General features: G+C 69.1%; 50 protein-coding genes and 10 pseudogenes (1 of these 60 running past the window's edge). 24 read left to right on the top strand and 36 right to left on the bottom strand.

The features are described 5' to 3' along the window. A protein-coding gene (locus AAFF41_RS44195) for a S8 family serine peptidase (RefSeq protein WP_343325847.1) crosses the window boundary here: on the bottom strand, window positions 1-427 show its beginning. 1307 nt of this gene lie to the left of the window's left edge; 427 of the gene's 1734 nt are visible here — the first part of the coding sequence; its start codon is at window positions 425-427; the stop codon falls past the left edge of the window. A 222-nt stretch (window positions 428-649) separates the two neighbouring features. On the opposite strand from AAFF41_RS44195, the gene AAFF41_RS44190 reads away from it, so the two are divergent. The 3 genes and pseudogenes from AAFF41_RS44190 to AAFF41_RS44180 all read left to right on the top strand — a co-directional run. After that, window positions 650-1690: a helix-turn-helix transcriptional regulator gene (locus AAFF41_RS44190; protein ID WP_319750854.1), complete on the top strand. Its 1041-nt coding sequence runs from the start codon at window positions 650-652 to the stop codon at window positions 1688-1690. A gap of 608 nt (window positions 1691-2298) precedes the next feature. After that, window positions 2299-4908, top strand: coding sequence for a carboxypeptidase regulatory-like domain-containing protein (locus AAFF41_RS44185; RefSeq protein ID WP_343325846.1), 2610 nt, complete (start codon window positions 2299-2301; stop codon window positions 4906-4908). Window positions 4909-5091: 183 nt separating this feature from the next. After that, a pseudogene (locus tag AAFF41_RS44180) lies at window positions 5092-5484 on the top strand (IS1380 family transposase); the annotation flags it as partial. Here the strand turns inward: AAFF41_RS44180 and AAFF41_RS44175 are convergent. From AAFF41_RS44175 to AAFF41_RS44155, 5 genes and pseudogenes are all read right to left on the bottom strand, one after another. After that, window positions 5478-5687 (bottom strand): annotated as a pseudogene (locus tag AAFF41_RS44175) (transposase); the annotation flags it as partial. The pseudogenes AAFF41_RS44180 and AAFF41_RS44175 overlap by 7 nt on opposite strands. 137 nt (window positions 5688-5824) lie before the next feature. After that, complete coding sequence (locus AAFF41_RS44170) at window positions 5825-6007, bottom strand: hypothetical protein (RefSeq protein WP_319750856.1); 183 nt, start codon at window positions 6005-6007, stop codon at window positions 5825-5827. Window positions 6008-6136: 129 nt separating this feature from the next. Beyond that, entirely contained in the window at window positions 6137-6430 is a 294-nt protein-coding gene (locus tag AAFF41_RS44165) for a putative quinol monooxygenase (RefSeq protein WP_319750857.1), read from the bottom strand. Between the two features lie 55 nt (window positions 6431-6485). Then, window positions 6486-9047 (bottom strand): GH32 C-terminal domain-containing protein, encoded by a 2562-nt coding sequence (locus tag AAFF41_RS44160; protein ID WP_343325845.1) that lies wholly within the window; start codon window positions 9045-9047, stop codon window positions 6486-6488. Window positions 9048-9231: 184 nt separating this feature from the next. Next, a complete protein-coding gene (locus AAFF41_RS44155) occupies window positions 9232-10239 on the bottom strand; it encodes a carbohydrate kinase family protein (RefSeq protein ID WP_319750859.1) in 1008 nt (335 codons plus the stop codon). Window positions 10240-10486: 247 nt separating this feature from the next. Here AAFF41_RS44155 and AAFF41_RS44150 point away from each other — a divergent pair, with 247 nt between their 5' ends. The 4 genes from AAFF41_RS44150 to AAFF41_RS44135 all read left to right on the top strand — a co-directional run bounded on the left by AAFF41_RS44150 (window position 10487) and on the right by AAFF41_RS44135 (window position 14562). Continuing rightward, window positions 10487-11503: a sugar ABC transporter substrate-binding protein gene (locus AAFF41_RS44150; RefSeq protein WP_343325844.1), complete on the top strand. Its 1017-nt coding sequence runs from the start codon at window positions 10487-10489 to the stop codon at window positions 11501-11503. Between the two features lie 132 nt (window positions 11504-11635). Beyond that, on the top strand, window positions 11636-12631 hold the full coding sequence (locus AAFF41_RS44145) for an ABC transporter permease (protein ID WP_054228398.1): 996 nt from the start codon (window positions 11636-11638) through the stop codon (window positions 12629-12631). Continuing rightward, window positions 12628-13464: an ATP-binding cassette domain-containing protein gene (locus tag AAFF41_RS44140; protein ID WP_343325843.1), complete on the top strand. Its 837-nt coding sequence runs from the start codon at window positions 12628-12630 to the stop codon at window positions 13462-13464. The genes AAFF41_RS44145 and AAFF41_RS44140 overlap by 4 nt, the downstream gene beginning before the upstream one ends. Window positions 13465-13539: 75 nt before the next feature. Then, window positions 13540-14562, top strand: a complete 1023-nt coding sequence (locus AAFF41_RS44135; protein ID WP_319750863.1) for a LacI family DNA-binding transcriptional regulator — start codon at window positions 13540-13542, stop codon at window positions 14560-14562. 307 nt (window positions 14563-14869) lie between these two features. Here AAFF41_RS44135 and AAFF41_RS44130 read toward each other — a convergent pair whose 3' ends face one another. After that, the gene (locus AAFF41_RS44130; protein WP_343325842.1) at window positions 14870-15298 is read right to left on the bottom strand and encodes a helix-turn-helix transcriptional regulator; all 429 of its coding nucleotides are present in this window, start codon (window positions 15296-15298) and stop codon (window positions 14870-14872) included. A 233-nt stretch (window positions 15299-15531) separates the two neighbouring features. Here AAFF41_RS44130 and AAFF41_RS44125 point away from each other — a divergent pair, with 233 nt between their 5' ends. Further along, on the top strand, window positions 15532-16269 hold the full coding sequence (locus tag AAFF41_RS44125; protein WP_343326450.1) for an ANTAR domain-containing protein: 738 nt from the start codon (window positions 15532-15534) through the stop codon (window positions 16267-16269). A gap of 34 nt (window positions 16270-16303) precedes the next feature. After that, on the top strand, window positions 16304-16627 hold the full coding sequence (locus tag AAFF41_RS44120; protein WP_343325841.1) for a plasmid stabilization protein: 324 nt from the start codon (window positions 16304-16306) through the stop codon (window positions 16625-16627). A 16-nt stretch (window positions 16628-16643) separates the two neighbouring features. Here AAFF41_RS44120 and AAFF41_RS44115 read toward each other — a convergent pair whose 3' ends face one another. From AAFF41_RS44115 to AAFF41_RS44100, 4 genes are all read right to left on the bottom strand, one after another. Then, window positions 16644-16904, bottom strand: a complete 261-nt coding sequence (locus AAFF41_RS44115; RefSeq protein ID WP_487007383.1) for a hypothetical protein — start codon at window positions 16902-16904, stop codon at window positions 16644-16646. Window positions 16905-17712: 808 nt separating this feature from the next. Beyond that, a complete protein-coding gene (locus tag AAFF41_RS44110; protein WP_343325840.1) occupies window positions 17713-18747 on the bottom strand; it encodes an NAD-dependent epimerase/dehydratase family protein in 1035 nt (344 codons plus the stop codon). 10 nt (window positions 18748-18757) lie between these two features. Continuing rightward, a complete protein-coding gene (locus AAFF41_RS44105) occupies window positions 18758-19477 on the bottom strand; it encodes a DUF998 domain-containing protein (RefSeq protein WP_343325839.1) in 720 nt (239 codons plus the stop codon). Next, window positions 19474-20523, bottom strand: coding sequence for an aldo/keto reductase (locus AAFF41_RS44100; RefSeq protein WP_319750871.1), 1050 nt, complete (start codon window positions 20521-20523; stop codon window positions 19474-19476). Before AAFF41_RS44100 ends, AAFF41_RS44105 begins: the two co-directional genes overlap by 4 nt. Window positions 20524-20598: 75 nt before the next feature. Here AAFF41_RS44100 and AAFF41_RS44095 point away from each other — a divergent pair, with 75 nt between their 5' ends. Further along, entirely contained in the window at window positions 20599-21135 is a 537-nt protein-coding gene (locus AAFF41_RS44095) for a TetR/AcrR family transcriptional regulator (protein ID WP_319750872.1), read from the top strand. A 58-nt stretch (window positions 21136-21193) separates the two neighbouring features. Here AAFF41_RS44095 and AAFF41_RS44090 read toward each other — a convergent pair whose 3' ends face one another. Then, complete coding sequence (locus AAFF41_RS44090; RefSeq protein WP_343325838.1) at window positions 21194-21583, bottom strand: hypothetical protein; 390 nt, start codon at window positions 21581-21583, stop codon at window positions 21194-21196. On the opposite strand from AAFF41_RS44090, the gene AAFF41_RS44085 reads away from it, so the two are divergent. Beyond that, window positions 21572-21829: a hypothetical protein gene (locus AAFF41_RS44085; RefSeq protein ID WP_319750875.1), complete on the top strand. Its 258-nt coding sequence runs from the start codon at window positions 21572-21574 to the stop codon at window positions 21827-21829. The genes AAFF41_RS44090 and AAFF41_RS44085 overlap by 12 nt on opposite strands. Before the next feature lie 77 nt (window positions 21830-21906). Here the strand turns inward: AAFF41_RS44085 and AAFF41_RS44080 are convergent, their stop codons facing one another. The 4 genes from AAFF41_RS44080 to AAFF41_RS44065 all read right to left on the bottom strand — a co-directional run bounded on the left by AAFF41_RS44080 (window position 21907) and on the right by AAFF41_RS44065 (window position 25394). Further along, entirely contained in the window at window positions 21907-22650 is a 744-nt protein-coding gene (locus AAFF41_RS44080) for an SOS response-associated peptidase (protein ID WP_319750876.1), read from the bottom strand. An 817-nt stretch (window positions 22651-23467) separates the two neighbouring features. Further along, on the bottom strand, window positions 23468-23668 hold the full coding sequence (locus AAFF41_RS44075; protein ID WP_319750877.1) for a hypothetical protein: 201 nt from the start codon (window positions 23666-23668) through the stop codon (window positions 23468-23470). A gap of 130 nt (window positions 23669-23798) precedes the next feature. Next, window positions 23799-24038, bottom strand: coding sequence for a DUF5302 domain-containing protein (locus tag AAFF41_RS44070; RefSeq protein ID WP_319750878.1), 240 nt, complete (start codon window positions 24036-24038; stop codon window positions 23799-23801). Window positions 24039-24494: 456 nt separating this feature from the next. Then, window positions 24495-25394: an alpha/beta fold hydrolase gene (locus tag AAFF41_RS44065; RefSeq protein ID WP_319750879.1), complete on the bottom strand. Its 900-nt coding sequence runs from the start codon at window positions 25392-25394 to the stop codon at window positions 24495-24497. 82 nt (window positions 25395-25476) lie between these two features. On the opposite strand from AAFF41_RS44065, the gene AAFF41_RS44060 reads away from it, so the two are divergent. Both AAFF41_RS44060 and AAFF41_RS44055 read left to right on the top strand, forming a co-directional pair. Continuing rightward, window positions 25477-25956 carry a MarR family winged helix-turn-helix transcriptional regulator gene (locus tag AAFF41_RS44060; protein ID WP_319750880.1) on the top strand — a complete coding sequence of 160 codons (480 nt, stop codon included), beginning with the start codon at window positions 25477-25479 and terminating at the stop codon, window positions 25954-25956. A gap of 453 nt (window positions 25957-26409) precedes the next feature. Next, on the top strand, window positions 26410-26790 hold the full coding sequence (locus tag AAFF41_RS44055; RefSeq protein ID WP_343325837.1) for a hypothetical protein: 381 nt from the start codon (window positions 26410-26412) through the stop codon (window positions 26788-26790). A 169-nt stretch (window positions 26791-26959) separates the two neighbouring features. Here the strand turns inward: AAFF41_RS44055 and AAFF41_RS44050 are convergent, their stop codons facing one another. Beyond that, entirely contained in the window at window positions 26960-27400 is a 441-nt protein-coding gene (locus AAFF41_RS44050) for a hypothetical protein (RefSeq protein WP_319750882.1), read from the bottom strand. A 262-nt stretch (window positions 27401-27662) separates the two neighbouring features. On the opposite strand from AAFF41_RS44050, the gene AAFF41_RS44045 reads away from it, so the two are divergent. Continuing rightward, entirely contained in the window at window positions 27663-28358 is a 696-nt protein-coding gene (locus tag AAFF41_RS44045; RefSeq protein ID WP_319750883.1) for a TetR/AcrR family transcriptional regulator, read from the top strand. Between the two features lie 196 nt (window positions 28359-28554). Here the strand turns inward: AAFF41_RS44045 and AAFF41_RS44040 are convergent, their stop codons facing one another. Then, complete coding sequence (locus AAFF41_RS44040; RefSeq protein ID WP_343325836.1) at window positions 28555-28761, bottom strand: Arc family DNA-binding protein; 207 nt, start codon at window positions 28759-28761, stop codon at window positions 28555-28557. Between the two features lie 28 nt (window positions 28762-28789). Here AAFF41_RS44040 and AAFF41_RS44035 point away from each other — a divergent pair. After that, window positions 28790-29992, top strand: a pseudogene (locus tag AAFF41_RS44035) (RNA-guided endonuclease InsQ/TnpB family protein). A gap of 143 nt (window positions 29993-30135) precedes the next feature. Here the strand turns inward: AAFF41_RS44035 and AAFF41_RS44030 are convergent. Beyond that, complete coding sequence (locus AAFF41_RS44030; RefSeq protein ID WP_097224195.1) at window positions 30136-31779, bottom strand: APC family permease; 1644 nt, start codon at window positions 31777-31779, stop codon at window positions 30136-30138. Window positions 31780-32131: 352 nt separating this feature from the next. Between AAFF41_RS44030 and AAFF41_RS44025 the strand changes: the two genes are divergently transcribed. Beyond that, window positions 32132-32281, top strand: coding sequence for a hypothetical protein (locus tag AAFF41_RS44025; RefSeq protein ID WP_388419511.1), 150 nt, complete (start codon window positions 32132-32134; stop codon window positions 32279-32281). A 187-nt stretch (window positions 32282-32468) separates the two neighbouring features. After that, window positions 32469-33077 carry a response regulator transcription factor gene (locus AAFF41_RS44020; RefSeq protein WP_319750909.1) on the top strand — a complete coding sequence of 203 codons (609 nt, stop codon included), beginning with the start codon at window positions 32469-32471 and terminating at the stop codon, window positions 33075-33077. Window positions 33078-33359: 282 nt separating this feature from the next. Here the strand turns inward: AAFF41_RS44020 and AAFF41_RS44015 are convergent. The 6 genes and pseudogenes from AAFF41_RS44015 to AAFF41_RS51930 all read right to left on the bottom strand — a co-directional run. After that, a pseudogene (locus tag AAFF41_RS44015) lies at window positions 33360-34406 on the bottom strand (ATP-binding cassette domain-containing protein); the annotation flags it as partial. A 416-nt stretch (window positions 34407-34822) separates the two neighbouring features. Continuing rightward, window positions 34823-36535: an ABC transporter ATP-binding protein gene (locus tag AAFF41_RS44010; RefSeq protein WP_319750887.1), complete on the bottom strand. Its 1713-nt coding sequence runs from the start codon at window positions 36533-36535 to the stop codon at window positions 34823-34825. A 149-nt stretch (window positions 36536-36684) separates the two neighbouring features. Continuing rightward, entirely contained in the window at window positions 36685-36801 is a 117-nt protein-coding gene (locus tag AAFF41_RS44005) for a SapB/AmfS family lanthipeptide (protein ID WP_054233519.1), read from the bottom strand. Window positions 36802-36882: 81 nt separating this feature from the next. After that, window positions 36883-39531: a class III lanthionine synthetase LanKC gene (gene lanKC, locus AAFF41_RS44000; protein ID WP_319750888.1), complete on the bottom strand. Its 2649-nt coding sequence runs from the start codon at window positions 39529-39531 to the stop codon at window positions 36883-36885. Window positions 39532-39720: 189 nt separating this feature from the next. Further along, window positions 39721-39834, bottom strand: a pseudogene (locus tag AAFF41_RS43995) (IS110 family transposase); the annotation flags it as partial. A gap of 289 nt (window positions 39835-40123) precedes the next feature. Further along, window positions 40124-40407: pseudogene (locus AAFF41_RS51930) on the bottom strand (IS630 family transposase); the annotation flags it as partial. Window positions 40408-40466: 59 nt separating this feature from the next. Between AAFF41_RS51930 and AAFF41_RS43990 the strand changes: the two are divergent. Further along, the gene (locus AAFF41_RS43990; RefSeq protein WP_319750889.1) at window positions 40467-40763 is read left to right on the top strand and encodes a YncE family protein; all 297 of its coding nucleotides are present in this window, start codon (window positions 40467-40469) and stop codon (window positions 40761-40763) included. Window positions 40764-40953: 190 nt separating this feature from the next. Here the strand turns inward: AAFF41_RS43990 and AAFF41_RS43985 are convergent. The 6 genes and pseudogenes from AAFF41_RS43985 to AAFF41_RS43960 form a co-directional block, all read right to left on the bottom strand. Beyond that, window positions 40954-41240 (bottom strand): annotated as a pseudogene (locus tag AAFF41_RS43985) (transposase); the annotation flags it as partial. Between the two features lie 170 nt (window positions 41241-41410). Continuing rightward, window positions 41411-42391: an aldo/keto reductase gene (locus AAFF41_RS43980; RefSeq protein ID WP_319750890.1), complete on the bottom strand. Its 981-nt coding sequence runs from the start codon at window positions 42389-42391 to the stop codon at window positions 41411-41413. A 253-nt stretch (window positions 42392-42644) separates the two neighbouring features. Continuing rightward, the gene (locus AAFF41_RS43975) at window positions 42645-43430 is read right to left on the bottom strand and encodes an NAD(P)-binding domain-containing protein (RefSeq protein ID WP_343325835.1); all 786 of its coding nucleotides are present in this window, start codon (window positions 43428-43430) and stop codon (window positions 42645-42647) included. A gap of 160 nt (window positions 43431-43590) precedes the next feature. Continuing rightward, window positions 43591-43968, bottom strand: a complete 378-nt coding sequence (locus AAFF41_RS43970; RefSeq protein ID WP_319750892.1) for a hypothetical protein — start codon at window positions 43966-43968, stop codon at window positions 43591-43593. 490 nt (window positions 43969-44458) lie between these two features. Continuing rightward, window positions 44459-45046 (bottom strand): annotated as a pseudogene (locus AAFF41_RS43965) (IS30 family transposase); the annotation flags it as partial. Window positions 45047-45049: 3 nt separating this feature from the next. Next, a pseudogene (locus AAFF41_RS43960) lies at window positions 45050-45487 on the bottom strand (ATP-binding protein); the annotation flags it as partial. Window positions 45488-45800: 313 nt separating this feature from the next. Between AAFF41_RS43960 and AAFF41_RS43955 the strand changes: the two are divergent. Beyond that, window positions 45801-46445, top strand: a complete 645-nt coding sequence (locus AAFF41_RS43955) for an LAETG motif-containing sortase-dependent surface protein (RefSeq protein WP_343325834.1) — start codon at window positions 45801-45803, stop codon at window positions 46443-46445. Between the two features lie 266 nt (window positions 46446-46711). On the opposite strand, the gene AAFF41_RS43950 is transcribed toward AAFF41_RS43955, so the two are convergent. Further along, a complete protein-coding gene (locus tag AAFF41_RS43950; protein WP_415925940.1) occupies window positions 46712-46888 on the bottom strand; it encodes a transposase in 177 nt (58 codons plus the stop codon). A 445-nt stretch (window positions 46889-47333) separates the two neighbouring features. On the opposite strand from AAFF41_RS43950, the gene AAFF41_RS43945 reads away from it, so the two are divergent. Further along, window positions 47334-47948: a DUF1326 domain-containing protein gene (locus tag AAFF41_RS43945; RefSeq protein ID WP_319750894.1), complete on the top strand. Its 615-nt coding sequence runs from the start codon at window positions 47334-47336 to the stop codon at window positions 47946-47948. Then, window positions 47945-48703 carry a DUF2182 domain-containing protein gene (locus AAFF41_RS43940; RefSeq protein WP_343325833.1) on the top strand — a complete coding sequence of 253 codons (759 nt, stop codon included), beginning with the start codon at window positions 47945-47947 and terminating at the stop codon, window positions 48701-48703. Before AAFF41_RS43945 ends, AAFF41_RS43940 begins: the two co-directional genes overlap by 4 nt. 438 nt (window positions 48704-49141) lie before the next feature. Here the strand turns inward: AAFF41_RS43940 and AAFF41_RS43935 are convergent, their stop codons facing one another. The 3 genes and pseudogenes from AAFF41_RS43935 to AAFF41_RS43925 all read right to left on the bottom strand — a co-directional run bounded on the left by AAFF41_RS43935 (window position 49142) and on the right by AAFF41_RS43925 (window position 52070). Continuing rightward, on the bottom strand, window positions 49142-50233 hold the full coding sequence (locus tag AAFF41_RS43935; protein WP_319750896.1) for a fatty acid desaturase family protein: 1092 nt from the start codon (window positions 50231-50233) through the stop codon (window positions 49142-49144). Window positions 50234-50357: 124 nt separating this feature from the next. Next, window positions 50358-50561 carry a cold-shock protein gene (locus AAFF41_RS43930; protein ID WP_319750897.1) on the bottom strand — a complete coding sequence of 68 codons (204 nt, stop codon included), beginning with the start codon at window positions 50559-50561 and terminating at the stop codon, window positions 50358-50360. Between the two features lie 587 nt (window positions 50562-51148). Continuing rightward, window positions 51149-52070 (bottom strand): annotated as a pseudogene (locus AAFF41_RS43925) (transposase family protein). A 548-nt stretch (window positions 52071-52618) separates the two neighbouring features. Between AAFF41_RS43925 and AAFF41_RS43920 the strand changes: the two are divergent. The 3 genes from AAFF41_RS43920 to AAFF41_RS43910 are packed head-to-tail and all read left to right on the top strand — an operon-like array spanning window position 52619 to window position 54149. Next, the gene (locus AAFF41_RS43920; RefSeq protein WP_343325832.1) at window positions 52619-53104 is read left to right on the top strand and encodes a hypothetical protein; all 486 of its coding nucleotides are present in this window, start codon (window positions 52619-52621) and stop codon (window positions 53102-53104) included. Further along, window positions 53101-53487 (top strand): hypothetical protein, encoded by a 387-nt coding sequence (locus tag AAFF41_RS43915; RefSeq protein WP_343325831.1) that lies wholly within the window; start codon window positions 53101-53103, stop codon window positions 53485-53487. The genes AAFF41_RS43920 and AAFF41_RS43915 overlap by 4 nt, the downstream gene beginning before the upstream one ends. Next, window positions 53484-54149, top strand: coding sequence for a hypothetical protein (locus tag AAFF41_RS43910; protein WP_343325830.1), 666 nt, complete (start codon window positions 53484-53486; stop codon window positions 54147-54149). The genes AAFF41_RS43915 and AAFF41_RS43910 overlap by 4 nt, the downstream gene beginning before the upstream one ends. Before the next feature lie 679 nt (window positions 54150-54828). Here the strand turns inward: AAFF41_RS43910 and AAFF41_RS43905 are convergent. Next, window positions 54829-56445 carry an IS4 family transposase gene (locus AAFF41_RS43905; protein ID WP_425526208.1) on the bottom strand — a complete coding sequence of 539 codons (1617 nt, stop codon included), beginning with the start codon at window positions 56443-56445 and terminating at the stop codon, window positions 54829-54831. Between the last annotated feature and the right edge of the window lie 187 nt (window positions 56446-56632).

The raw sequence follows: 56632 nt of genomic DNA, 5'->3' as shown, positions 1-56632 counted from the left end.
CGTAGGTGACGATGAGGGGCAGGTGCTTGAGCGCCGCGTCGTCGTAGCCGTCCGCCACGAGCCGGGAGATGTCGAAGAGTCGGTCGTCCAGGGTGCCGGACGCCAGGTAGGGGCGGGCGGAGTCGGGATAGACGTAGGTGTCGCCGCCCACCGTCAGCACACGGGCGCCGGTGGGCTCGCCGTCGGGGCCCTGAACGGTGATCGTGCCGGGGCCGTCGCCCACTCCGGGGGCGACGGTGACCTTGTCGCCGGTCACCAGGGTGACGACGGATGCGGCAACGTTGTCAGCGGTGCGGGTGGCGCCGGCCGGGCTGTTGGCCGGCGAGGTGTCTGCGGAGGAGGCCACGTGCGGGGTCGCCGCGGTGACCAGGAGGGCGGCCGCGACCACGAGCAGGCGGCGCCGTCTTCCGGACGGGAGGTGTGTCAAAGGATTCCCTCGCCTTGAATGGGTGTACAGGCGGATGCTGCGCAGGCCCAGTCCCGTCTTCGGGACCGGTGGGAGCGAGCCCACCTTGACGGTGTCGCGTCACACGCGACAAGATCCGGCTGTCGCGGATTCGCGCAATCGCCCACATGCGCTTGGGTCGCGGGCGGCGGCGCAGGGATACGTTCAACACCGATGCGCACAACAGCGGGAGCGTCAGGCTGCATGGATGTGACGTCGGACAGCCCCTGGGCCGGAATCGGGCTGGACGCGCTCAGCGGCCGAGTCCTGGAGTACCTGGTGGGCCACGCCTCCGCCAGTTCCCTCACCATGGCGGCCGCGGTCGGCGCCTCGCGCGAAGAGGTCGAGACGGCACTGCGGTCTCTGGAGGACGTACTCCTGGTCATCCCCATCGCCGGCCGGCCCCCGCGGTGGAAGGCCGGCCCGCCACGTTCGTCCCTGGGCTCCCTGCTGGCCCGCAGGCGCGCCGAACTGGCCCAGGCCGAGCTGTACATGGAGCAGCTTCACGAGATCTACGACTTCGCGGCCCGCCCGCAGGCTCCGCACCTGGTGGAGGTCCTGGAAGACACCGAGGAGGTCACCGCGCGCTATGCGCATCTCCTCAAGGGCAGCACCCAAGAAGTACTGCACCTGGCCAAGCCGCCCTATGTGACCGGGCCTACGGATGCCTCCGATCACGGGGATGCCGCACAGCCGGAGTTCCGCGAGGGAATACGGCTGCGGTCGGTCTACGACACCGAGGGCTTCACGGACACGGTGTCACTGGAGACGGCGCTGCGGGGCAGCGCCAGAGGCGGCGAGTTCCGGCTCAGCTCCCGGCTTCCCGTCAAACTGGTCCTGTTCGACCGGACCGCCGCCCTCCTGCCCCTGCACGACGACCGCCCCTCGGCCGGGTCACTCGTGGTCCACTCACCTGCCCTCGTCGACGCACTCGCCGCGCTGTTCGAGGCCATCTGGAAGCACGCGGTGCCGGTGTCACTGGAAAGCCGGCAGGACTGGCCCGCCCCCCGCCAGACCCGGGAGACGACGCGGATCGACGAACGAACCCAGGCGATCCTCGACCTCATGGCGACCGGGATGAAGGACGACGCAATCGCCCGGGTACTCAACATCAGCCGCCGCACCGTGCAGAAGCACGTGAGCGAGGCCGGCACCGCACTGGGCGCCAGAACACGCTTCCAGATCGCCCTCCGCGCAGCCGAACGAGGCTGGCTGCCGCTGGAAGCACCGAACTCGAACGAGTAAGAGCGGGAACCAGAGGACGACCAGATGCAGAGGGGGGCACTCCGCCTTCCCGTGTGCACCGGGTCGTGTCCCTTTTCCTGGGGCGGGCGGATATTCGTTCTCACTATCCGTCCCAACGCTGCAAATTGAGGCTGGAAGCGACTGGCGGGGCTCTCTCCGAACCAAATTGCCGTTGTTCCCGAAGGAAGACGAAAAACGCCCGGGTGAAGCGGACTCCGGAACTGCGAGAGAGCGATTTCATTCTGCTGCCCGCTCACCTTGTCCGGCAAGGGCGAACCGTGCGGCATTTGTGATCCTGCACAAGTGGGAAGCCCGTCGGCCGGCTCGGTCCACGGGCCGGGCCGGATGCGTTGCCGCCCTCGGTTGAGCAGGTCATCCGGTGCGCGGAGTACGGCGCACCGGATTCGTGGCGGGTTGGCGCCGGTCACTCGACTTCACCGGACCGGACATCGGTGGGTTCGTCTCGATCGGGTCGACGACGACATATGGGCGCAACAATCCGGGGGTTGACAGGCCGCCAGTCGGCATCGGCTAATTGATCGCCCGCACTTCATGCGTATTCGCTTTCCTCCGGCCCGAGTTGAGGGCCCAGTCATGATTGGCGACTTGTGTCGATACCCACTCGTGCGACAGGTGCGTTCCCGGCCTTTCGCATATTCCATCGCGGCGCGGCGATTCTCGGTGTCGCGGCCCTGGCACTCCTGGGCGTCCAGCCCCTTGCACACGCCGCGCCGCCCACCATCGCGCAGGCCACGACCAGTACGGCCCAGGACGCTTCCGACGCCGAGTCCGACTTGGCACCCGTCTGCGGCACCCCGGCGAAGGGGCACGCGGCCTGCTACGCCATGCGCACGACGGACCAGTCGGCCAGGATGCGGCTGAGCTCGTCCGAGGTTCCCGCGGGGCTGGGTCCGCAGGACATTCAGAGCGCCTACAGCCTGCCCGCAGGCGGAGGCGCCGGCCAGACCATCGCGATCGTCGACGCCTACGACGACCCCAACGCCGAGGCGGACCTGGCCGTTTACCGCAGCCAGTACGGCCTGCCGCCCTGCACCAGCGCCAACGGCTGTTTCAAGAAGGTGGACCAGCGCGGCGGCACCGACTACCCGCCCTCCAATGACGCCTGGGTGGGAGAGATCGCCCTCGACCTGGACATGGTCTCCGCGGCGGCACCGGGAGCCGACATCCTGCTGGTGGAGACGGACAACGACGGTCTGGAAAACCTCGCCGCCGGTGTGGACGAGGCCGTGGCCCTCGGTGCGAAGTACGTCTCCAACTCCTATGGCAGGAGCGGTGACTTCCCGACCGATCTGGCCACCTACGGGTCCTCCTACGACCATCCTGGTGTCGCCGTGGTCGCGGCCAGCGGCGACAACAAGTACGGCGTCTCCTTCCCCGCGACCCTCCCGTCCGTGACCGCGGTCGGCGGTACAACCCTGACGGCCGACCCGACCAGCGCCCGCGGCTGGTCGGAGACCGTCTGGACCAGGGGCTCCTACGGGCCGGGCTCCGGGTGCGCGTCCAACCAGACGAAGCCGGACTTCCAGCAGGACACCGGCTGCACGGGACGAAGTGTCGCCGACGTCTCAGCCGTCGCCGACAACGTTGCCGTCTACCTGACCTACGGCTCGCAGGGCATCGGCTGGCAACGCTACGGCGGCACCAGCGTCGCGACACCGGTGATCGCCTCGCTCTACGCGCTGGCCGGGCCTCCGCGCCCTGGCACCTCCCCCAACTCCTATCCCTACGCCGCGGATGGCGTCGGTCTCAACGACATCACCACCGGATCGAACGGAACCTGCTCCGTCGCATACCTGTGCAACGCCGGCACCGGCTACGACGGTCCGACCGGCCTGGGCACACCGGCGGGCCTGGCCGCTTTCCGCAGCGGGCCGCACGGCACCCTCTCCGGGACGGTCAAGGACTCGGTCACCGGCAAGCCGGTCGCCCACGCGACCGTCGGGTCCGGGCTGGACATCGCCACGACCGACACGCAGGGGGCGTACACGCTCGACCTACCGGCGGGCACGGTCAAGGACTTGACCGTGAAGGCCTTCGGCTACACGACGGCCACACCGGTCACCCTCGACATCTCGGACGGCCAGACCCTCACCCGCGACTTCGGACTCTCCGCCATCCCCCGCGAGCGCGTCCACGGCACCGTCAAGGACGGGTCGGGACACGGCTGGCCGCTCTACGCCCGACTCGCCGTGAGCGGGTCTCCCGAAGCCCCGGTCTGGACCGACCCGGTCACCGGCGCATACGAAATGAACCTGCCGAAGGGGGGCGACTACACGCTGAACGTCACCGCCGCCCTGCCGGGCTATGAACCCGTGGCACGGAAGGTGACGGTGGGCGACAAATCCATCACCGCACACGTCGCTCTGACCGCCGACCCCGATGCGGCCACCGCCGTCGGCTACCGACTCGAACTCGCCGACCGCGGCGAACCGTTCGACTCCACCGCGACCGCGCCCCAGGGCTGGAGCGTGGTGAACGCGGCCGGTACCAACAATGGATGGGAGTTCGACGACCCGACCCAACGCGGCAATGCCACCGGCGGCAATGGTTCCTTCGCCGTCGTCGAGAGCGACAACGGGTCGATCGGACCGCATCAGGACAGCCAGCTTGTCAGCCCTGAGTACGACCTGTCCGCCGCGCAGTCGGCAGAACTCACGTTCAAGACCGCGTACCTGTACAACCCCAACCAGCAGCACATGACCGTGGACGCCAGCACGGACGACGGCGCCACCTGGGAGAACGTCTGGACCGGGCCGAAGGTCAGCGACTCCGCGCAGCGCCTGACCGCGCACGTCCCACTCCGGCAGTTCGCAGGGCACAAAGCCGTGCGGCTGCGCTTCCATTTCGTCGCCGACTGGGGCTACTTCTGGTCACTCGATGACGTGAACGTCCAGACCCGCGTCCTCGTGCCTGCACCCGGCGGCCTGACCGTCGGCACAGTACGAGACGCCACCAGCGGCGCCGGAGTGGTCGGCGCCACGGTCAGCGATACCGCGAGCCCGGACGAAACCGCCCTCACTACGGCCACGCCGGAGGACCCCGCCGTCGGGGACGGCTTCTACACCTTGTTCTCGGCGAACCCTGGCCCGCACACCCTCCGGGTCACGGCGTCCGGTTACGTGGGGCTGACCCGGGCAACGACGGTTCACCGCGATCGAGTCAGCCGCAAGAATCTCGCCCTCAGGCCGGACGCATGACCACGGCACCGGCGACCCGGCACGTCAACGCATGCGGCTAGCGGTGGTTTGTTGGCCTCGCCGTTTCGCTTGGGTGTGGCTGCTGTAGAGGCGTAAACGCGAAAGTGCCTTCCTGACCTGGGACGATGAACCTTGCTGAGGGGTTCTGTCGGTCCAGGCGGAGGGCACTTTCTACGTGCAGGAATCGGGTTGCGTCCCAAGGTCTGTGTCAGTGCCGATGGTTCGGGGGTCGTCGTGCATGCCGGTGCACGGTTGTTTGCGGATCTTGCCGATGCCACAGGTCTGACCGCCGCGTATTCCACCGCTCTCAGGCCTCTGCGGCCTCGCGGGACCGGACATGATCCGGGACGGATCGCCACCGACCTGGCGGTGATGCTCGCCGACGGCGCCAAGGCCATTGCGGACCTGGCCGTGCTGCGGGACCAGGCCGACGTGTTCGGCTCGGTCGCCTCGACACCGACGGCCTGGCGACTGCTCGCCGACAGGACCGCATCCGGTGCGGCAAGACCACCCGCTTCGGCCGCTTCCCCTAAGATCTTTCGGGTCGTGGGCGGCCAGGGGATTGCCGGTCAGCCGGCAGGACGGGGCAGTTCGGCGAGGCGATGGAAAGCCGTGGCCAGTTCGTGCCTCCAGGGCCAGGTCGCCGATATCCGCAAGCGCAGACGCCGGCCGCCGCGGGTGAGGCGGGCGCCGACGTGCAGCAGCCGGTAGCGGAGCTTCTCCGGCTCGGCGGTCGCCAGCTCCCCGCCCAGCAGCAGGACGCGCAGCCAGGCCAGCAGGCCCGCCACTTCGCTATCCACACGGCCTGGTTCGAAATCGGCCTCGCGGAGAACCCGACCACCGCGCCAGGACCCCGCCATGCCCAAGCAGCGAAATCACCCCGCACACCTGGTGCCTGACGAAGATCGACGTCTCATCACCCCAACCGAAACAGCGAGGCCAGCACCTGCCTCGACCAGCCCGACCGCGTCACCCTCGCCCGCCGCCCCCGCACCACCCCGCGCACGGGAGTGGAGTCGAGCACCCACACGTCATCGCCCCCCGAGGGGGCGGTGACGATCGCAGGCTGCAAGGCGTTGGGGTTGTCGTTCCAGTTCACGACGGTGTGAGTGTGGGCGGCCGCGGCCGGTCCTGCCCTACCGTGACGATCGCCACCAGACAGCGGCATGACGATGCGTCGGTACCGGATCGGGCGAGGTCAGGTCAGGTCAGGTCAGGTCAGGTCAGGTCAGGTCACAGGATCGAGGAAGGTCAGCACCGAGGCGTCTTCCTCGATCAGCGGGACGAGCGCCGCGTTCAACGGGCCGCCGTACGGTGCCTTCAAGTGCGCTTGGAAGGCGTCCTCGTCGCGGTACACCTCGAAGATCCAGAACGCGCGTGGGTTGGCCGACCTGGTGTAGACGTCGAAGGCGATGTTGCCTTCTTCCTCGCGCACCTTCTTGGCGTACTCCAGGATCAGGCGGGCTACCTCGTCCTGCGCTCCCTCGCGGGCGGTGAACTCGGCGAGCAAGGTCTTGTTCACGGTGTGGTGTCCTCCGTGGTCGAAGTCGGTCAAGGGCAGTTGGGATCAGTCGGCGTCAGTCGCGGTAGGAGTCGAGGTGCCAGACGCGGGCCTGGTCCAGCTTCACCGAGCCGTTCTCGGCGAAGAACTGCACTCCCTGGCTGGCGGGGTCGGGGAAGATCTGGTCGGTGATGACGGCCTCGCCGCTGCCGCCGAACACCTCGACGGACGACCAGTCGACGAGGATCCGCAGCTTCACCTTGCCGTTCTTCGCCTTCAGAGGCGCCGTCTGGACGGCGGGGAAGGTGCTGTTGAAGTCGACAGCGCCGGAATGGGTGCGGTCGACGTACAGCTCCTGTGTCGTGGTGTCGTAGCCGATGACGGTCTCCTCTCCCCCGGCACCGGTGCGCACCTTCAGGCCGAACCGATCGGCGTCCTTGAGGGAGAAGGCCGCCTCGATGTCGAGGGCCTCGCCCTGGGCCGCGGGACCGATCAGGGTCTGAGAGGTGTTCTTGACGGTGACACCGGCGGCGGTCGCCGGGCGTTCCTGCCGCAGGGACGTCACGCTGTTCACGGGCCGGCTGGTCAGCCGGATGCGGCCGTCGACCGTACGCAGGGCCATCTCTCGGGGGATGCTCTGCGCGCCGCGCCAGGGTGACGTGGGGATCACGCCGCTGTAGTCCCAGTTGTTCATCCAGCCGATCATGTACCGCTTGCCGTCCGGCGCGTCCTCCCAGGACACCGCCGCGTAGTAGTCCTTGCCGTAGTCGGCCCAGTCGGCGCGCTGGACGACGGACTTCGCGGGGGTGTCGGCGGCGGTGAACTGATCGGCGAGGAGATGGCCCCAGCCGGCGGTGTTCATGTCGGCGATCTGGATCCGCGCCTGCTTGCCGGCGTAGGGGCGCATGTCGAAGGAGGCCCAGTCCAGGGTCTCGCTGTTGGAGCCGGTGGCGCTGCGGACCACCTGGCCGTCGACGATCAGGTTGACGGACGTTTCCTGGGAGACGGGCTGGGCCTGGGTGTCGGAGAGCATGATGTGGTCGACGTTGAGATGGCCCCAGCCACCGCTGTTGTCGTCGACGATCTTGATCTGTGCCTTTGTGCCGGCGAGGTCCTTGACGTCCCAGGAGGCCCAGTTGAGTGCCTCGCCATCCCGTCCGGTGGCGCTGCGGACCACGTTGCCGTCGACGAGCAGTTCGACTGCGGTCGGGTTGTCGGAGCCGGCGGGATGGTTGCCGCCGCCCACAAGGAAGTTGACGTAGTCCTTGTCCAGGGTGAACTCGGGCGACGTGAGGGTGCCGGTGGTGGAGTCGCCGTTCAGGTAGCTGTTGACCAGGCCGCTGCCGAGGAAGCCGGAGACCTCCTGCTGGTTGGGGAGGGTGCCGGTGGCCGGCGCGGTGCCGAAGGCGTCCCCGGTTGTCGTCCAGTCGCCGTAGGTGCCGCCCTCGAAGTCGGCGAGGACCGTGCCCGCGGGCGGCGGGCCCTGCTCCATGACGGTGCCGTCCACGTGCGGGTGCCGACCGCCACCGACCTTGAAGTTCAGGTACTTGCTGTCGACGGTGAAAGAGGGCGAGGTCAGGGTGCCGGTGGTGCCGTCACCCGAGTGGAAGCTGTTGGCGAGACCCTTGCCGTCGAACCCGTCGACTGTGCCCTGACCCGCCACCGCCCCGGCTGCCGGCGCCTGGCCGAACGCGCTGCCCGTGGTCGTCCACGAACCGAAGTCCGTGCCCTCGAAGTCCTGCACCACCGTGCCGGTGGGCGGGGTGTACGTGCCCTTGTCCTCGGCGGTGAACTTCTTGCCGTCGAAGTCGCCGACGAAGTACTGGGCGGCCGAACCACCGGCGATACCACCGGGGTTGATGTTGACGACCAGGACCCACTTGATCCTCTTCTTGTCCCCGTCGACCGCGAGGGGGAACAGATCCGGGCACTCCCACACGCCGCCCGTCGCACCCGCCGGCCCGAACTCGCTCTGCAGCTTCCAGTCCTTGAGGTTCTTGGACGAGTAGAAGCGCACCTTGTGCTCGGCGGACATCGACACCGTCATCCGCCAGCTCTTCGTCGGCGCATACCACTGGACCTTGGGGTCGCGGAAGTCCTTGGAGCCGATGTCGATGACGGGATTGCCCTGGTACTTCGTCCAGGTACGGCCACGGTCGGTGCTGTAGGCGAGCGACTGCGCCTGGACGCCCGTGGCCTTGCTGTAGCTGGTGTAGATCGCCACCATGGCCGGGTTCTTCTTTGTGCCGAAGCCAGTGGTGTTGTCCCGGTCGACGACCGCGCTGCCGGAGAACACCATCTCGTTGTCGTCGTGCGAAAGGGCGAGCGGCAGCTGCTTCCAGTGCACCAGGTCCTTGCTCACCGCGTGGCCCCAGGACATGTCGCCCCACGAGTTGCCGTTAGGATTGTCCTGGTAGAAGAGGTGGTACTCGCCCTTGAAGTACACAAGACCGTTGGGGTCGTTCATCCAGTTCTTGTCCGGCGTGAAGTGGAACTGGGGGCGGTAGGTCTCGGAGTACGGCCGGGTGTCGGCCGCTACGGCCTGGGGGGCGAGCGGGGCCGCCGACACGGCGCAGACGGTCGCCACCGCCGCCATCATCCGTATGCGGGCACGCCGGGATACACATCCAGAGCTCATCGTGTCTCCTGTGCTGCGGCCGTCCGCGCAGCGAAGCCTGCTGCCCGGCGCGGATCCGGCCGAAAAGTGACGCCCTTGCCGGCGTCGTCGTCCACGGCATCGGCATCGGCAAGGGGTGTCAACGTTGACTTGTGTCATCGATGACATCGAGTGGCCCGATGATGGAGGCACTCCGGCTCATGCGTCAACGGTTCGGACGGGATGTCCTGCTGAGCGGCGCGCTCGCCCGCCATGCCGGGTCGGCCGTGGCGAGCTGCGCCAGCTGGCTCTGCCACGGGGGGTTGGGGCCGGCGACCGAGCAGGTCAGAGCCGCGACGCGGGCGCCGAAGCGGCAGGCTTCCTCGACGTCGTCCAGGCGGAGTTCCGTCAGCCGGCCACCCAGAAGCCCACGAGCGCCAAGGTGGTGCAGCAGCCCGGCGGTGAAGGAGTCGCCTGCCCCGACCGTGTCGGCGACGCGCGTCGAGACGGCGGGCACCTGGACCCGTTCGCCGTCGAGCGAGGCCAAGGCGCCGTCGGCACCGCGCGTGATCACGACGAGCCGCGCCCCTGCCGCGTGCCAGATGTCGCACGCTTGCTCGGGCGGCGTGCCCGGCAGCAGGAGTTGCAGGTCGTCCTCGCTCAGCCGCAGTACATCCGCGAGGGCACACCAGTGCGCCAGCCGGGCGCGGTAGACCTCGGGGTGCACCAGGAGCGGGCGGACGTTGGGGTCGATGCTGATCGTGGCCCGAGATGCGGCGACAGCCAGGAAGTCCTCCAGCACGGCCGCTCCGGGCTCCTTGACCAGGGCCAGCGAGCCGGTGTGCACACAGGCGGTGTCGGCCAGGTCAACGCCCACCAGCTCCGCACTGGTCCACTGCCAGTCGGCGGTGGCCTGCGCATGGAAGGAGAACGCAGCCTGACCCTCGGCGTCCAGTTCGGCAACAGCCAGTGTGCTGGGCTCGGCGGCCGCGACGGCGTACGACAGGTCCACGCCGGACGCCTCGAGATGGGCCCGGAACAGGCGGCCGAACACATCGCCGGACAGGCGTGCCAGGAAGCGGGCCGGGGTACCCAGCCTGGCCAGGGCCACCGCCGTGTTCGCAGGTCCGCCACCGGGCAGCACCCGCAGGGCGAGCTCGTACGGGACGCTTGCGGGTTCGGTGAAGGCGTCCGCGACGCACTCCCCCAGGACGGTGATCTGGCGCGGGCTCATGGGCTGCTCTTCTCTCGGAATGCGCGGACAGAAACAAGCACGTCCCGGGCAGCCGGTGAACGGCTTCGGGCGGGCGACGGCTGCGGGCGTTGCCGATTTGTGACGGGTGCAAGGCATTGACGTTGCCTGGGAACGGAGTCCATCATCCTCGCCAAGCAGTGTCAACGATGACATAAGTCAACGATGACACCGAGGGACGGCATGCCCCGATGCCGGCCGTTCACCCGCAATCCCGCAGGAGTCGTTCATGTCACGCATCTCTCGTCTGCCCGCCCCCTTGCTCAGAGCCGCTGCCTGCACGGGTGTCGCAGCCCTCGCCCTGACCGCCTGTGGATCCGGATCGGGATCGGGCACCGCGAGCACCGGATCGGGCAGCGTCAAGGTCGGTCTGATCACCAAGACCGACACCAACCCGTTCTTCGTGAAGATGAAGGAGGGCGCGGAGAAGGCCGCCAAGGAGAACGGCGCCCAACTGTCCACCGCGGCGGGGAAGTTCGACGGGGACAACGCAGGTCAGGTCACGGCCATCGAGAACATGGTCGCCGCCGGCGTGAAGGGCATCCTGATCACCCCGAGCGACTCCAAGGCGATCGTGCCCGCGATCCAGAAGGCCCGCGCCAAGGGTGTCCTGGTCATCGCCCTGGACACCCCGACCGAGCCGGAGAGCGCGGTCGACGCCCTCTTCGCCACCGACAACCTCAAGGCCGGCCAGCTGATCGGCGAGTACGCCAAGGCCGCCATGAAGGGCAAGACGGCGAAGATAGCCGCCCTCGACCTCGCGCCGGGTGTCTCCGTCGGCGTCCAGCGGCACAACGGATTCCTGAAGGGCTTCGGCGCCACCGACAAGGACGTCGTGTGCGCCCAGGACACGGGTGGCGACCAGGCCAAGGGCCAGACCGCGATGGAGAACTGCCTGCAGAAGGCGCCCGGCATCAACGTCGTCTACACCATCAACGAACCGGCGGCCCTGGGTGCGTACACCGCGCTGAAGGCCAAGGGCCGGGAGAAGGACGTCCTGATCGTCTCCGTCGACGGCGGCTGCACCGGCACCCAGGCCGTCAAGGACGGCAAGATCGCCGCCACGTCGCAGCAGTACCCGCTGAAGATGGCCGCCGAGGGCGTCAAGGCCGTCGTGACGTACGCCAAGGACGGCAAGAAGGCGTCCGGTTACACCGACACCGGCGTCACGCTGATCTCCGACAAGGCGCAGGACGGTGTCACGTCGAAGGACACCGCCTACGGCCTGGAGAACTGCTGGGGCTGAGCCACCCGCCTGATCCGTACGCCCCCTCAGCGGGGCGGCCGTCCCTCCCTGACCGGGGGACGGCCGCCCGCTCGTCCTCTTGTCCTCCGACCAGGAAGGACAACGACCACTGTCTTCCGACAAGGACTTCGCATGACAGCCACGACCACGCCGTACGCCGAGCTCAAAGCGCCGACCACGGCCCGCAGACTGCTCACGGCGCCGACCACCGGACCCCTGGTCGCCCTCCTCCTGGCCTGCGCCTTCTTCTCCGTCTCGACCGACCAGTTCCTGACCGGCGGGAACTTCTCGCTGATCGTGCAACAGGTCATGGTCGTGGGCACCCTCGCCATCGGACAGACCCTGATCATCCTCACCGCGGGCATCGACCTGTCCTGCGGAGCCGTGATGGCGTTCGGCAGCATCGTGATCGCCAAGATGGCCGCCGAGGGCTCCCTGCCGCCGCTCGTCGCCATCGCGCTGGGCATCGCCGTCTGCGGCGGCTTCGGGCTGCTCAACGGGCTGCTGGTGCAGAAGATCCCGCTGCCGCCGTTCATCGTCACCCTCGGCATGCTCAACGTGGCGTTCGCACTGACCCACATCTACTCCGAGGAGCAGACGGTCACCAACCTGCCCGGCCCGCTGACCGCCCTCGGAAAGACCTTCCCCCTCGGCCACACCGACATCACCTACGGCTCCCTGGTCACCATCGCCCTGTTTCTCCTGCTCGCCTACGCGCTGAGCAGCACCGGCTGGGGCCGGCACGTCTACGCCCTGGGCAACAGCCAGGAAGCGGCGCGTCTCAACGGCATCCGCACCTCCCGCCTGACCATCGGCATCTACACCGTGGCGGGTCTCCTCTACGGCATCGCCGCCCTGCTGCTCATCTCCCGCACCGGAGTCGGCGACCCCCAGGCGGGGCAGACCGACAACCTCGACAGCATCACCGCCGTGGTCCTCGGTGGCACCAGCCTCTTCGGCGGACGCGGCTCGGTCCTGGGCACCTTCATCGGCGTCCTCATCGTCGGCGTCTTCCGCAACGGCCTGCAGCTGATGGGCGTCGCCTCCATCTACCAGACCCTGATCACCGGAGTCCTGGTGATCCTCGCGGTGACCGTCGACCAGCTCTCCCGGAAGAAGGCCCGATGACCGCCACCTCCTCCCCCACACCCGTGCTGCAGGCCCGCGGTCTGGTCAAGCGGTACGGCCAGGTCACCGCCATCGACGGCGCCGACTTCGACCTGCTCCCCGGCGAGGTTCTCGCCGTCATCGGCGACAACGGAGCCGGCAAGACCAGCCTGATCAAGGCCCTCACCGGCGCGGTGACCCCCGACGCGGGCGAGATACGACTCAACGGCGAACCCATCACCTTCTCCGGCCCGCAGAGCGCACGCGCCCACGGCATCGAGACGGTCTATCAGGACCTCGCCGTGGCTGCCTCCATGGACATCGCCTCGAACATGTTCCTCGGGCGCGAGCTGCGCCGCCCCGGCGTCCTCGGCAGCGTCTTCCGCATGCTGGACAAGAAGCGCATGCGGCAGGAGGCCGCCGAGCACATGGCCGACCTGAAGATCGGCCTGCGCTCGCTGACGCAGTCGGTGGAGACGCTCTCCGGCGGACAGCGGCAGGCCGTCGCGGTCGCCCGTTCCGTCGCCTGGGCCCGCTCCGTCGTCGTCATGGACGAACCCACCGCCGCCCTGGGCGTCAAGGAGTCCGGCCAGGTCCTCGACCTCATCCGCCGGGTCCGCGACAAGGGCATGCCGGTCGTCCTGATCAGCCACAACATGCCCCACGTCTTCGAGATCGCCGACCGGATCCACGTCCACCGCCTCGGCCGGCGCGCTGCCGTGATCAAGCCCTCCGACTACTCCATGGCCGAGGTCGTCGCCATCATGACCGGCGCTCTCACCGTCGATGCGGCCGGAGATACTGTCGTAGCGGATTCCGAGGCCGCGAAGGCCGCCGGAGTCCAGGCCACCTGACAGCACAACCCCGCTCTCGCAGATTCCGGCCGAGGCCGCGGCCGGAACCGAGAGCCTTCAGGAGACGGTTTCTCCATGGCAGCGAACCGCCGCCCCACCCTGGCCGACGTCGCCCGCGAAGTCGGCGTCAGCGCCAAGACGGTCTCCCGAGTCCTCAATGAGGACGGACCCGCTTCCGCGCAGACCAGGGAACAGGTACTGGCCGCAGTGGCCAAGCTCGGCTTCCAGCCGAACCTGATGGCCCGCAACATCCGCGTCGGCGGCCCGGACACCACCATCGGCCTGGTCATCCCCGACCTCGCCAACCCCTTCTTCGGAGCCGTGGCCCGCGCCATCGAGGACACCGTCCGCGAACGCGGACTGACCCTCCTCATGGGCTCCTCCGCTGACGACCCCGAGCGCGAACGCGCCCTGACGGACAAGTTCCTCGCCCGCCGCGTCAGCATCCTGATCGTCGTCCCGTCCGTCGGCGCCGACCACTCCCACCTCAAGTCCCACCGTACGGCGGGACTGCCAGTGATCTTCCTCGACCGACCCGGAGTCGGCCTCGCCGCGGACAGCATCGTCAGCTCCAACCGCGCCGGAGCCCACGACGGCGTCGCCCACCTCATCGCCCACGGGCACCGGCGCATCGGCTTCGTCGGCGACCTGCCCGTAAAGCTGTACACCCGCCGCGAGCGCCTGGCGGGCTATCGCGCGGCGCTGCAGGAAGCCGACATCCCCTACGACCGCTCGCTGGTCACCGATGCCCACGACCAGCGAGGGGCCGAGGCCGCGACCTCCCAGCTCCTCGGCCTGGCCGATCCGCCCACGGCCCTGTTCGCCGGCAACAACATCATGGCGCTGGGCATAGTCGCCGAACTCGCCCGCAGCAAACGCAAGGACGTCGCCGTCGTCGCCTTCGACGACGTCTCACTCGCCGAAGCACTCGAACCCGCCCTGACCGTCGTCGCCCAGGACGCGGAAGAACTCGGCAGGGCAGCCGCGACCACCGCCCTGACCCGACTCGACGGCGACCGCACCCGGACCCGCACCATCACCGTGCCCACTCGGCTGATCGTCCGCGGCTCGGGCGAGCAACCCGCGCCCAAGCCGTAGGCGGCCTGAACCCTGCCGGAATCGGAGGCAGCCCTCAAAGAGCGGAGGGGAGCCCGTGAACGCAGCTGTCCGCGTCACTCCGCATCCTCGACTGACCACCTGCGGCAGTGCCGGCTGTCCGCTGTGCCAGTGGTACATGGCGCCCGTGATGGAACGGTGGGGTCCGACCGAGCGCTACGTCAGCACGCGCGCGTAGCTGCACACCCGGTCGGGAGATCCCGTTCGGACGGGAGAGCCGCCGGGGGCGTCGGCACGTCGTGCCAGGCACTCGCTGGTGAGCCGTCCCCATACGGTCGATCCTCGCGAGTCATGACTTCACTCGGTGACGGCCGACCCGAACGGATCTCGTGGCCGTCATGCGGCCGTCGTCAGCAGGCTCTTCTGCCCCATCGCTCCCCTGATGCCCTGCCCCCTGCCCGGGCCGGGTTTCATGGGAGTTCTCGTGCTGGTCAAGGGCGGCCAGCAGGGCCGCCACGGTGAGGCCGGCGTCGGCCGGGTGCCGGAGGACGGTTCCCTCTTCGATGCGGTAGAGATTCGAGCGGCCCTGCCGGGTGTGGGTGAGATAGCCGTTCTGCTCAAGATCGGAAATGATCTTCTGGACAGCGCCCTCGGTGAGCCGGCATCGCGCGGCGATGTCACGGATACGAGTGCCCGGATCATCGGCGATCGAGGCCAGCACTCGGGCGTGGTTGGTCAGGAAGGTCCAGCCACTGTGTCCCTCAGGTACTCCACCCATGCCTCTCAGCGTAGTGCCCGACATTCACGTATTCAAAAGGGTGAAAATGAGTTCATGTATCTCTTGACGTGCGAGGTGAAGGAGGCCGAACCTGGAGCAAAGACCAGTGGACGGATGCCCCGGGAGCGACTCCCATGCAAGAACATCTGCTTTCTTCCCAGGCGAGGGGCGCAGACGAAGCCGTCCACGCAACACAAGCGGATGGCACCTTTCGAGCCCACACCTCGCCGTTCCTGAAGGTCGCGGCATACCCCTCCGACGAGCGGACGGTCGTGGCGGTCGCGGGTGAACTCGACATCGACACGGAGCAGGCTCTGCGGCACGCCCTGCGTGAAGCACTGGCCCAGTCACTCCAGGGCCTCGACCTCGACCTCACCGGGGTCGACTTCTGTGACTGCTCCGGCCTCAACATCCTGCTGCACATCCGCCGCCTGGCCCTGGCGGAGGCCAAGACGGTCCGCATCCAGACCGCGGGAGTCGCGGTCGAGCACCTGCTCACACTCACCCGCACCTGGCCGCTCTTCAAGCGCCCGGATGACGCCGGTCCCGGCGTGGCCGTCAACGGCCGGGGCACGCCTACCGGTACCGCCCCCAGCCCCGCGGAGGAGGACGGGTTGCCCAAGGATGTCGAGGAGGACCTGCGCACCGAAATCGGCCAGCTCAAACGGGCCATGCAAACCAGACCGGTCATCGATCTGGCCCGTGGAGTCCTGATGGCCTCCTACGGTCTGAACGCCAAGGACGCCTGGAGCGTCCTGGTCGAGGTCTCGCAGCGCACCAACACCAAACTCCACCACCTGGCCCAGGAGTTGGTGGGGGCGGTCAATGGCGCTCCGCTGTCCGACAGGTTGCAGCAGGGGATCTCCGCGGCGGTCACCGAAATCCTCCAACCCGACGGCTCCACCGGTAGTACAGGCAGCCCAGACGCAGTACGTGCGTTTGCGGCTTCGCCCCGGCGGCGCACAGGGTGAGCAAGGCGCCCCGACAGCCATTCAGGGAGTGATCATGCCTCGTGGGTCGAGCCCCAAGCGGGAACGGCAGTACGAACACATCAAGGAAAGTGCCGAGCAGCGCGGCGAGAGCACGAAGCGGGCCAAGGAGATCGCCTCCCGCACGGTCAACAAGGAACGGGCCCGCGCCGGCGAATCGAAGGCAGCGAGCAGGGCGTCCACGCAGGACAAGTCGTCGTCCCAGCGGGGCGGCCAGCGTTCGCACAGGGGTTCTCAAGGCCCCACTTACGACCAGCTGTACGAGGAGGCCAAGCGTCGCAACATCGAAGGGCGCTCGTCCATGAACAAGGCCCAGCTCAAGGAGAGACTCGGAAAATAGAGCGGCGACCTGCCACTCATCGAGGCCCATGTGGGCGGCTGCTACGCCGCGGGCAACCACGGCGCCCCGTCCCGCGCGACGAAGCACGCCGACTCCTCACCTCGGGCGTGCGCACCTGCGCGCACTGCAAGTCCGTGACCTCGGTTTCCTTCGGGGCGAGCTCGGAGGGGTCGCGCACCTCGTCGTCCCACTTGAGCACGTGCGCGACCAGTGCCCCGTCCCGCACCCGCAGCAGCAGCACCAGGCGCGCACGCCCGTGCCACGCCGGCTTCGCCACGGCCACCTTCGTATTGCGGACCAGCGCCCGGGCGATCAGAGCGTACTAATGGCGCCGCTCCACAGCGGTCGGGGCATCACGGGCCTCCACGACAACCCCGAGCCCCACCAGCCCAGGAGCCTCCGACACGGCCCGCTTCCCGACGACGCCGGCGCGCGCTGCCACTGGCACCGTCGCAGGCTGGACGGGTGGACTGGCCCGTTTCCGTCGCCCTCGCGCAGTCCGTACCGGAACTGCCCACCGGAACGGACTGGAGCTACGAGATGAAACTCGACGGCCACTGTCGATGCGCTGCGGCCACATGGCATGCCAGACCCGCATTCTGTGGAATCAGGTGCTGTCAAGCAGCTCGGCATGCGCTGCGGGGCCGCCCTACGGTTGGAAGCCGGTCTGCCGGGGGCGGCGCCGATGGGATGGTCGAGGGTGCGCCACAGGCAGCTCAAAGCCCGAGTCGCTGATCACGTGGGCTGCCATCACCCTGATGACCAGGCGCATCACCCGCCGGACCTTCCGCTGCACCGGCCAGCAGACTTCCCGAGAGCACGAACGGGACTGATCATCATGGCCCTGCCGACGGGCAGGGACCTCTCCCCGGCCGCACGCTGACGCCGTCACCCGGCCGACGGACGGGTGACCCTGGAACGTGTCGACTGCCATGACAGCCCGAAGTCTCCCGTCCCAGCTCACCCAGCGGGCACACAGGCGGCCCCGGACCGTACGTCGGCGCGGGCCCGGGGCCGAGGGCACCTCTCGGGCCGCGGTACCGGTTCGACGCCTCTTCGGCGCGCAGGGCTGCCGCGTCGGTCGGTTACGAGCCGGCCTTTGTCCCGATGCCATGGGCGAGGAGGCTCTCGGCGGTCTCCGCGATGGTGTCCTCGATGGGGCGTGCTCGCCACCCTAGAAGCTTCTCCGCCTTGGCGCTCGTGGCGTTGAGATTCCGGCCGAGCTGGTGCCTGAGCAGTCGCAGTTCCGGGTTCACGATGCCCAGTGTGCGTGCGAGCCACACGGGCAGTTCACGGGTCGGGGCCTTCGCGGCGCGCTCACCGAGGCGGTCCTGCAGAATGCGTGCGATGTCGATGACGCGCAGGCTGTGTCCGGCGATCGCCAGGAAGCGTTCGCCGGCGGCTGCCGGATCGGTCATTGCGCGCACGTGCAGGTCCGCGACGTCGCGGACGTCGACGAAGCCCATCCCGAAGGGAGGGCATGCAGGAACCCGTCCCTCGAGCATTCTGCGGACCAGACGCAGGGACGGCGGGTCGTCCGGGCCCAGCAGTGGTCCAAGAACCCCCACGGGATGAACCGCTGCCAGTTCCAGACCACCGCCTTCGTCTTGGACGAACTGCCAGGCGGCGCGTTCGGCGAGTGTCTTGGAGCGCTGGTAGGGCGGGATATCGCTGTCGACGTCGGTCCAGTCCTGTTCGGTGAACGGGGTCGAGCGTGGGGGGTGCCCGATCCCGACGGCACCGAAGGCGCTTGTCAGGACGACCCGGCGCACGCGGGCGTCGCGGGCGGCGCGCAGCACCCGCAGGACGCCCTCTCGTGCTGGGACCATCAGGTCGGCGTCTTTCGCGGGCGTATGGCGCAGGGTTGGCGAGGCGACGTGGAGGACGTAGTCGCAGTCGGCGACGGCGTCGTCCCAGCCGTCGGGGTCTTCGAGGTCGGCGCGCGCGACCGTGAGTCGGTCGTCGTCGAACGGTGTGGCCGCGTGGAGCCAGGAGCGCAGTGCCGGCTCGCGTTGCAGGTCGCGGACTGTGGTGCGGACGGTGTGCCCGGCGTCGAGCAGGGCCTGGATGCACCAGCTCCCGACGAATCCGGTTCCTCCGGTGACCAGTACTCGTGTCATTTGTCTCTCCTCAGCTTTCGACTCGTGCAGAAAGGGGTGCCGACGGGTGCGTCGCGCGATGCCGCTGGGCAGCGGCCACGCTGCTTCCAAGGAGGGCGTGGCCGATCATGATCGGGTAGATCACGGCGCGCTCGAACAGGCCGACGTTCCACATCCAGCCGGTGAACACGTCAGTCATGAAGAGGGGGAACGCGATCAGTCCGGCGGTGCCGAGGATGATGCTCGCGATCGACCGGCCTCTGGTGAGACCGATGCGGGTTCCGCCGGCTCCGACGACGATCGCCATGATGTTGCCGGCGAGCATGACGCCCTGCGCACCGACGGTGTGGAACGCGATCAGGCCGTTGTCGACGTTGGCGTTGGAGCCCTGGAAGACGCCGACGAGCGAGACCCCGACACCGGCGAGGACGGCGAGGATCCTGATGACGATCGGGCGGGTGCCCTCGCGCGGGTCGAACACGAGAATCGCGCCGACGATCAAGAGGGTGCCGTAGATCACCCAACCGGTGTCCATGACGGCGCCGAGGGGGGAGTTGGCGACCTGTCCGAACGCGGTCTGCGGCGGGCCGGTCAGACCGAGGTGGCTGACCCAGTTGTACAGGGGCGAGTACGGCGGGTCCTGCCAGGCGGCGGCGGTGATGAACTCGGCGACCCAGGACACGAGCGGGCCGAGAAGGATGAGGAGGGCTCCGGCGCGGGCAGCGGCGCCGGAGCGGACGATGGGGTTCACGCGAGGGCCATTCCGGGGACGCGCTTGCGGATGGCCTCCATCTCGGCTTCGTCCGAGACGCCCTGCCAGTCGTACCGGGGGGTGTACGGAGCCTCCAGGGCACGCACTTCGTCGTCGGTGAGCTCGATGTCGAGGGAGGCCACGGCCTCCTCGATCTGCCGGATCGAGCCGGCGCCGACCAGCGGCGCGGTGACCACCGGCTGGCGTCGCAGCCAGGCGAGCGCGACCTGCGCGCGGCTGACGCCGTGGGCGTCCGCGACCTGCCCGACCGCGTCGATGATCGCGTGGTTGGACGCCTCCTCGGCCGGCGAGTAGAGCAGGTCCGCGTAGGCGCCGTCCGTCTCGGAGCGTACCGTCGAGCGTGCGTCGTCCCACGCGCGGGTGAGGCGGCCGCGGGCCAGCGGCGACCAGATGATCGTGCCCACGCCCTCGTCCAGGCACAGCGGGATCATCTCGCGCTCCTCCTCACGGGCGAGGAGGTTGTAGTGGTCCTGCATCGACACGAACCGCGCCCAGCCGTTCTCCTTCTGCAGGCGCAGCGCCTTCGCGAACTCCCATGCGTGCATGGACGAGGCGCCGAGGTAGCGGACCTTGCCGGCCCTCACGAGGTCGCTGAGTGCATCGAGGGTCTCCTCCCAAGGGGTGGAGTGGTCGTTACGGTGGATCTGGTAGAGGTCGATGTAGTCGGTGCCCAGGCGGCGCAGCGAATGGTCGACCTCGGTCATGATCGCCTTACGTGACAGTCCCCGTCCGTTGGGTCCCAGCCGCATCGGATGGCGCAGCTTCGTGGCGATCACCACGGCATCACGGTCGGCGAAGTCCTTGAGCGCCCGGCCGAGGATTTCCTCGCTGGAACCGTTGGAGTACATGTTCGCGGTGTCGAAGAAGTTGATCCCCGCCTCCAGCGCGTGCTTGATGAGCGGTCGCGCGTCCTGTTCGCCCTTGGACCAGACGGGGTGCCCGCGGTCGGGCTCGCCGTAGGTCATCGCGCCGATCGCGATCGGGGATACGTCGAGGCCGGTCATGCCGAGCTTGATGTAATGCATGACGCTCCTTAGAGTAGGTGGAGAGCTCTCCGCATAACGTAGTGGAGAGGTCTCCACTTAGCAAGGTGAGGTCCCGTGGTCCGCTCAGACGCCCGTGAGAACAGGGCGCGCATCCTCGCCGCCGCACGCGAAGCTCTTGCGGCGGACGGCAGCACGTCGATGAACCAGATCTCTCAGCGCGCGGGAGTCGGCGCCGGCACCCTGTACCGCAACTTCCCCACCCGTGAGTCGCTGGTCCTGGCCGTCTACCAGGACGAAGTGGCACGCATCATCAACACCGTGCCCGTCCTGCTGGCCCAGATGCCGCCACTGGAAGCGCTCCGCCACTGGACGACCGACCTCGTCGAGGCCATGCGCAGAAAGCACGGCCTCGGCGACGCCCTCAGCCCGGGCGCGCACCAGGCGATCAGCGAGCAGAGCTACGGGCCGGTCATCGCCGCCATCACAGAACTCCTCGACGCCGGCAAAAGGGACGGAAGCGTCCGCCCAGACGCCGACCCAGGCGACTTCCTCCAACTCACCGGCGCCTTGTGGCGCGCCGCGTCCAGCCCCGAGGACCGGGCACCCCACATGCTCGCGCTCATCCTCGACGGACTCCGCCCGCAGCGGTGAACGCCGCGCATGCGACAGGGCCCGCCAGACGAACGACTTTTCTGTGGAATCAGATGTGTCAAGCTTGCGTTGATTTGCCCTGTCGGACGCCGACGATCGGCAGGAGCTGAACTGTGTCGGGTGTCCTGATCTGCCGGGGTGGTGGCCCGGCCGGGGTCGGGGTATCGGCGAGTCCGCCGAGGAGTTCGTCGATCACGGTCTGACCGTCGGTGAGAGCGGCTTGTTCGTCCCCGGTGAGCGGGATCGAGACGGCCACCTTCTGCAAGTTCCCTTTGGCTTCGAGGAGTTGGGCTCTCGTGGAGTCCTTTGGGGAGTAGAAGTCGCAGCGGGCGCAGGCCATGCGGTGTCGGCAGTGTCCGAAGAAGGTGTCGGCGCAGTAGCCGTGTCCGAGGCCGTAGTGCTGCCGGGGCTCGCCGGCCGCGGCGATCATGAGGGCGTGGCCGACCACACCTTGCACCTGAAGTACGAACCGATCGACCTGCGCACGTCGAACCTGTCCGGTGCCTTGCTGGGGCTCTCGGACAGGCTCCGGGCCTTCGCTCACGGAACCGTTCTGTACGGCGGTGATGAACTGTCCGACATGGCGCAGGAGATGGCCCAGGAGATGAACGCGACTGTGGCGCGATGCGCCGCGCTGGACGTCATGCGTCAGGCATACCGAGACCTGGTGCCGGACGTCCCGGAAGACGGCTGACCAGTCTTCGCGTCGCCCTTGCCAACTACGGAAGCTGCTACACCCATGCAGCGCCTTTGGCCGCCGAGCGGCAGCAGCTATGGGGTGAGCGCGTCGAGGAGCTGCGGGCCGTTGTTGCGGACGTTGTTGACGGCCGTGGAGACCGGCCGGGCGTCCAGGTGGCCGTCGGCGGGCTGGGTGAGCAGCGCCCGCAGTTCGTCGGGGTCCTGGTGGTGGGGGTCGAGCCAGGAGTCGTAGTGGTCCGGTGTGAGGGCGAGCGGCATGCGGGGGTGAACGCGGCCGGCCGTGTCGGTGGCCTCGGTGGTGATGATGGTGCAGGTCGTCAACCAGGCGGCTGGGTCGTCGTCCTGTTTGACCTCCGGGTTGCGCCAGTACTCGTACAGGCCGGCGAGCGCCATCACCTGCTGGTCCTCGGGATGGATGAAGTACGGCTGCTTGCGGGCCTTGCCCGTATCGGGGTCCTTGGCCTGCTCCCATTCGTAGAAGCCGTCGGCCGGCAGCAGGCAGCGGTGTTTGGCGAATGCGCGGCGGTAGGCGGGTTTCTCGTGCACGGTCTCCACCCGCGCGTTGATCATCCGCGCGCCGATTTTCATGTCCTTCGCCCAGGACGGCACCAGGCCCCAGCGCAGCGGACGCAACTCCCGCTCCACCGCGGGGGCATCGGTCTGGTCGCGCGGGACGCGCTCGAGGACGGCCCACACGTTGTCGGTCGGGGCGACGTTCCAGTTCGGCGCCAGCGCCTCCTCGGCACGCCAGTCGGTGACCTGGAAGAGCTGGACCAGGTCCTCGGGACTGCGGGTGGAGACGTAACGGCCGCACATGGCACCACTGTGCCACCGGCGGCGCCGACCGCAGCGCCGTTCGGTGGCCCGTGTCGGACCGTGCACCTCGGCGTTGCAAGGCAGTCCCGAGGCTGACTCCAGCGGTTGCGCGGGGAGCTCGCCGATGAGGTATCGGGCGGCCCTTCACGAGGCGGCCGCGGCAGAGCCCGGTCGGACATTCGACTCGCTAGCAGCACCCCGAGTGCAATCCAAGATCCGATCTGCGGAGAAGTCGCAGGTCAGCACCATCGGATGAAGGGCCAGTCAGTGGCAGTGTCCTCCCGGTCCTGCAGTTGCGCGGCTAACCGTCGGCTGCCTCATCGTGCTCTTGGCCTGTCGGCGGCAGCCCGCTCCCTGTTTCCTCTGCGCGTCCGTCCGCGCAGCCGATCCCCTCCGGAGTCCTCCTGTGATCACACCCGCTCAGGGCTGCGCCCCTCAACAGCTCTGCCAGCTCCTGCACGGTGCCGGCTCGCCGAAGACCGGCGCTTACCTTCTGAATGTGCCGTCCGCAGAAGGCACGGCGCACTCCGGCACCAGCGCGCTGCCGGTGCCGAAACGAGCGGTGTCCGGGACGTCCCACCCCCCTTTCCTTGTTCTTCCTGCTGTGGGGCGTGGTCCGGGGGCGTAGAAGGGATGTCGGCCTCCCGACCACGGCCTGACCGACATGGTGACCTGCGGGTTCACAGGAAGGCGCGGCAGAGGGCGCGGGCAGTTGTCGGCCGCGGTGTCGGAGGGGATTCCGGCCTGGTCCACGGAGGCGTTGTCGCTTCGTGACCGTGGTCGGGGCTCTGGTCGGGGCCGACTGGCGCTGTGGCCGCTACGCGCGGCGCCGGGCAGGACGGTGCCGCCCCGGACGGGAAGCGAGCGGAACCGTGATGATCAGCGCGGACGCGGGCAGCGGGGACCGGCTGCGCTGGCCGTGCTGGTGCAGTACCGGATGGACACCACCGAGCAGATGACGGCCGATCAGGAGCTTCCATGCGGGCCGCCTTCCGGTGCGGTAGCGATTCCTGGCCACGGCCTTTGCCAAACCTGCGCGGCAAGCCCTCACCCGATGGGTCGTGGGCGGGCGACCCAAGGTGGAGCTTGGCGAGCCGGCACGACGGCCGGACCGTGCCCTGCGAGTCCCCTCCGGCGGCCGTCTGGACTCAGCCGCCGCTCTTGCGCCGAAACGACCGCTGACTCGCAGCCGGGCCGTGCGCCCCGCGGATCTTCGACGCGCCGGTGTTCGCAGCCAGGGCGGCTGCGTCCGCCTGCATGCCCCGCTTGCGCGCCAGGGCGTCCCGGAACTTGCGTTTCAAGTCATCCTGCCCGTCGTCGGGTGCCGGCGCGGGCTCCTCGATGTCGGACAGCTCCGAACCTTCTTGCGGTGAGGGCTCTGACGTCATGGTGACCTCCGGGTTCGGGCAGTGGGAAGCACAGCTTGTCATGGACCATGGTGTCCGCGATCAGGCCCCCGGTCCGGGCGCGGGTCCGCGAAGGTTGGTGAGGCCTCCACGCCCGCAGCAGCTGGTCACAACGGGTCGAGGTCGCCGACGAATACGACGAGGAGAGCCTCCTCTTCACCCCATGATCGGCGGCAGAGATCTCACTGGCTTTCGGGTGCGCTTCGAACCGGCGGGCAACAAGCGCCGCGAGGAATGCTTCCGGCGCTGACCGACGCCGGCGAACGATGGCTGCGGCTGATTGATGCGGGATCCGGATCGGGAAAAAATGTGCGTCTGCACGAGAATCCCGTGCAGGCCCGGATGCCGAAACCCGGGCATGGACGGGGACGCCTGCCAGATCCCAACTACCGTAAATCCGCACGTCACGACGTCGGGTTGGTCCTTTGCGCCGGTCGCCTAGAACCGTTGGACGGCGTCGGTGTTTCCGACGAATTCGAGAATGGCCTTCGCCAGCTCGTCGGGAGCCTCCATCGCGGCGTAGTGGCCGACCCCGTCGAGAGATACCGAGCTGACCTCGGTCGCCGCCGCGGCCTGCGTCATGGTGGCGGCCGTGAAGGAGCGTCCGCCGGCGCCGACCGCGAGCACAGGTACGGTCAGGCCCGGCGCGTCGGCGAGAGCCTTGATCTCGGAGCCCTCGCGCAGCATCGACCGGTAGAGGCCGATCGCTCCTCGCCAGCCGTCGGGCCGCGCGTAGCTGCGGACGAATTCGTCAATGTCGGCGTCGGTGCTCGCATCCGGGGTCGCACTCGTGGCCGAGAAGGCGAACTGTCCCAGGAACTCGCGCTCGCGACCGGCCAGCAGCATCTCGGGAATGCCGGGCGCGGCGAGAACGCCGATGTACCAGGCGCCACCGTGGGTGATGTCGGCCAGCGCCTCCACGCCGAACCCGGGCAGTCCCGTCTCAATCGCGATGAAGCTGAGCACGTCTTGCGGGTGCGTGGTCGCGAGTCGGAACACAGTCGCTCCGCTGATGTCCTGTCCGGTGAGATGGACCGGGCCGACGTCGAGTTGCTCGATCAGAAGGTGCAGGTCCTCGGCCGAGGTGGCGCTGTCATACTCGCCCGGCCCGTTGCCGGAGTCGCCGAAGCCGCGCAGATCGACGGCGAAGACACGGTGGCGCTCGGCGAGCAGCGGGATGAGCTTGTGGAAGGCCCACCAGGTCTCGGGGAACCCGTGGACCAGCAGGATCGGGGTTCCGCTGGTTCCCACCGCGACATAGTGCAGCGTGGTTCCGTTGACCTCGACGCGGTGGTGCGTGATCCCCGGGAGTGTGGCACCGGCTGGTGTGACTTTCATCGTGCCCCCCACTTCGACAACCTTGTTGTCTATGACATTAGACAACAAGGTTGTCGTTGTCTAATGGTCGTATTCTTCTTCCATGCCACGATCCGGTGCTGACCTCGCACTGCTCCTGCTCGGAGGCTTCCGCTCACTCGCGGACGCCGCGACCGCCGAACTGGCCCGCCGTGGCTACGAAGACGTGCGTCCCGTCCACGACTTCGCCCTGCGTGCCATCGCCGCTGGTGCGGACAACGCTTCAGAACTGGGCCGACGCCTGTCCGTCTCCAAGCAGGCGGCGGCGAAAACCATCGCGGTGCTGCAGGAGCGCGGATACATGGCACGTGACACGGACCCCCTTGACGCCCGCCGCAAACGCCTTCAGGTCACCGCACTCGGCTTCGAATTGCTGCGACAAGGTGAATCGATCTTCGACGAGTTGCGCGACCAGTGGGAGCGGCAGATCGGTTCTGCCGAACTCGCGAGCCTTGAGACGCACCTGGCCACGCTGGTTGGCGCCCTGCCCGTGCGCCTGGATGCACCGGGCTGGATTGCACATGACCTCGGCGGGCCGGCCTAGCAGTCCTCCTGCCCACGAGCGCGCGCCTTGGCGGTCGGTTCGCCGAAGATTCCATCCGCCCAGGCCGAGAACGGTCGATACGGCCGCCCGCAGGGCTCCGGCGTGACCGGAGCAGGCATTGCTGTTGGCCGATGACAAGTACCAGGCCCGAAGGCGAGCCCTTCCTCAACGGCTCGCGGCTGCTCTCCGTCGTCACTTCATCGCCGCCCTGGAGTAGCTTTCGCTCGCCAGGGAGCCCCGCTCGCCCTCCGCTGTCGCCCCCGCCACGTGGCCGGCGTGCCGACCAGGCGCAGCAGCTTGTGCAGCCCAGAGCCGGCGCGCAGAGGAGACGGACACCGTGCACGACGACCCCAGCTGCATCGCATCGTTGCTGCGCCGAGAGGACGCCAGTGTGCCCGCTCGCTTTGGGCTCGTGCACTGCCACTTTTCACCGCAGAGCTCCATGAGCGCGGTGTGCGTCTCGGCTTTCGCAGCCCTGGGGCGCCACACCAGCCGGACTGCGCCGATATCCGCGTCGAGGTCGACGTCACCCGAGACCACGGTCAGCTGGCAGCGAGGCAGCCAACCAGGCTGCGGCGCACGACCGTTGACTATGCGCCGCTCTGGGCAACAGTGGCCTTCGTCGATAAATGGCCTGCCTTCGCCGGAGGGGACGGCCGGGCCTCCGACTCCCGCTCTCCCGGTCCGGTTGAAATTCTCTGCGCGATCCTGACCCTCGGCGACAGCACAGCGACTTCGGGCACCGTCAAGGTCTCCGTTGCCCCCTGGAGACTCGAATCGATCGATGGACACATCGAGTTCGAAGTGGCGGCGGATCAGTTGATTTCCAGCTGAGGTTCACCACCACTGGACCCCGACGAGACCTTGGGTTCTGGCGTTCGTCTCAATGTGGGTGCGGACCGCCGTGGGGCGCACGATCCGGGATCCTGGTCGGCCGGGGGGTGCGGCCGTGTCGCTGTGTGGGCAGGCGCCGGCGTTCCGGAGTCGGGCGGCTCGGGCCGCGTCAGCTGTGGTTCAGGGACCACACGACCTGGTCCTGGTACCAGCGGGCGGCGCTGACACCGTGCCACGAGGCCGCTTCGTCGACCTGGTCCTCGTACCAGCGGGCGGCGCTGACACCGTGCCACGAGGCCGCTTCGTCGACCTGGTCCTCGTACCAGCGGGCGGCGCTGACGCCGTGCCACGAGGCCGCTTCGCCCTCGTGGTCCGCAGACCGTACGGAGCGCAGAGTGTCCTGCCCACGGTGGTCGTCACGACGGCCGTCGTCCGTGTGGCGGCCGACTTGCCCGCTGCTGGTCGCGGAGGTGGCGGACACGTACTGCGTGTGCCGCACGGGCACCGAAGTCGCGGCTGCCGACGCCGAGCCGCCGGCTCCGAGAAGGGCTCCGCCGGCCAGTGCCGTGGAGGCGAGTGCGATCGAGACGCGCTTGGTCATGCTGTTCATGGTCATTTCCCTTGCGAGACTGCCGCGGTTTCGCCGAGTCGGCGGCCGCCGCTTCCATGTGAACCGAGATCCGGAAATCCCGGGTCAGTCGGCTTGCCGCAAGGTCATCCGGAGGGGTGCCTCACGTTCGGCTCTGCCACCGTACCCGAGGGGTGCCTCATATTTGCAGTGAGGCTCATCACGCCACGTCAGGGGGGCGAGATTGCGATCGGAAACGTGACGATCAACGAATTCGAGGGGGGCCTCATGTTACGCTCGAGCCATGAGCCACCACCACGCCCCGTCCGCGAGGGAGACACCGGCGAGACCCCTGCGCCGTGACGCACAGCGCAACAGGGACGCGATCGTGGCCGCCGCCCGCACGGCCTTCTCCGAGCAGGGCCTCGGGGCGTCCCTGGAGGGCGTCGCCCGCGAGGCCGGCGTCGCGATCGGCACGCTCTACCGCCACTTCCCCACCCGGCTCGACCTGGTCGAAACACTCTTCAACGCGAAGTACACGGAACTGCTCACCACCGCGGAAGAAGCCGCGGCCATGGACAACGCCTGGGAGGGGTTCTGCCGCTACCTGGAGAAACTCTGCCAGTTGCAGGCCTGCGACCGCGCCTTCAACGACCTGGTCTCGGCACGGCTGCCCCTTCACGTGGCCGGCCGCAAGATGTACGAACGCGCCAAGGAACTCGGCATCCAGATCATGCGCAACGCCCAGGAACAGGGCGTCCTGCGCGGCGACGTCACCGCGCAGGACATCGCCTTCGTGATCTGGTCCCAGGCCGGGATCATCCAGGCCACACGCACCGTCGCCCCCCAAGCCTGGCGCCGCCATCTCCACCTGATGCTCGACGCCTTCCGCACCGAGGGCGCCCACGAACTGCCCGAACCCCCTCTGACCAGCCAGCAGGTCGACCAGACCCTCGTCACTCTGGAGTGCGCCGAAGAGGACTGCCGCGAGCAGTCCTGACCACACGAGAGACAAGGCCGCGGACAACAGCTGCGCATCACACCGGACCGGCGCCACACCGGACCGGTACCTCGGCCGACCGGCCGGGACGACCCCGGCAGCACTCCGGGCGGCAGGACCACGGGCCGTCCGACCGCCGTCTTCCGGCTGCCCCGGCCCGCGCTGTCACCGGGATTCCCGGAGGATGCCCTGGCCTTCAGGCCGGGGAGGAATCCCGTTTCCCGCGGAGCGGGGCAGGGGAAGCCGGATCGCCGCTGGGCGATCCGGCGTCCGGCCGGGGAGCGGCGAGGGCGACCTCCAGGAGGTGCAGGATCTCGGAGTTGAGGGACCGCCGGTCCGCAGCGGCCTGAGCGGTCCCCTGTTCGTGTAGGTCTGCCGGGATCCGGAGTGAGAAGCGAATCATGACGCTACGTGGCATCGTGACGACGCCAATGGAAGCCGACGGGGCCGGGCGCGCCCGGTACACCCACCGGCTTCGCGTGTCGTCGAGTGCCCGTACCGCGCTGGAGGCGGAGTGGGCACGGTGCCGGTGGATCTGGAACGAGTGCGTCGCCAAGTCCAAGGCGGTCCACCTGCACAACAGGACCACGGGCGAGAAGCGGACCTGTGCCCGGCGCAGCTCGACAGGATGCCGACCGGGGCGCGGGAGCGTACGCCGTGGCTGCGTGAGGGCAGCTCGGTTCCTCAGGAGCAGCTGATCCGGGACTTGGGCAGGTCCCGCGCGAAGGCGCACAAGGGCATCCGGGAAGGCCTGTCTCAGCGGCAGCGGGCCGGTATGCCGGGATGGAAGAAGAAGCGCGAGGCCTCGCCGACGCTGGACGACACCCAGCGCGGGTTCCGGCTGAAGGACGACCGCCTGCGCCTGGCGGGTGGGGTCGTGCTGAGGGTCGTGTGGTCGCGCGGCCTGCCGGGCGAACCCTCCTCGGTGCGCGTGTACCGGGACAGCGTCGGGCACTGGTACGCATCGTTCGTGGTCCCGAGGTGCGGCCGCTGCCGGAGACCGGCCGGGTGCTCGGCGTGGACTGGGGCGTGAAGGAGACCGCGACCACCGCCTCCAACGCCCACGACCTGCCGCACGCCCAGCACGGCCGTCAGACGCAGGCTGGGCTGGCCCGCTACGGCCGGATGACGGACCGCCGCCGGCCGAAGAAGGGGCAGGCCGCCTCGAAGGGCTACCGCGAGGCGAAGAAGTGGCGGGCGAAGACCTGCGCGAAGATCGCCCGGCAGCGGCAGGATGCCGGCCGCAAGTAGGCGAAGAAGGTCGTGACCGACCATGACGCCATCGCGGTCGAGGATTTCAGGCCGAAGTTCCTCGCCAGGTCCTCGATGGCGCGCAAGGCGGCGGACGCCGCGATCGGCGCCACGAAGAAGGCCCTGATCGAGATGGGCCGCAAGCACGGGCGGGACATCCGTCTCGTGCATCCTGCACACACCACCATGGACTGCGCATCGTGCGGAGCGAGAAGCAAGCACGCACTGCCGTTGTCCGAGCGCACCTACACCTGCACCGCGTGCGGAGTCGTCTCCCCAGAGACAAGAACTCCGCCCGCGTGATGCTCGTCCATGCGGGTCCGAACCCGGCTGGTGCCGAGGGCGTAAGACCACCGGGAGCGCCGCTCCCAGAGGCAGCCTGAGCCAGGAATCCCCGCTCAGCCCTGAAGGAAGGAATCCACTCTCTTCAAGGAGGGGAGCAGTCGAAGCCGGGACAGTGTGCTCGCGGCGCCATCCTGGAACCGGCCGCTTCGGGACCGCCCCGGTATCAGGCAGTGCGGACGGTTCAGTGACCGCCCGCGTCGACGACCTCGATGTCCTCGATGTTCTGCTCGATCGCGTCGGTCGGCAGGGCCACGCGGATCGCCCAGTGGTAGATCGCCAGGGAGAACACGGCCACGACGGCGATGTCCGTCCACATCGGCAGGTTGCCCTGCCCGCCGCCGAAGGTGCCCTGCCAGGAAATCACACCGATGCCGAGCAGGTAGACCGGCAGCCACTGGGCGGACTTCCAACTGATCCGCGGAGCGTTCGGCAGGCCCTTCTTGGACGCGTAGAGGGCGTAGCCGCCGAGCAGGAGGTAGCCCAGGACGATCGCTTCGCCCAGCTTCTCCAGGGTCTGCCAGCCGCTCCAGTAGATGATCAGGCTCGCAACGATGAACGCCAGTGGGGAGAGCACACCGCCGAGCGGCAGCCGGTAGCTGCGCTCGCGGTTCGGCAGGCGCCTGCGCAGCGCGCCGAAGGCCAGTGGAGCGCCCGCGTACATCAGCACGCTGGCGGAGGTGATGAAGCCGACCAGCTGCTGCCAGCTCGGAAACGGCAGGAAGCAGACCACGCCGGTGACGAAGGACATGATCAGGCCGTACACCGGGACCCCGCGTGCGTCCGTGCGCTCGAAGACGCGCGGCGCGTAGCCGTTCTTGCTCAGACCGTAGGAGATACGGGAGGTGGAGGTGGTGTAGATCAGACCGGTGCCGCCCGGGGAGACGATGGCGTCGAAGTACAGCACCACGGTCAGCCAGCCCAGACCGACAAGGGTGGCCAGACCCGCGAAGGGGCCACTGATACCGACGAAGTCGAGCTTGTCCCAGCCCTTGGCGAAGCTGCTGCCGGGCAGCGCGCCGATGAAGACGACCTGCAGCAGGACGTAGATCAGCGTGCCGATGGCCACTGAGCCGAGCACCGCGCGGGGGATGTCGCGCTTGGGGTTGCGGCTCTCGCCCGCCAGCTGGATCGCCTGCTCGAAACCGAGGAGGGCGAAGACGATGCCGCTGGTGCTGATCGCGGCGAGCACGCCCTTGGAGCCGAACGGCGCGAAGCCGTGCGAGGTGAAGTTGCTGCTGTGGAAGTGGGTCGCAGCGAGGGTGAAGATGGCGAGCAGCGGCACGAAGATCTTCAGCCAGGTGGCAGCGCTGTTGGTCCGGGCCAGCACCGAGACACCGAGGAAGTTCACGGCGACGAAGACGCCCATGAGGATCACCGCGACGATGAAGCCGCTCGTCGTCAGGGTGCCGTTGTCATTGAGGAAGCTCTTGGCGAAGTGCCAGTGACCGGCGTAGCCGATCATGGCCTCGACCTCGATCGGCGCCACGGTTGCCGCCTGCAGCCAGGCGAACCAGCCAAAGGACATGCCTGCCAGGCCGCCGAAGGCGTAGTGCGGGTAACGGGCGGTGCCGCCGGCGACGGGGAACATTCCGCCCAGCTCGGCATGAACAAACGCCAGCAGCACGATCGCGACCGCGCCGATGCCCCAGGAAATCAGAGCTGCCGGGCCGGCGGCGACGACGGCGTTCTTCGCGCCGTACAGCCAGCCGGATCCGATGATTGAGCCGGCGGACGCCCAGAGCAGCCCGATCAGTCCGACGTTCCGTCGGAGGGAGCTACGGTTCTGGCTCGTGCTTGGTGGGGCGAGCTGGTCGACAGATGCCATGGGGCGGCCTCACGGTGTCAGCGGTGCGTTAAAGAGTCGCCACAGGCTAGGTTCGGAATGTCACCATGCAACAGCCCATAGAGCTGAATAGTTATTTTCATCACGTTCGTCTGCGCAGCGCGGTGGCCACCGCTGGACGTGGTGGATCCCGTTCGGTGACACGCCGGCATAGATCCGACCCCGGCGGCGAAACCGTGATCAGGCTGCAGTCGTCGCCGTGGTGCCGACTGAGCCGTGGTCGTGGCCGGCCGCAGTTTCGAGTGCCGGCGCCTCCCCCTGAGTCACGCTGATACGCGAACGCCGTGGCATCACCGCCGCGGTCGCGAAGCCGGGCGCCCAGCCTCGGAAGGCGGTGCCGTCCGCTGATCCGGACGAGCGGGTGCGGGTGGCCGAGCTCGAGGCGAGTGAGCGCAAGCTCGCCACCGAGCGGGGCATCCTCCGCAAGGCGGCCAAGTACTTCGCCGGAGAGACGAACTGCGAGGAGCCGCTTCCAGTTCGTTGACGACCATCGGAACACCTACAAGGTGAAACGGCTCTGCCGGAAGCACGCCGCGGCGTGCGGGCGCTGGGCGTGCGCCCCCTCGCACCCTGATGGCCGGTTCTTCGCGCCCAGAAATGTTGCGGGGGCCCAACAATGGGCACGCGCTCAACATCACAGGACTGGCGTACGGCAGGCTGAAGGGGCGGCAGTGATCCAGGTACTTCTCGTGCACGACGGATGTCTCGTCAGATCGGTCCTCGCGCAGTGGCTGTCACGGGAGCCCGACCTGCGGGTGGACGACGTCCCCTGGCGCCGGGCGTCCTGTCACGTGCGCGCGTTGCGGCCCGACGTGTGCGCGGCGGATCTGGACTGCTCGGACACGGCCGGCATTCCGCCCCTGGGCGAGTTAGGTCTGCGGGGCGGCGGCCAGGTCCTGCCCCGCTTACTCGTACTTGCCACTGCGAACAGGCCTGGCCTGCTGAGACGGGCCCTGGAGGCGGGCGCGCTCGGCTACGTCGACAAGACGGGGACGCCCGAGCAGCTGCTGCGCGGAATCCGGAAGGTCGCTAAGGGGGAACGTTTCGTCAGCGAGTCGCTGGGGTTCGGATTCCTCAAGGCCGCCGAGATGCCGCTGACCCGCCGGGAGCTGAGCGTGTTAACCCTCGCCGCCGAGGGGGCCTCCGTCGCGGAGATCGCCGGGAGCCTGCACCTGTCCCACGGGACCGTGCGCAACTACATGGCGGCCATCACCCGCAAGACCGGCGCCCGCAACCGCATCGACGCCATCCGCATCTCCCAGAGCCAGGGCTGGCTGTGAGAGGTGCCCGGGTTCCCAGCCACCCACGAGGTCGCGGTAGAGGGGCGAGCGGCGCAGCACCTCCTCATGCGTCCCGAAGGCCGTGCGCGGGCCGTCCATCACCAGCACCCGGCCGGCGCGGCGGGCCGAGCTGATGCGGTGGGCCACGACCACCAGGGTGCCGCCCGGCCGGGCCGCGAACGCCCGCTCCGCCCGTTCCTCCGCCACCGGGTCCAGATGGCAGGTCGCCTCGTCCAGCAGGACGAGGGGGGCGGACGACAGGTACGCCCGCGTGAGCGCGATCAGCTGGCGCTCCCCGGCCGACAGCGCCGCGGGATCCACGCTAGCCCCCGTCCCGCCCAGGGCGTTGAGCAGCGGTGTGAGCCCCACCGCCTCGGCCGCGGCGAGCAATTCCGCCTCGGGGACGGGATCCGGCCGCAGATGGGCGAGGTTCTCCCCGAGGCCGCCGCTGAACACGTACGCCTCCTGCGGGATCAGCACGCGCCCGGCGGCGGCCTCGCGGCCCGGCACCCGGCACCCGCAGATCCGTATGTCTCCGCGTACCGGCTTCAGCAGTCCCGCGACCAGCCCGGCCAGCGTGGACTTCCCGACCCCGCTCGGCCCTACGACGGCCAGATGAGCGCCGCTGGGCAGCGCGAGGGTGAGGTCGTCGACGACGGGGACGCGGGCGGGGCCGTAGGAGAAGGTGAGGGACGTGAGAGCGAGGGCCGGGGGCACTTCCGGGGTGGAGGGGCACGGAGGCGGGGTGTGCGGGGTGAGCTCGGTGACGGCGGGGCGGGAGACCGCAGGTGGAGGCGGCGACAGCCGGCGCAGCACCACTGTCAGGCGCGAGCCGCTGGTGCCCACGCCGTGGATGAGGCCGGTGAGGGCCGGGAGGAGCGACTGGCTGACGTAGGCGAGCGCGCCGAGCACGGCGCCGGGGGTGACCCCGTGGTCGAGGAGCCAGGGGGTGCCGGCCAGGAGCAGGACCAGAGGCAGGTGGCCGCCGAGTGCGAGACAGACGACGCGGGCCACGCCCCAGCGGGCCAGGGCGCGGGCCGCCCGCTGCTCGGCGTCGACGAGGGCGCCGGCGTCCGCGGCGATGCGGTCCTCCGCGCCGGCCGCCGTGACATCCCGCAGCCCCGGGCAGACGGCGCCCAGGTTCTCCGCCAGGGCCTCGTCGGCGGCGAGGTACGCCTCCTGCCGTCGCGCCAGCGGACGCAGGGTCGCTGCGAACAGAGCCACTCCGGCGGCGAGCGGCGGCACGACGGGCAGCAGCAGCAGCGGGGCGAGCGAGCACAGGCCCGCCAGCGCGCCGACGGACGTGAACACGAACGAGCGCGAGACCATCACCAGGCCCGCGAAGGTGTCCCGGGCGATCTCGACCTGCTGGGTCAGGCCGGACAGCGCCCCGCGGTCCCCCTCCCGCACCCCGCGCCGCACCACGCCGGTGACGAGCCTGTCCCTGAGCGGCTCCACCAGCGCGGCGACCGCCCCGTACACCCGCCCGGTGCCGTACGCGCCGACGAGTACGCCGAGCCCGGCTGCCGCGAGCCAGCCGAGCCCCACGGCGGCCCGTCCGGCCAGGAACCCGTCGTCCAGTGCACGCGCGAGGGCGTAGCCGAGGAGGAACGTCTGACCCGTCTCCAGCACCGACCAGCCGGCGAGCCGCACCATCGCCCGTCGGCCGACGTGCGGAAAGCGCAGGGTGCGCAGGGCGCGGTGGCCCAGGTGTCCGTGCAGCCGGTGGAGTCCGTCCCGGTGGGTCACGCTCCTGCCTCCTCCTCTGCGGCCCCGAACACCGCCCGGTAGCCAGGCAGCCGCCGCCACAGCTGTGCATGCGTGCCCACCGCCCGGACCCGCCCCCCGTCCAGCCATGCCACCGTGTCGGCACGGGCGGCCGTCGCGGCCCGGTGGGCCACCACCAGCCGGGTGCCGGTCGCGGCCCTGCCCAGGACAGCCTCGGTGACCTGGTGCTCGGTCACCGTGTCGAGGCTGGAGAGCGCGTCGTCGAGGACGAGCAGACGACCGCGCTGGGCGAACGCCCGGGCGAGGCCCAGGCGTTGGGCCTCGCCGCCGGAGTGCGGGGCGTCGGCGACGGGCGTCGCATAGCCGTCGGGCAGGCGGCGGACGAACGCGTCGGCGCAGGCCGTGCGAGCGGCCTCCCGGACGCGGGCGGGAGAAGGGCAGCGCAGCCCCAGGGCGATCGTGTCCTCGACGGTCGTACCCAGAAGGGCGGGGCGGTCGAAGGCGTACGCGACCGCCGCGCGCAGTTCGGCACGGGAGAGGGCGGGCAGCGCGACGCCGTCCAGCAGCACCTCGCCGGCGTCCGGGTCGGTGAGCCGACCAGCGAGCGCGGCCAGCAGCGACTTGCCCGCACCGGAGCGGCCGACCAGGGCGAGCGTCGTCCCGCCGGGCACGACGAGGTCGACGCCGTCGAGCACCGTGCGTGCGCCGCGTCGGACGCTCACCCCGCGCAGCTCCAGGCGGCCGGGGCCGTCGGGCGGCAGGCTCCGGTCCCCGTGCGTAGGGGCGGGTTCCGCCAGGACCTCGCCCAGGCGGCGGGCCGCCGTGCGGGCGCGGACCAGGCCGGAGAGCTGCCCGACCAGCACGCCGACCCCGGTGGCGAGGACCGCGTAGCGGGAGGCCGCCAGGACGTCTCCGGGGGAGAGCCGGTGCCGGCTGAGCAGCATGCCCGCCACGGCCACGACGGCGAGGTGCAGCAGAGGCGCCACGGCCACCGCCCGCGCCGCCGCCCGCCCCTGTACCCGCCACATCCGCCGACCTGCCCGGGAGAGTTCGGGCAGCGGTCGCAGGATCCGTTCCGCGTCCCGGTCCGCCGTACCCGCCGCGCGGATGGTGCGGGTGCCGCCGACGGCCTCGGCGAGCGCGGACGCGATGCGCCCCTGCACCCGCTGGTAGTCGGCCACGCACGTCGAGGTGTCCCGGGCCAGGGAGCGCAGCAGGAGCGTCAGCAGCGGCGCACCGGTGAGGAACGCGGCCGCGAGCCACGGGTCGATCACACCGAGCGCGACCACGCCCCCCACCGGGCCGGCGAGTGCGGCCAGCAGCGCGGCGCGGGCGCCGGGCGCCGTGCCGGCCTGGGCGGCGTTTCCCACGAGTCGCGCGACGAGGTCGCCGGGGCCGAAGCGGAGCGTCGCACGCGGTCCCAGGGCCAGGACGTGACCGGTCACCCGGCGGCGCAGGAAGGCGGTGGTGCGGGCGTCGAGGGTGCCGGCGAGCACGGTCTCGCACGCATCGAGCACGGTCAGCAGCAGGAGGAGAGTCGCGCAGATCAGCACCCAGCGGGTCGCCGGGGCGTGGGCGAGCAGGAGGTCCAGGGCCCGGCCGAGGGCGGCGGGCAACAGCAGTCCCGCGCCTGTCGCCCCCACGCTCACCAGGCAGAGCGCCGCCCAGCGGGGCCCGCTGTGCCGGCTCGCCGCGGTGAGCAGTCCACCGGTCGTCGGGTCCATCGACATCGCGCACCCCCTCGGAGCATCCGCGCCTCTGCGTTTCTGCGTGTCCGCCCGATCGGGCGGACGACCCCGGGCGGCCCCATCCCTCGCGGGAGCGGACCGCCCGGAGTGCTCAGCGTGAGCCGTTCGTCAGAGCGTTCGGCACCGCTTCGTCAGAGACAGAGCAGAACGCTGGCCGCGCTGATGCACGACAGGAGGCTGACGGTGCTGTTGCCACCGCCGCCGGTGTGCTCGTCGGATTCCATCGTCTGCAGGTCGAGCAGGGCCATGGTGTGTCCTTTCGTCGGTGTCGGTTGTTCGTCCCGTGGGGACAGGGTTGCGTCACGACTCCACCGGATGGCAGAGCCATGTCATAGGGGCCGCCGATGCGGCGGCGGAAGGAACGGCAGGTGCGCGGCAACGCCCTCGTCGCCCGAGCCGAAGGCTGCGGCGAGGGCGAGCAGCGCGCCCGCCGTTCCGGTGGCGAGGTCCATGGAAAGGCGCATCATCTGGTGCCCGGGGAAGGCGAGTTGGCCCTGGTACGGCATCGCCGACCAGCCCAGCCCGGCGATCTGCTCGTCGAGCCGTGCCCGCGTCGCCCCCGGTGCGGTGGTGCGGGCGAGGTGCAGGATCATCCCGGCACGTCCCTGGAAGAGGCCGGGCTGCGCGTAGAAACGGGAGGTGGCCGCAGTGACGATGCCGGCACGGGCCCGCGTGAACTCCGCCCCGGCGTCCGGAACGTGCGCCGCATAGTCGTCGAGCATGAGCCCCACGCCCACGCTCCCGTCCCCGAGATACGGCATGGTCCGCCACCCCTCGTCGACCTCCACCGCGCCCCCCTCACGCTCGGCACAGCACTCCAGGTCCCGCCGCAGCGCCACGCCGGCCGCCTCCAGCAGCGCACGCTCGCCGGTCTCCTCGTACCGCCGGAGGAGGAACAGCGCGGGCCCGCTCGCGCCCCGCATCAGCCCGGCCCGTCGCCGGGGCGCGGCCTTCGCCGGTTCGGCGAGGCGACGTACGAGGAGGTCGGCGGCCTCGGCGGCCCGCTCGCGCAGTTCCGACTCGCCGGTCGTGGCGGCCAGTCGCCCCAGCACCAGGCCGAGGCCGGCCAGGCCGCCCTGGAGGTCCGAGGACAGATGCTGCCAGCGTTCGCGGAGGATACCGTCGACCAGGTCGAGGGCCCGTTGCCGGTGTCCGAGCAGGTCGAGGGTGTGGGCGACGCCCGCGAGACCGTCGTACAGACCGAGCGGGGTGCCCGTCGGGGCCGGGGCAGTGTGGTCCAGGAGCCAGCGTTCGCCCTCGTCGTGGCGTTCGGCGCCGGCCGCCGCCAGGGCGTACAGGACGCCGGCCGCGCCGTGCGCGAGGCCGAGGCCGCCGCCGTCGGAGAACTGGGCGACGTCGCCGGGGTAGAGCCGGTCGTCGCGCTCCGGGGTCGCCGAGGCGAGGATCGCCTTGATCATCGAGTCGCGGCTGTGCGGCCAGTCGCCCGGCTCCACCCGGGAGGCGGGGGCCGACGGCACCCGCTCCGGCGCGCCGGTCCCGCCGACAGGGGCCCCGGTGCCGCAGACATCGCGGGTGATCTCCGCGACCGCCTCGTCCAGGAACTCCCTTGGCACGTCCGGGAACTGCTGCGCGATCACCTCGGCCAGATGGGCCGCCTTGCCCCGGTCGACCACGAGCAGCGTGGTGACGGGCAGGAACAGGGCGAGACGCAGACACGCCAGCGCGTACCGGTCGACGTCGGCGCCCCGGCGGTCCGGTGGCGCGAAGAACCCGGGATGCGCCACGACCTGGCGGCCGTTCTCCTCGGCCGGGGCGGCCGCCTCGAAGTCGATCAGGAACACCGACTCCTCGTCGGGCGCGACCATGATGTTGAAGACGTGCAGGTCGTTGAAGACGATCCCGCGCGCGTGCACCTTCTCCACCGCGCACTCCACCGCCCGGTGGATGCTCACCGCCCATGCCGTGTACGCGGCGACGGCCTGCGGGTCGGGGTCGGGAGAGAGCAGCGGGTGCCGTTCGGCGAAGAAGGAGTTCAGCGGGCGCCCCGCCACGAAGTCCATGACCAGGAAGCGGTGGTCGCCGAGGGTGAACCAGTCCCGCACCTCGGGCACCACCCCGGTCCCCGCCACTGCCTCCAGAGCCCGCTTCTCCCGCTCGAGCCGGGCGATCGCGTCCGCCCCGTCCGAGGCCAGCCCCGCGTGCGGCCGCCCCTCCTTGAGCACCACCTTGCGCCCGTCCCGGGTGTCGGTGCCGGCGTACACTCCGCCGCCGTTGGAGAAGTGCAGCGCCTTCTCGATGCGGTACGGCAGCTCACCCACCGTCGTGGTGTTGCGCGCCGCGAGATGCGGCTCGAGGAACGCCGGCAGCGTCACCCACTCCGGCACCTGGAAGGACGGCGCCCGCCGGTCCGGCACCAACGTGCCCGAGCCGTCGCGCACCGCCGGCACGAGCGAGCCCCGCTCGTCGACGACGTACATGCGCGCGAACGCGCCGTAGCGGACGTACAGCGGCCCGTCGTGCCAGCGCAGATCGGTGAGGATGTAGGGGCCCTCGAAGCCCTCCAACAGGGAACCCAGCTCGCGCAGGACCGTGTGCAGCTGCTCCTCGTCGGCCGGGTAGACGGTGACGAACTTGCCGCTGGTGTCGCGGCCCGCGTACTTGGTGTTGCGCAGATGCAGCAGATGCGGGCCCGGCACGAACTTGAACGGGATGCGGCGGGGGAAGCAGTAGTCCCACACCATCGCCGCGATCCGATCGGCGTTCGCCCGGGTGGCCGAGGCGTGGATCTTCCAGCCCTGGGCCGGCGCCGCCGCCGGGGCGCCGTCCGCGCCGAGCGGCGTGAGTGTCAGCCAGTCGCCGACGCGGGCCCTCGCCCAGCCCTCGGGGATGGGCCTGCGTGCCGTATCGAACAGGGGAACAGTCCCCTGAGCCGCCCCTGCGACGCCCGTCGCCAGCCGGTCGGGTGTCTCGTAGAAGTGCGCGTCCGCCAACGCGTACACCTCGTACCGCTTGTCCATGCCTCCCCTTCCGTGGCCCGCCCAAGAGACTCGCAAGCCGACCTGGGGCACTGACAGTCACGACTGTCACGAGCTCACTGTGCGAAACGCACGGGTAAAGACATGTTCGGCTCGTTTCGATCCCGGCCCCGCACCGCCTCCTGGACACAGGTGCTCCGCAGGTTGCTCTCGTGGGGCGTCGGGCCAGGCCCACGCCAACAGATCCCGATATCCGGCCCGGGCCGCCGGGAACGATCGTGTGGCCGGCAGGGCACCCCACACGGTGAGGACAGCGGCAACGTGGACGTCCTTATGCGTATCCACGCCCGGACCGAGTTCACAGCTCTTGTTGTGACCAGCCTCTTTGGGACGCTGATCGACCGTCGCGGTTGGCACGGGTGCCTCCGTCCGGACCGGTTGGCTGAAGCCGGCTCGACGGATACGGGCGGTCAAGACTGTGACGATGCCCATGCGAAAGCCCCTGTGGAGACACGTCCCTTCGCCGGGTCGGCACGCCCGTTCTCACCACGGTCGCAGATCGACTCTCGGGACAGCGAGGTCAGTTCCAGACCGAGCCAGGCCGTGGTCCGAACGAGACCCCGCCCTTGTCACAGTCCCAGACGAGCGCCATCGGGGCGCCGAGCCGCTGGCGGGCGGTGATCAGTAGATCCCTGTCATCAGTCCAGGTGAAACTGCGTCTGCCGCCCCCTTTGTGATCGACGTGCCGTTTGGGCCGGTGGATCAGACGTGCGCGTTCGCCCTGCTTGTAACAGGCCAGAGCGGCGATCGAGAACCGGCGCTGGGCACGTCCGCGCACCCGAATGACCGGGCGTACGCCCTCGCCTGGCCCAGGTCCGCGTAGTGGGCGGCGTCATCGAGAAGCCTGTGCCTACGTCGCCGACGAGGTCGCAGCACGCGTCCTGGCCGTTGATACCCGCACCCGCAGGACGACTGAGGTGCCCGTCGGCGAAGGCCCCTTCGACGTGGCAATCGGGCCGGACGCCAAATCGGTCTACGCCGCCGTTCTCGGCCCGGGCAAGGTCTCTGTGATCGACATCGCCAGCAACCGCGTCTCGTCGGCCCTCTCCGTGGGCCCTCCCGGCACCGACCCGTTCAACCTTGAGGTCACCAGCCACGCCATCTACGTCACGGAGCAGGCCGCGGGCACCCTCACGGTCATCGACCCCACATCCCGCAAGGTCCTCGCAACGGTCACCGTCGGCAACAGCCCTTACGGCGTGGCAGTGAGTTGAGCTCGTTCTACCTTCCAAGCGCGGGTCGTGCGGCCCGGAGGCCATGGGCGGTGCCGGTGCTCTCGCACGATGCGAGGCAGACGCGTAGTCCCACCAGCACGCGGCCGGGACACGCAAAGACGGGCACTGCGGAAGGAGCCTTCCAGCGGCGTCGGCATCGAAGGGTCCCGCCGCCTCCCCGGCGCGGATGCCGACCGCCGGCAGCCCGCGACCAGGGCACCGCCGCCAGGGCCCGCCGCAGCCGCCGGCATCGACGCGGCCTTGGGCGACAGCAGTGCAGAGCCCGCCATGACCACGGCGGTGTTCGCCCGAGCGACAGCTCGGCCAGCGGCCTCACCGGCCCGTCGCCGCACAGAAGGGCGTGAGACAGCTCGAACAGTGCGTCCGTACGAGCTGTGAGGCAGGAGGAGAACTCGCCCCGGAAGCATCACAGTTCGCCAATGCCTCCTGCCGGGCATCGTGGTGCAGCAGACTCATCCGCACGGCCCACGTGCCGGGCATGTGTGCTCCTTGGTCGAAGCACATGTGCAGACGAAGCCGCCGGCCTGAGCACCGTCTGATCCGGCACGTCCGCCGGCCGGCCAGGGACGACCGCCCGGCGGGCACCTCAATGGAAGAAGTGCCGGAGTCCGGCGCACCGGCCGCGGTCAGGAGTGGCCGAGGACTCGGTGTGGCTGGTACGGGGCCTCCAGGCGGGCGATCTCCTCCTCGCTGAGGGACACCCCCACCGCCGCGACCGCGTCGTCCAGGTGGTTCAGCTTGGTCGCGCCTACGATCGGTGCGCTGATCGCCGGCTTGCCCAGCAACCACGCCAGGGCGATCTGTGCGGGCGGCAGCCCCCGCTCACCGGCGACCTCGCGCACCCTGTCGACCACGTCGAAGTCGGCGTCCCCGTACAGTTCTTCGGCGTACTGGTCGCTTCCCGCGCGGACCGTGAGCTGCTTGCCGCCGCGTTCGCGTGAACCGGCGAGCAGCCCGCGCGCCAGTGGACTCCACGGGAGGCAGCCCACTCCCTGGTCGAGGCAGAGGGGGATCATCTCACGCTCCTCCTCGCGGTAGGTCAGGTTGTAGTGGTTCTGCATCGACACGAACTTCGTCCAGCCGTGTGTCTCCGCGACGTGCTGGGCCTTGGCGAACTGCCAGGCGTACATGCTGGACGCGCCGATGTAGCGCGCCTTGCCGGAGCGCACCACGTCGTGCAGGGCCTCCATGACTTCCTCGATCGGCGTCTCGTAGTCCCACCGGTGGATCTGGTACAGATCCACGTGGTCGGTCCCCAGTCGCCGCAGCGAGGCATCGATGCCGGACAGGATGTGCTTGCGCGACAGGCCGCCGTCGTTGGGTCCGGAGGCCATCGGGAAATAGATTTTCGTGGCGAGCACATAGTCGTCACGGCGGGGGAAGAGCTTGTCGAGCAGCCGTCCGGTGATCTCCTCGCTCACGCCGTGCGAGTACATGTCCGCGGTGTCGAAGAACGTCACCCCGGCCTCCGCTGCCCGCCGCACGATGGGCTCGGCCGCCTCCTCGTCCAGGAACCATGCGCGCTGGGCGGGGTCGCCGTAGCTCATCATGCCGAGACAGACCCGCGAGACCTTCAGCCCTGTCGAGCCCAGCCTGATGTACTTCATGCCTGCACCCCTAGACGTTCGCCACCCGTTGCCTCAGCTTACGCTCGGCCGGCGCTCGCGGTCGTAGGGAAGCATCCAGTCGGCGACGTCCCCGACTGAATGCGCCGTCGTTCGGGTTGCGTTCGCGAGACTCGGCGTAAGGTCACTGTCCGCTGCGGCCCGCCTGATCGCCGCCGCTTCGCACCTCGGCAGGCAGGCAGGTGAGGGCTAGTACCTGTCCGCGCGGCCGGAGGCTGGTGAAGCGGGCGAAGCATCATCCGTGAGGCAATGACCGGACCGGGCCTGTGCCGGGAAGCAAGTGGTCGTGGAGCTCACAGTGGTGGGGCGTCGGTATCGGGCACCATGTCATGGCTGCTCTGCGTTCGCTGCTCCTGTACGGTCTCCAGGCTGCGGCCTTGTCCGAGAGGGCGGGGGAAAGGGCCGGGCAGGTGCGTCGGGGGTGTATGCGGCTGAGACAGGGCCCGGTAGAAGGTGCTGGACTGGACGTCAGAAGACGCTTGCAGCCCAACCGGTAATCCGGTGTCAGCTGCCGGCGTAGCTGCCGGTCGCGGACCGCGAGCCGCAGGTGTGCGCGGGTGCCTGCCTCGAGGAGGCGGGCACCCTGAGGGCGGCGGCAGGCGTGGCCAAAGCCTTCCTGCAGGGCGTACCGCCCGGCACGCAGGGCGCCGCGCGCACCGGGTACGCGGTCCAGAAGCCGGTTGAACGCCGCGGGTAGCAGCAGATCGGACTTGGGCAGCACCCACTGGGCGGTGCGCTGGAAGAGGCCCACGGACGCAGCCTGGGCTTCGATGGCCGGGACGACCTGGACGGCGGAGGCCCCGCTCCCCACCACGGTCACCCGCCGCCCGGCCGAGTCGACGCCGTGGTCCCACCGGGCGGTATGCAACACGGGACCGTTGAACTCCTCGATTCCGGGGACCTCCAGGCGGCGCGGGACGTGCCACGGGCCGGTGGCCAGGACCAGTACCGCCGCGCCGCAGGGCCCGTAGCTGGTCTCCAGCAGCCAGCGGCCGGCCATAGATCCGGCGGGTGCTGTCATTCCGTCAGCCGCCTGGAACAGGGTCTCCAGGCCGGGACGGGAGACCCCAAACGCGACCTCTGCGCCGCGTCACCGCCACCACCACCGCCTTCGGCCGCCGCAGGCCTCATTGCTGTCCGGGGTGGTCATGCCCGTGCGGCACCCCGTGGGAGCGCGCGGGCTACCGGCCGGTGTCTGCGTACTGGGTGTTGCAGTAGTCGACGCTGTCGATGACCACGCATGCCGTGAAGAGGACGATGGGATTGCTCTGGATGTCGGTGGTTTCGCTGCAGGTGTTGTTGCCCTTGAAGTTCGACAGCGTCTGAAGGTTTCCGATCTTGCGGTAGTAGTGGACGGCGACCCCGTAGCCGTCCGCATGGACGTCGCAGATCCTGACGGCGCCGTTCGCACCGTAGGACACGGCCTGCGCGCGGGTGTAAGCGCCGTAGGCGACGATGGAGGTGCGGTTGGCGGCGTGCGCCGGTCCCGAAAGCGCCAGTGCACCCAGCAGAGCCGCGCCGGCGGTCAGTACGCGCCCCGTCTTCCGATACCTGGTCATGATCTTTCCCTTCTCGTCGGCCCGTTGGGCCTAAAGGTCCCCCGTGGCGTGTGCCGTCGGGCTGGGCGAGGCCGGTCGAAGTCCTGTCGGGCATCGAGCTTTCCGGCCGCGGCTTTGTCTGGCAGCCCCCTGCTGCCACTTCGGACAATCCCGTAGCGCTGAGGCTGCCGTTGACCAGGACGCCGGGGAGCGTGTCGCCATCTATGCCGCCTGGCCAGGGACTTCCACAGAGCGCCAGGCCGGGTGTCGGAGCTCATGAGTGCCTCCTGCCGCGGTCGCTACGGTTTCACCCTGAGAGGGAGGCGAGCCCCCGGAATGTGACATCGACGCCCCCGGAGGTGACCCACATCTCACTGTTCGACAGTGCGTGTTCCGCGCCTGGACGCAGTCGGAATCCAGGCAAGGAGCTGGGTGAGGCAGTTCAGGCCTGACCGCTGCGGGACTCCTCCCCGTCCTGGGCGAATTCCAGGGGTCGTTGCAACACAGGTGATCAACTGGCTGTTGCCAGGAGCTTGGCGAGGCGCTCGGCCGAGGTTTCCCAGCGGAGCGTTTTGCGTGGGCGGCTGTTGAGTTCGGCGGCCACGGCGTCCAGCTCTTCTGGTCCGTCGCGGGCCAGGTCGGTGCTCTGGGGAAGGTACCGCCGGAGCAGGCCGTTCGTGTTCTCGTTTGAACCGCGTTGCCAGGGGCTGCCGGGATCGCAGAAATAGACCGGCATGTCCGTGGCGGTGCTGAACTCACTGTGCAGGTGCATCTCGGAACCCTGGTCCCAGGTGAGAGAGCGTCTGAGATGAGCGGGGAGGGCTGAGACTGCCTGGATGAGCGCGTCGCGGACCTGGGCGGCCCGGCGGCCGTCGGACAGGTGGATGAGGGCGACGAAGCGGCTGGAGTGCTCGACGAGTGTGCCGATTGCGGACTTGTCGGCCTTGCCGATGATGAGGTCGCCTTCCCGGTGCCAAGGAATGGCCCGGTCTGCCGCTTCTGCGGGACGCTCGCTGATCACCACCATGTCTTTGGCCATGCGGGGCTGACGCTTGTAGGACTGGCGGTGCGGCCGGCACATAACCCGGCCGGTCCGCAGGGCCGCGTGGCCGCCGGCCGGCTCGGCCAGGATCCGGCTGGTCTTGGCGAAGCGGACGTTCGCGCCCTGGCGGACGGCCAGGTGACCGAGGGCCTGGGCGACGTGGGTCTTGCCGACCCCGACCGGGCCGAACAGGATGACGGACTCGCCCGCGTGCAGCCAACGCAAAGCTCCCAGGTCGCGGATCTGGGCGGCGGCCAGTTTCGGGGAGGCCGCGAAGTCGAACTCCTCCAGGGTGACCCGCTGCTCGAACTTCGCTTCGCACAGGCGGCGTTGGAAGGCGACGCTCTCGCGTCGGGTGATCTCGTCCTGACAGAGGACCTGGAGGAAGTCAAGGTGGCCGAGCTCGCCTCCATGGGCCCGCACGAGGCGGGCCTACAGGGTCTCCAGCATCCCGGACAGCCGCAGGATCGACTGGCGTGCGGCCGGTTCCTGACTCATGGCGGTTTCCTGCGCATCGTGGTGAGGTCCACGGTGGCGCCGACCGCCATATGTGGGAGGCCTTCAGCGTTACGGGCAGCCCCCTCAGCGGCTTGTCGCCCTGAGCTGGGTGACGTCTCAGCTAGGGGGCGCGTTCAGGCTCCCCATGGGGATAGGTGACATGATGAGCCGCTCCGACCGGGCCCTTGGGCTCCTCGAAGCCATCCGCGGGCGTGCGCCCGCGGCCAGCGGGGGCCCCGAGCCGGGCACCCCACGTGGAACATTCCCTGGGGAGGGACCTGTGATATCCAAGCGTGCCGTCACCGCTGCCGCCGTGACCGCAACCGCTGCCGTGCTCCTGGCCTCCGGTGACGCCTATGCCTGCAGCATCGGCGACTTCAGCGCGAAGGCGACGTGCGACACCAGCACCGGCGAGGCCCGGGCCGCCATCACGATCACGGACAAGGACCCCTCCGGCACGCCCGCGGACATCACCGTGCGGATCCGGATGGCGGTCGGTACCGACGGCGAAACCGTCGGCACCGGACACATCGACCACCCCACGGCGGCAGGTGCGAGCACGACGATCCCGGTGCCGTGGCTCCAGGGCTACCAATGGAACGTCTCGGTGACGGCGGGCAACCTCGTCGACGAGCGCCTGACGGACCTGCCGATCTCCCCTGACACCCCCTGCGTGCCGGCCACTTCCCCCACGTCCGGCACCCCGACGGTCGGGCCGGCCCCCTCGGTGTCGCCGACCGCCGGCGTCACACCGACCTCGCCGGCCGCCGCGCCGTCGGCCTCGACGTCCTCAGCCCCTTCGACGTCCGCTTCCTCGCCCGTTGCGGGGACCAGGCTCGCCGAGACCGGAGGCGGCAGCGACACCGGTCTGATCGCCGGATCGGCCGCCGCGGCGATCGCCGCCGGCACAGGCGTGCTGTTCGTCATGCGCCGCCGCACGACGGCCGGACGGCACTGACCACGGAACCGCGCCGGGAGGACAGGGGTCGTATGCATCTGACCATACGTACGGTCCCTGCCCAGCGACCCACCCGCTCGCATGGGTCGGGTCGCCATCTCACCCGCTCCACGTGGTGGCCTGTAGGGCACAGGTCCCAGTCCTCCCACGTCTGTTCGCTACCAGATCTCCCACGTCCGTTCGCTTAAGAGAGCATCTGATCAGTGTTCACGCGGAAGTGAGTGGGATGTCCGTCTCGATTCGCCAGGTTGGCGCTCATTCTCCCGTCAGTTCGCGGACATTTTGTTGGCCATCGCCCAGTGGATCATCGTCAGGGATCTCCGCGGAAGAGCTTCGTAGTCCCGCGCCAGGCGACGGTGCTGCATCAGCCAGCCGAAGGCCCGCTCGATCACCCACCGCTTCGGCAGCGGCTCGAACCCCTTCACCCGTGGCCGCTGCACCACCTCGACATCGATGTGCCCGACGGGTCTTGTCGCGTAACGGGTCGTGGACCTGCTGGGTGGTGCCGTCGGCCTCCCACTTCGCGTAGTAGTCGTAGACGGTCTTGTAGGGCGGGAAGTCGTGCGGCCCAAAACATGACGTCTCCACCCCCGACGGTGCCGGATCACAGGTGCGCGACCTTCGGCATCTCGGTGGTGCGGGCGACGAGCGCGCCGGCCACGACCACCAGAGCTCGGAGTTCGAACGGGCGATGAAGAGGACGTCGTCGAATCCAGGGCCGCGGGCGCCCCCACGACCCGGTGTCAGGACGGTGAGCTGCGCTGGCTGCGGATCTGCGCGACGGGGGTCGTCGGGAATAGTCTGGAGAAGAGCGGCACCGGGACGGAACGGAGCCTCCCGATGCATTCCCGTTACTGAGGGGGACGTAGAAGAGGGAGGCGAAGAGCCATGCCCTGGAATCTGAGCGGCACGTATCTGGAGAGCTGCAACTGCGACGTGGTGTGCCCCTGCACCACCTCGGGCCTCACCGCACCGGCCGACCACGAACGCTGCCAGGTGACCTTCGCGTTCCACGTGGACAGCGGGAACGTGGACGGCGTGGACGTCTCCGACCGCAGCGTCGCCGTCTTCATCGACGCGCCCCGGGTGATGGCCGAAGGCGGCTGGCAGGTGGCGCTGTACCTAGACGCTTCGGCCGACGACGGCCAGGCGGAGGCGCTGGGCAAGGTCTTCTCCGGCCAGGCCGGCGGGCCGATGGCGGCGCTCACTCCGCTCATCGGCGAGGTCCTCGGCGCGGAGCGCGTTCCCATCGACTACCGCGACGACGGCCGCCGCCACGCCGCACGGGTGGGCAGCGCCATCGACATCGAGATCGAGGACCAAATTGCCCCACAGTTCGGCGAGGACGGTCCGGTCATGGGCCTGACCGGCATGTTCCACCCGGTGAACAGCACGCTGACCATTGCCCGGTCCACCCGGGCGACGGGCGACGGCGTGTACGGCCGGTCCTGGGACTTCTCCGGCGGCAACGGACATTCGGCGCCCTTCACGTGGTCAGCGTGACCGGTCGGCAGGTCACCGTCCGCCGCGGGGCGAATCCCGCCGGACTGCTGCTGGTCGCGGCGGCTACCGCCTGGGTCTGGGTGGTGACACGCTGGGGCGGCATACAGGCGATACCGGGCACCATGGGCCTGGGCCTGCTCCCTTTCCTGACCATGTGGACACTGATGACGGCTGCGATGATGCTGCCCGCCACGGCGCCCGTCGCTGCGCTGTACGCCCGCACCATCACCGTGCACCGGGCACCGCGCATGGTCGTTTTCACGGTCGCCTACCTGCTTGTCTGGGCGACGGCCGGACTGCCCGCGTACGGGCTGGCCGCCGGCCTGGGCCGCGCGGCGAGCCTCCCCGCCGTGGCGGGAACCGCAGTGGCCGCGGCCGTGTTCGCGGTCAACGGCGTCTACCAACTCACGCCCCTCAAAGACCGCTGCCTGGCGAGGTGCCGCTCGCCGATCGGGCTCATGCTGCGCTACGCCTCGTACCCGGGGCCCTCGCGCGATCTGCGTGCCGGAGCCCACCACGGGGCCTTCTGTCTGGGCTGCTGCTGGTCGCTGATGGTGTTGCTGACGGCGTTCGGTGTGATGAACCTGTGGGCCATGGCGGTCCTGACCGCGGTGATCACCACTGAGAAGCTGGCTCCGGCCGGCCGCCTGGTGGCCCGTGCCGTGGGAATCGCCTCGATCGCCCTGGCCGGCGCCGTTTTCTGGGTCCCGGCGTTGGCTCCGGGCCTCACCGGTAGCGGCATGGCCGGGATGTGAGGACGGGGCCATGCCCACCGAGACATCACACTTGGATGGGACGGCGACCGGGGTCACTTTCAAGGAGAGCATGCCGCCGGCCGCAGCCCGGGCGCCTCCCGATGTCATGTACATCGGGTACGTCGAGGCCGCACGAGCCCGAGCTGCCTCCTCCCCCACCCGCGCCCACCGCCTCGCCGCCCAACGCCCCGCCCCCTACATCGCCTTCGACGCCCTGCAACTGCCGTCCGGCGACGTCCGGCCGCGCCCGTACAGCGAGCGCCGGTCTGCAGCAGCTGCGCGCACACGGTCGCTTCGGCGGCGAGGCCGGCCGGGCTGCCCAGGACGGGGAAGACGGCGCGGACGCGGGCGGCGACGTCCTCCTGGAGGGTGTGCCCGCCGCACTCCGTCGAGACGGCGCTCAGCGTATGTCCGTCGACCGGCACCGGCGGCAGGTGCTCAGTACTCCATTTCGGGGCGCAGGGGGCCGCCGACCGCATGGAGGTGCCGCAGCACTTGGGCGTAGGAGTCGAGGAGTCCGGTCTCGTAGTAGGCGATGCCGTGCCGGGCGCAGAAGGTGCGCACGAGTTCCTGGGCATGGCGCAGGCTGGGCCGCGGCATGGAGGGGAACAGGTGGTGTTCGATCTGGTAGTTCAGTCCGCCAAGTGCGAAATCGGTGAACCGGTGGCCCCGGATGTTGCGTGAGGTCAGTACCTGCCGACGCAGGAAGTCGATCTTGTCGTCCTTGGCGAAGACGGGCATGCCCTTGTGGTTGGGGGCGAACGAGCACCCCATGTACAGCCCGAACAGCCCTTGGTGCACGACGAGGAAGCACACGGCCTGGACGGGAGACAGGACCAGGAACACGGCGGCGAGATAGCCGCCGAGATGCGCCGTCAGCAGTCCCGCCTCGGCCAGTTTGGCCGCCCGCGAGGTTGCGGTACCGGTGCGGTCCAGCAGCGCCCGTACTCCGGCGATGTGCAGGGCGAGTCCTTCCAGGAGCAGCATCGGGAAGAACAGCCAGGCCTGGTGACGGGCCAGCCATGCGTACGCTCCGCTGCGGACCCGGGCGTGGTCCTGGGTGAAGGCGATCGCGCCGTCGGCGATGTCGGGGTCGCGGTCGACGTGGTTGGGGTGGGAGTGGTGCCGGTTGTGCTTGTTGATCCACCAGCCGTAACTGAGGCCGATCAGCAAGTCGGCGTGCACACGGCCGAGCACGTTGTTGACTCGTTTGGAGGCAGCGATCTGGTGGTGTCCGGCGTCGTGCCCGATGAACCCGGTCTGGGTGAACATCACCGCGAGGAAGGCTGCGGTCAGCAGCTGCCACCACGACTGTCCGATCAGGGCGAACGCGGCCCAGCCCGCGGCCAGCAGGAACAGGTTCGCCCCGACCTTGACGAAGTAGTAGCCCGGCCTCCGTTTCAGCAACCCGCTCTGTTTCACCTCGCGGGACAGTGCGGCGTAGTCGCTGCCCCGGCCGCCGGGCGGGGGTTTAGCCATCTCGGTGTGATCCGCCGGACCGGTGCCCCGGATGGTGATGTCAGTGGTCACAGTGTTCCTTTCGGCGTACACGGGCGCTGCGTCCGACACAACGGCGGGGCACCGCAAGTGGCAGCCGTTCGGAAGCAGCACGAGGCAGGTCCGCGGCGCGGGGCCTGCCTCAGATTGAGGTGTCTCAGAGCGCGCGGACCTGGTCGGCCTGCACGCCCTTGGGGCCCTGGCTGGCGGTGAACTGCACCCGCTGGTTCTCCTCCAGGGAGCAGAAACCCCCCGTGTCGATCACTGAGTGGCGGCCGAAGATGTCGGCGCCGCCCTCATCGGGGGCGATGAAGCCGAAACCTTTGTCCGGATTGAACCACTTCACGGTTCCTTGAGCCACGTGACGTCTCCTTCGAGGTGGCGAGAAGTGCGGAGAACGCGCACTCGCACGATCCCGGGCTGCCAGCCGCCAGCCGTCGAAGAAAACCCCCGAGAACGGCGAAGCACCCGCTGCCAGAACTCCGCGGGCGCTTCCACGTTCGCAAACTTCAACTACAACCACTCGCTACAACGTCCGGAGCGCCGGGAACGTTCCCGGTTGGACGGGGAAGGGTCCGGCGACACCCGGGCGGGTCCGGGTCCGGGTCCGGGTCCGGGTCCGGGTCCGGGTCCGGGTCCGGGTCCGGGTCCGGGTCCGGGTCCGGGTCCGGGTCCGGGTCCGGAAGGGAGTATTACGGTTGCGCACCGAGCGCATCACGCATGCCGCCATCCGTTTCGGCTTCGGCGTCACCCTCGGGGAACGGCGAGGCCGGAGCACATCGGGTCCCGCTGCCCGTAGCCGTCACTCCTCGCGAGGAACCTGTGGCTCCTCGGGGATGGGAAGCGGCTGTCCGGTGGGGCCCGTTCTGCGACCATCCGGACCGACTAACGACGTGGTGCGCGATTGAGGGCTGGGGGTGCCGGCCTGGCGGTTCGGCTGATGGGTGATCACCTTTCGGCGGCGCGGTCGGAGACTAGGCCGACTTACGGCCGTGTAGGTCTCCTCGAAGTATTCGCGTCGTCCGAGAAACCGCTGGAGGGTTCGCCACTGTTTGTGCTCGGCGTGGGCGTGTTCTACGCAGATCCGTTCCGAGGATTGCTGGTGACGCTCCGCGTCCCAGGTGGCGACCTCCGCCGGTGTCGCGTCCTTCTTCGGCTTGAGCGGCGGGGCCTGGACCTGGTTGGGGAACTCCTTGGCCAGGCCCCGGTACCCGGCGTCGACCTTGGCCTCAACCTCGGGAAACCGCTCGAACAGGTCGGCGGTGCCCTCGGTCCGCAGCGCCGTCTGGTCGTGCATGCGGCCGGGGCGGAACGCCCCGGCCCACAGCGTGCGTCCCTCGCCGTCGGTGACGACGGTCGCCTTCTTGGTGTTCATCTTCTTCTTGCCCGAGACGTACGCGCGACGGCCCGGCTTGTTCGCGCACGGGCGGCGGACCTGGACCTCGGTGCCGTCAATGCGCAGCTCGACGCCCTCGGCCGCGGCATAGGCGAAGACGTCCGCCAGGGTACGAAGTCGCAGGTCGGGGTGGCCGGGGACGGCGAAGTCGCGGGCAGCCGGCAGCGGACGGATCTCGCGGATCGCGCGGGTGACCGTGGAGCGGTCTACCCGACAGAGCTCCGCCAGGGCCGCGTGCGGGAGTTGGAAGCGCAGCGCCACCAGGGTGACGACGACGCGGTCGACGAACACCAGCTCGTGGTCCGGGCCCGCCCCGGGCGCGCGCATACGCTCGTGACCTCGACGTTCTCGCAGCCGGGACTCCTCAGCTGCCATCCAGGCGCCGGCGACCTCGACGACGAGTTTGCCGAGCCGCCGCGGCTGGCGGCCGGTGAAGATACGCTTGGACAAGGCCGTGCAGCCCAGGTATTGCATCACAACAACACCCAAGCCGCACGGCCTACTTCATGCCTCGGCAGTGCCTCGATCATGATCACGCACCACGTCGTAAGGTACGGCCTATGTCTGATAGATCGATGTCTACGGGCCGCCTATGGGCAGTCCTGCTCGGGGTCGACGCTGTGGCTACTGCGTCGACGATCGTGGTGTGGAGGCAGAGCGGAACACCGTGGATCGAAACCTTGGTCAGTTCGGGTGTGGTTGCTCTTGCGGTCCTGATAGCCGGCCCATGGGCGATAAGGCGGACCAGGGCAAGGGTCGAGGAAGCAATGCGGCAACAGCATTGATCCAGTTCGGTCGCCTCTGAGAGTGCCGTACGTGACGTAATGCCCGCTTCGGTCTTGGGGTTGGGTAAGGGGCCCTGGTCGGCGGGGTGGGTTGGTGGTCAGGTGCGGGGCTGAGTGAACAGGCCGGGTTCGGATTCGGTGAGGGTGCCCCGTGTGACCAGGCGTTTCAGCTTGCACCGGATGCCTTCGGTGTTCTTCGGGAGTGGCCGGCCTGGTCTCCGACCGCGCCGCCGCGAGGTGATCACCCATCTTCTCTTTGAGCCGCAGGAATGGCTGAGCCACCGAACTCCCGAGGCGACCATGCACTACGCGAAGCTCACCCCGAACACCCGAGCCAGCGCTGACCACGACGCCGGCTACTTCGCGAGGAACGTACGCACCATCGAAGTCGTCGTCGACCGCGACGCGGTCACCTCCGGCGCCGCCGCCGGCGGCGAACCCTGGCAGTACTACGACCTCGGCCACGGCTGGTGCACCTCCACCCTCTTCGAGCGGTGCCAGCACGGCATGGCCTGCGCACGCTGCGACTTCTACACCCCGATGGAATCCAGCAAGGGCCAGCTGCTGGAGGCGAAAGACAACCTGCAGGAGATGCTGGCCAATATCCCGCTCACCGATGATGAACGCGCCGCCGTCGACGACGGGCAGACCGCCCTCGACAAGCTCCTCGAACACCATCCAGGCGTGGGCCAGCACGAGAAGATGCCAGAGTCACCGTCGTGACCTTGATGAACGTGCTCGTCGACTTCGCCCCGCGCGCGCAGGATTTCGTTCCGCCGGCGAGGAAGGCCATCGCCGACCCGAACGTGGAGCTGCACGTCAAGATGACGGGACTGGAACGATTCGGAGACTTCATGGACGCTGCCAAGCGCGGCCTGCCGGCTGGTGAAGCCGGCCATTCCACAGACTACGAGATGTCCTTGATCGCGAGAGCCGTCGCCAATGGTCAACGCGCGTGGAGTTCGGTAAAGTTCTCTTATCCGCGTCCCGATGGCACCATGCAGTTCAAGCCGATGGATATGCCGGATCTGTCACAGTTGGGGAAACTTAAGCCCGTAGACGGGGGCAAATTCGGGTACTGCCACCACGGTCAAGGAATCCGATGAATATGGACGCCCACCGGAAAGACCTGTACCCGGACGTGACTGCTTCGGGTGGCCTTGGGCCAGCCATGCGAGAGGCAGCACAGCTGCGCGGGTGCGACACCGGGCTGGGACCGTGGGCCGTCGACGTCGTCAGCATCCAAACGACGAGGGGTTTCCTGTCGGTCGATCCTGCGACCGAGGAACGCCTTTTTCGGTTGAGTGTCGGCATTCCCGGGTTCGACTGGGAGATCGGCTCCACGGAGGATCTTGGATTGCTTGTGGAAGCGGTCGCCGCATGGCGGGAAGGCATACCGCTCGACGAGCTGGAGGAGAGATTCGAGTTCATGGAGCTCGACGAATTCGTCGGGGCGCTCGAACGCGGAGAGCCCACCTCTTCTCAGTGGGCTGAACTCCTGTCGTCCGACTTCAACCGGCGCCGATGGAACCTCCTGCGCCGCCTCCGTGCGGATGAGGTACTGCGGGACATGTTCCCGACCATCTCGCACGGTGCCGTGCGCCTGTGCGTGGATGCGATGGACGGAAGGAGCCGTCAGGTTCTGGTGGACGAGGTGAACGGGGAACTCTATGAGGTCATGCGCGTAGGGCTGCCAGGGGCCAGCTGGGTCGAGGTGCCGGCCGGTGATCTGATCGCCTACCTGCGAGCTGCCTTGAACGAAGAGTGATCTCGACAGATCGATGAGGTCGAACCCCGCCAGGTAATTCCTGGCGGGGTTTCTTTGTGCGTGCCCACGTGGGAGCACAGGGCGGCTTCAGAGGGCACATCTGGGCGATGAACGGACGTTGTTCGTAGGGTTGGGGACTGGCGCGGTGGCTGGTGCTCCGTTTTCAGTCCCCGCCGCTTCAAACCGGGCAGGCGGTTCTCCCGCATCCGGCTTTCCGACATCGTCCACCGCCGTACACGCGCCGTTGCCCCGCGTACGTTTCCGGGGTATTCGAATTTGAGCGGTGCGGGTCGGCTCTTACACTGACCAGTCGTCACGGTCCGTGCTTCGTGGGTTGGTTGGACCCTGGATGCAGGACGCCCGTGGTCCTGGTTGATTATTTCTGTTCTCTACGCAGAAGGATCACCGAGGAGCCGCGGGCTTGGTCAACGATATGACGTTGCTGCTGGACCTCGACGGGGTGTCCGTCATCCGGGTCGAGCGGCTCGAGGATGGCAGCGGGCGAAGGAGGCGGTGACCACCCGGCCGCACGTGGAACTCCCTCACCGGGCCGTGGTCACGTCAGCGGCGGAAGAACACGTAGACACGCCCAGGGCGGGAAATCGGCCGGCCCCGCCCGCCACCTGGTGCCATTTGCCCACCAGGTGGCGGATCGCGTCCAGCATCCAATGCCACGTAGTTAAGGGCGAGTTGGCGGTGTCAAGCCATCAGGGAATGTGATCTTGTAGGTGCTCGGCGCCGTACGAATGAGCCGTCCGTTTCGGGCCCAGTAGCAGAGTTGCGCGTTGAAGCCGCTGAGGATGCGTCCCGTAACGGTGAGGCCGAGGCGTTGTGCGATCTCACGGGCGTGCATGGACTCGTTGGAGTTCATCGCCAAGATCTGGCAGACCCTGTCCCAGCGGCCGGAGTCGGTCCGGTGTCGGGCGCGCGTGCCAGTGAGGCTCGGTGGACGAACACTGATCTCGATGGTCGTGATCGACGTGCTGCCGCGAGATCGACCATCGCGATTCCAGTTGTTGTAGCGGGAGGTTCCGCATTTCACGATGCGGGTGGACAGCCGCATCCGACGGCCGGGAAGCAGCGTCTGGAGGACGCGGGCCCCGATGCGTCCCACCAGGTCGCAACCGATGATCGGCTCAGCGGCGGGAGTGGTTCCGGCTGAGCTGATGACCGTGTCGCGGGCGGCTTCCAAAGCGACGGTGAAAGCGGCTCGGTCGGGATCGCAGCCGGATGCTGTCTCCACCGCGGTAACCATGACAGAGCGCAGGGCTTGATAGAGAGTGAGCAGTGCCCACATCTCCTGCGTCAGCCCCACCGGGTCCTTCGAACGCAGGACTCGCCCCCGGAGCAGGGTGTGACGGAGCGCCAGGTATGCGATCTCGATCTCCCAACGCTCGTGGTAAAGATGCACCAGGTGGTCGGCGGGGTCGCTGGAGTGGTCGGTGAGTGTGGTCAGCAGGCGGTAGGTCCCGCCGAACACGCCGCGGTCGGCGGTACAGGAGCGGACCTCGGCCTCGATCACTCGCAACGAGAGGTCACCGATCCGGGTCAGGTAGGAGCCGTCGGGCAGCAGTGCCAGCACCGGCGGGCGTCGGACGCTGGTGGCGCGAATCAGGAACTGGGCCCCTTGAGCCGCGATGTCTACCAGCAGTCTGTTGCTGTCGAAGGCGCGGTCTGCCAGAACAAGCATGTCCGAGGTCAGGTGGCCGACCAGGTCGTGAGCGTAGTCGGTTTCACCCTTGCTGGCGGGGCCGAAGACGGCGCCGATCAGGCCGCGGGTGCCGGTTTCGCACAGAGTCATGAGCATCAGCCGGGGGTAGCCCGTTGGACCGTGACGGCGCTGGGTTCGGCCGAGCCAGGACCAGTTGCGTTCGTGGTCGGGGACGTTCAGGCTCCCACAGCCGTCGAAGGCGACCGTGCGCCAGCGGCGGTAACGCACTCCGGGCGTGGACGGCTGGGCCAGCGGGCCGGCCAGCACGTCGAACAGCCGCTTGAGCGGGGCCACGCCGACCCGCCGACGGAGATCGCGAAGTGCCTTCTCCGATGGTCGCGGCACCATGACGGTCAGTCCGGCCACGAGTTTGCCCCACACCAGACCGGTTCCCAGGTCCCCGAACAACCCGAGCGCGAGTACGAAGTACACCCCGACGCGTGAGGGGAGACTTCGCAGTCGTCGCTCGCGAGCCCCGGTCTCGTCCAGCACCGCATCCACCAGCTCGAGTGGGATGACCTGCGTCAACTCACCGATATGACCGGGCGCGAACACGTCGGTTCCGCCCGTGACAGACTGAGCCACAGGGCCTCTGCTTCCTCAGGTAGATCTTGGTCGATCCCCTGAATAGCAGAGGTCTCCTCTTCTCACCTCGCCCTTGACAGCGCCAACTCGCCCTTAACTACGTGGCATTGGTCCAGCATCGCCCGGTGGCAGTACGCCTCCGGAGGCCCGACCCGGCCACGCATCCAGCCCGGCACCGGCAGCGACG

Origin of the sequence: Streptomyces mirabilis, from assembly GCF_039503195.1 — a bacterium.
GTDB classification, from domain to species: domain Bacteria; phylum Actinomycetota; class Actinomycetes; order Streptomycetales; family Streptomycetaceae; genus Streptomyces; species Streptomyces mirabilis_D.
Note: the sequence above shows the minus strand (reverse complement) of the source record. Positions and strands in the feature narration are given on the sequence as shown.

What these genes read in the sequence shown, in the direction of transcription:
- AAFF41_RS43980 (WP_319750890.1), bottom strand. Translation starts at nt 42,391, where the DNA reads ATGAAGTACATCAGGCTGGGCTCGACAGGGCTGAAGGTCTCGCGGGTC.
- AAFF41_RS43910 (WP_343325830.1), top strand. Translation starts at nt 53,484, where the DNA reads ATGAATATGGACGCCCACCGGAAAGACCTGTACCCGGACGTGACTGCT.
- AAFF41_RS44190 (WP_319750854.1), top strand. Translation starts at nt 650, where the DNA reads ATGGATGTGACGTCGGACAGCCCCTGGGCCGGAATCGGGCTGGACGCG.
- AAFF41_RS44050 (WP_319750882.1), bottom strand. Translation starts at nt 27,400, where the DNA reads ATGAACAGCATGACCAAGCGCGTCTCGATCGCACTCGCCTCCACGGCA.
- AAFF41_RS43970 (WP_319750892.1), bottom strand. Translation starts at nt 43,968, where the DNA reads ATGACCAGGTATCGGAAGACGGGGCGCGTACTGACCGCCGGCGCGGCT.
- AAFF41_RS44150 (WP_343325844.1), top strand. Translation starts at nt 10,487, where the DNA reads ATGTCACGCATCTCTCGTCTGCCCGCCCCCTTGCTCAGAGCCGCTGCC.
- AAFF41_RS43975 (WP_343325835.1), bottom strand. Translation starts at nt 43,430, where the DNA reads ATGACAGCACCCGCCGGATCTATGGCCGGCCGCTGGCTGCTGGAGACC.
- AAFF41_RS44155 (WP_319750859.1), bottom strand. Translation starts at nt 10,239, where the DNA reads ATGAGCCCGCGCCAGATCACCGTCCTGGGGGAGTGCGTCGCGGACGCC.
- AAFF41_RS44060 (WP_319750880.1), top strand. Translation starts at nt 25,477, where the DNA reads ATGCCACGATCCGGTGCTGACCTCGCACTGCTCCTGCTCGGAGGCTTC.
- AAFF41_RS44130 (WP_343325842.1), bottom strand. Translation starts at nt 15,298, where the DNA reads ATGGGTGGAGTACCTGAGGGACACAGTGGCTGGACCTTCCTGACCAAC.
- AAFF41_RS44065 (WP_319750879.1), bottom strand. Translation starts at nt 25,394, where the DNA reads ATGAAAGTCACACCAGCCGGTGCCACACTCCCGGGGATCACGCACCAC.
- AAFF41_RS44110 (WP_343325840.1), bottom strand. Translation starts at nt 18,747, where the DNA reads ATGACACGAGTACTGGTCACCGGAGGAACCGGATTCGTCGGGAGCTGG.
- AAFF41_RS44045 (WP_319750883.1), top strand. Translation starts at nt 27,663, where the DNA reads ATGAGCCACCACCACGCCCCGTCCGCGAGGGAGACACCGGCGAGACCC.
- AAFF41_RS44145 (WP_054228398.1), top strand. Translation starts at nt 11,636, where the DNA reads ATGACAGCCACGACCACGCCGTACGCCGAGCTCAAAGCGCCGACCACG.
- AAFF41_RS43945 (WP_319750894.1), top strand. Translation starts at nt 47,334, where the DNA reads ATGCCCTGGAATCTGAGCGGCACGTATCTGGAGAGCTGCAACTGCGAC.
- AAFF41_RS44140 (WP_343325843.1), top strand. Translation starts at nt 12,628, where the DNA reads ATGACCGCCACCTCCTCCCCCACACCCGTGCTGCAGGCCCGCGGTCTG.
- AAFF41_RS44030 (WP_097224195.1), bottom strand. Translation starts at nt 31,779, where the DNA reads ATGGCATCTGTCGACCAGCTCGCCCCACCAAGCACGAGCCAGAACCGT.
- AAFF41_RS44160 (WP_343325845.1), bottom strand. Translation starts at nt 9,047, where the DNA reads ATGAGCTCTGGATGTGTATCCCGGCGTGCCCGCATACGGATGATGGCG.
- AAFF41_RS44100 (WP_319750871.1), bottom strand. Translation starts at nt 20,523, where the DNA reads ATGCATTACATCAAGCTCGGCATGACCGGCCTCGACGTATCCCCGATC.
- AAFF41_RS44135 (WP_319750863.1), top strand. Translation starts at nt 13,540, where the DNA reads ATGGCAGCGAACCGCCGCCCCACCCTGGCCGACGTCGCCCGCGAAGTC.
- AAFF41_RS44120 (WP_343325841.1), top strand. Translation starts at nt 16,304, where the DNA reads ATGCCTCGTGGGTCGAGCCCCAAGCGGGAACGGCAGTACGAACACATC.
- AAFF41_RS44005 (WP_054233519.1), bottom strand. Translation starts at nt 36,801, where the DNA reads ATGGCCCTGCTCGACCTGCAGACGATGGAATCCGACGAGCACACCGGC.
- AAFF41_RS44010 (WP_319750887.1), bottom strand. Translation starts at nt 36,535, where the DNA reads ATGTCGATGGACCCGACGACCGGTGGACTGCTCACCGCGGCGAGCCGG.
- AAFF41_RS44070 (WP_319750878.1), bottom strand. Translation starts at nt 24,038, where the DNA reads ATGACGTCAGAGCCCTCACCGCAAGAAGGTTCGGAGCTGTCCGACATC.
- AAFF41_RS44040 (WP_343325836.1), bottom strand. Translation starts at nt 28,761, where the DNA reads ATGATTCGCTTCTCACTCCGGATCCCGGCAGACCTACACGAACAGGGG.
- AAFF41_RS44080 (WP_319750876.1), bottom strand. Translation starts at nt 22,650, where the DNA reads ATGTGCGGCCGTTACGTCTCCACCCGCAGTCCCGAGGACCTGGTCCAG.
- lanKC (WP_319750888.1), bottom strand. Translation starts at nt 39,531, where the DNA reads ATGGACAAGCGGTACGAGGTGTACGCGTTGGCGGACGCGCACTTCTAC.